This is a genomic window from Alphaproteobacteria bacterium (assembly GCA_035625915.1).
Lineage (GTDB): Bacteria > Pseudomonadota > Alphaproteobacteria > JACZXZ01 > JACZXZ01 > DATDHA01.
Genome location: DASPOR010000103.1, coordinates 1 through 41,092, shown reverse-complemented (window position 1 = coordinate 41,092; position 41,092 = coordinate 1). Strand labels below are relative to the sequence as shown.

The following is a 41,092-nucleotide window of genomic DNA, read 5'->3' as shown; positions in this document are numbered from 1 at the left end:
CCACGGTCACATAACGCCCCCTCGGTTCCTGCCCGTGGATCGACGACGAGACGTCATCTCTCGATTAGATAGTGTCTAAATTTGAAATTTGAGCCAGATCGCTTGGCGCCGACGCGTGGCCTCGTCGGCCAATGGCGCGAGACTGAAACCGCGTCACGCTACGTGACGGTGACTGGGTAAGACGAGAAGTTCGAGCCCGTTGCGCCATCCAGCACGGCGGGGCTCCTGTTCGTTAAAGCTCATCCGCCTCAACGACGGGCAAGTTCGTCAGCTCCGGTCGGCTCGGCCGCGGGGTCGTAACGTCGCGCACGACGGCACGGCGCTCGTGCCCCAGGTAACTGACATCGATCTCGCACCCCTTCGTCAACGCGCCAAGCCTCACAACCCGGCCGACATGGCGATAACCGGGCGATCCCTTGAGCTTGAGCTTTAGATAGAACTCTCTGACCCTGAAGTGGTCTTTCACGCCGATCCCATCGTTGAAGTGAAGCGGGTCCGGTTCGGCATGATCGTAGACTTTTCGACTTGATGGCGCCAGATACAAATCTGAAACAGCCACGTGTCACGATTTCATGTTTTCTCACTCGCCCCGCTTGCGCGGCGGGGCTTTTTTTGGACACATCGATTTGGCATTCGAGTTGCACGTAAGAAACTTGCCGTCGTCTGTGAATCTTCCCCTCTAGCGGTAAAGCGACGGTAACCTTGCCCCGCCTTCCTGCCTCGGTCGGCGGGGCCTTTTTCCACGCGCCGCACCGAAGATCACCTTCAACCTTTTTCGGTTTGCTCCACAAAACGGGTCGCCTCGGCCATGATCCAGTCGCGGAAGGCGCGCACTCTCGGCTGCTTTGCAAGAGCCGGCGGATAGATCAGCCAATAAGGGTGCTCGCTTTCGACGATGTGCGGCAGAGGCCGGACAAGACGGCCGGCCGCAAGATCGTCGCCGGCAAGGACCGTGGTCCCGAGTGCCACACCCTGGCCAGCAACCGCCGCCTGAAGCGCCATATGCGAGAAGGTGAAGACGGGACCTGCGGGCACCTCGATGTCGTCGGCACCCACCGCCGTCATCCACTGCTTCCAGGTCGTCTCTTCATAGTGCAGATAAGGCTCCTCGCCCAACAGTGTGTGATGGGCGAAATCGGCCAGCGTGCGAATCGGATGCGGCCCTTCCATGAGCTTGGGACTGCACACAGGAAAGATTCTGCGCGGCAGCAGGCGCTCGACCATCAGCTCGGGGTAGTGGCCGTGGCCATAGCGGATCGCGAGATCGATGCCGTTGCTGGCGAGGTCGACCGGGGCCTGTTCCGGCAACACCCGCACGGCGACGCCGGGGTGCGAGGCGTTGAAGGGACCGAGGCGTGGGATGAGCCAGCATACTTCGAATGACGCCATGGCGCTGATCGTGAGCACCGTGGTGGCCGCCTCCTGCCGTAACTGGCGGGTCGCCTTCTCGATGCCCTCAAAGAGCTCCCCGATCCGCCGGCTGTAGCGTTGACCTGCGTCCGTCAGCACCACGCCCCTGGCCAGCCGACGAAACAGCGCCACCCCGATTTGAGCTTCGAGGTTCTTGATTCGCTGGCTTATGGCGCCCGCGGTCACGTGCAACTCGTTAGCCGCTTTGAGAAAACTCATATGACGTGCAGCCGCTTCGAAGGCCTTGAGCGCATTGAGAGGCGGGAGACGGCGCGCCAAGAGGCGAACTCCTAGGCTTAAATGGGCTAAGCCATTCTATCAGAAATGCTGGTTTGTCGTGACCCGATGAAGCGCCGATATTCTCCGCATGCGGGGCCCATCGCCCCGGACGAGGCAAAACCGGGAGAATCGAGATGACCAGAATGACAATCGCCGCGGAAGCCGGCGCCCGTTTCACGGCACGCAGCCGGCCTTCAATCCTTGCACAAGTGCTCGACGCGCTCTCGTTGTGGAGCGAGCGGGCTTACCAGCGCCGGATGCTCGCGAACGCCGATCACCGGCTTCTGAGCGACATTGGCCGCAGCCGTGCGGAAGTGGTGAGCGAGGCGTGTAAGCCGTTCTGGCGGCGTTGAGCTGATCGATCGGAGACGCCTCGCAAAGTTTTCCGCAGAATCAGGACGCGGTGACCTCGCGGTAGAGGCTCAACATATCGACGGCGCGGAACCGCTCAAGCGGTGTCAACTCGCGCGCATCCAGGAAAAGCTCGCTATTGACGTGCCACTTGGTACGGTGCTGTCGGCATACCTGCCAATGCTCGTCGTTCCCTGCTGCAACGTGCTCACCCGGATTACCGCACTCGGGGCATACGCCCACGCAATGCCTTACTCTCGGCCTATCAGGGAACGCAATTACGGTGCCCATTTCGCGCCTCGGAAAACAAGCCACCCGAGCACTGGGAATTACGTCCAGATTCCCCGAAAGAAAAGGCCCAATTCCTCGGCGCGGGCCTGCGTGACAGGAATGGCTACGGTTCGAATACTGGCCTCGCCTTGAGACCAGGCTGCCGATTTCAAGCTGCATCCGATTTCGAATTGCGCTCGCGGGTATTGGCGAAGCATTTGCGGTGTCCTCGGTTCGCCCGACGATGCGCCCCAACCCGACGTCTGATACTGCCGTCGCCCCGTCGCCTTGAACGTACACGCCGAAAGCCAAAAATGCTTCGAGCGCCACCGTAGGATCGCGCCCTCGTCCGCGATAGTGGCGCTCGTGGCCGCAACTCTGTGGTATGATTTCCGGTCGCGATGGGGGGGAGCGGCGTGCGGACACGCTCGCAGGAGGGGGATTTGAGCAGTCTGCGACGGGGGCGGCGGCAGCCTGGGCAATCGGGAAATGGTTCGCAATCGGCACGCGACGGAGGCGAATGCCAAATCGCGCATGCGCTCCGGTAACGCCGTGGCCTCGGGTGTGCTGGCCGAATTGAATGGCAACGAGAAGATGCAACACCGGATGATCGGGAAAACGCTTCACGTCAGACGATCCAAGTGATGCCAGCAGGGGCGGCAGCCCGCGTGACAAATTAGTGCTGCCGACTCCGGGGATCTTTTGAATCGGTACATCGCCTAGGGAGGCAGGCAATGCGCTCGCAGAGGCTCACCATCGTCATCATGATCGGCATGGTTCTCGGCATCTTGGTCGGCTACATGTGCAATGTGCTGTGGCCCGATCCTCAGACGGCGAAGGAGATCGCGGGCTATATCGGACTCTTCACCGACATCTTCTTGCGGCTCATCAAGATGATCATCGCACCGCTCGTGTTTTCCACGCTGGTCGTCGGCGTGGCGCACATGGGCGACACCAAAACGATCGGCCGAATCGGCGCCAAGGCGCTGGGCTGGTTCGTCGCCGCCTCGCTGGTGTCGCTTTTGATCGGCCTCGTCATGGTCAACATGCTTCGGCCGGGCGACAATCTCAATCTGCCGTTACCCGACGTCAACGCGGCAACGAACCTCAAGGTCGCCTCGCTCTCCTTCAAGGAGTTCATCGTGCACCTCGTGCCGCGCAGCGTATTCGAGGCGATGGCGAACAACGAGATCCTGCAAATCGTCGTCTTCTCGCTTCTGTTCGGCGTGGCCGCAGCGGCATTGGGCGAGAAGGCGAAGCTGTTTGTCGAGGGTGTGGAGGAACTATCGCACATCGTGCTCAAGATCACCGGCTACGTGATGGGCTTGGCGCCGATCGCCGTGTTTGCCGCCATGGCCGCGACGATCGCGACCCAGGGCCTCGGCATACTCGTCGTCTACGGCAAATTCATCGTTTATTTTTACTTGAGCCTTGCTGTGCTGTGGCTCGCACTCGTCCTAGTCGGGTTCCTCTTCCTGAACGCGGGCATTTTCCGGCTGATCGGTCTCGTCAAAGAGCCGTTCCTCCTTGCGTTCAGCACGGCAAGCAGCGAAGCCGCCTATCCCAAGACGATGGAGCAGCTCGAGAAATACCCCGTCAGCCGCAAGATCATCAGTTTCGTCCTGCCGATGGGTTATTCCTTCAATCTCGACGGTTCCATGATGTATTGCACGTTCGCGGCCCTCTTTATCGCCCAGGCCTACAACATCAACCTTACGCTCGGCCAACAGATCACGATGCTTCTGTTCTTCATGCTGACCAGCAAGGGGATGGCCGGCGTGCCGCGAGCTTCGTTGGTCGTGATCGCCGCAACCATGGCGACCTTCAACATTCCGGAGGCTGGCCTCTTGCTCGTCATCGGCATCGACCAGTTCCTCGACATGGGGCGCTCGGCGACAAACGTCATCGGCAACAGCCTGGCGACGGCCGTGATCTCGAAGTGGGAACGGGAGGAACATGCACTTGAGGCCGATGCGCGCAGACTGAGGCCGAAGCCCGCATAAAGGGTGCCGCGGCGATGGCGAAGGAAATTACCGTGCCCGACCACTCCCCTGACGCTCGCCCACGTGCGCGCAGGGCGGCCGGCCTCGCGCTTGCACTCGTCGTCGGCTTGTCGCTCGGCCTCGCATTCGCGGCGCACGCCCAGGAACTGACGGGCACGCTCAAGAAGGCGAAGGAAAGCGGGGTGCTCACGATCGGGTATCGCGGCAGCTCGATCCCGTTCTCCTATTTGAATCTGCGCCGCCAGCCGATCGGCTATTCCATAGACCTCTGCAAGGAGATCGTCGATGAGATCGCCGAGGAGCTTGGGCAACCCGTCGGCGTCAGCTACAAGCTCGTCACCGCGGAGAACAGGATACCGACGCTCTTGAGCGGCGGGATCGATATCGAATGCGGCTCGACGACGAGCAATTTCACGCGCCAGAAACAGGTCGCGTTCTCGCCCGTGTTCTTCGTCGCGGGCACCAAGTTGCTGGTCAGGAAATCGTCCGGCATTCAGTCCTATCGGGACCTCGGTGGTAAGACAGTCGTGGTGACTTCGGGCACCACGAACGAAGCGGCCCTGCGCGCCATCGTCGAGAAACAAAAGATCGATATCAAGATCGTGACGGCGGCGGACCACGACCAATCGTTCAATATGGTCGCCTCGGGTACGGCCGATGCGTTCGCGACAGATGACGTGCTTCTCTACGGGCTGATCGCGACGGCGAAGAATGGCGCCGATTTTCACGTCGTCGGTGAGTATCTCTCTTACGATCCCTACGGCCTGATGTTCCGCAAGGACGATCCCGATTTCGCCGCCGTCGTCGACCGGACGTTCAGGCGCCTCGCCGAAAACCGCGAAATCGTGGATCTCTACAACAAATGGTTCCAGAAGCGGTTGCCGACCGGCGAACTCTTGGACTTGCCCATAAGCCCGCAACTCGAGGAATTCTTTCGCGTCCTCGGCGTGCCGGAGGAATAGCCGCTCCCGGTCGTTTCACCCAAGAAGCTCGACAATCCGGCCGCTCCCGCGCTGTGAATCTCTCGTCGCGATATTGTGCTCTGGCCCGGATGGTCAACGGAAGAAGAGAAAGGTCAGCACGATGTAAAGCGGCGTCAGGATGCCGAGGGACCACAGCATATAGCCGAAAAAACTCGGCATCCGTATGCCGTATTGCTCGCAGATCGATTTCACCATGAAATTGGGCGCATTGCCCACATAGGTGTTCGCCCCCATGAACACGGCACCCGCCGAGATTGCCGCAAGCGTTGCAGCGAGGGGACCCATGAGTTGCTCCGCGTCCCCGCCCGCCATGTTGAAGAACATGAGATAGGTTGGCGCATTGTCGAGCACGGTCGACAGCAGCCCCGTCATCCAGAAATACATCGCCGGTATCGGCTGGCCGTCAGGGTCGGTGACGAGGTCGATCCAGCCACCGAGAACACCTCCGATCCCCGCGCGAAGGATCGCAATCGCCGGAATAATCGTGATGAAGAGGCCGGCAAAGAGCTTCGCGACTTCGAGGATCGGAAACCATGAAAACCCGTTCGCTTGATGGATCGTCGCATGTGTGATCCTGAGCGAGACCACCGTGAGCGCCACGAGGATCACGTCGCGAAGGACCATCTCGAGTCCGAGATGGGTGCCGAGCACGTCCAAGTTTATTCCGGGGTGCCATATCCCGCTCATCAGCACAGCGCCGATGACGCCTGCGAGGAGCACGAGATTGCGCTTGCCTTCGAGGCGTATCGGCCTCACGCCATCGTTTTCTGCCTTTGATGCTTCCCGGCGATAGAGGTGTCTTTCGAGCAGGAAAAATAATGCGAGGAGGGTTCCACTCAGGACGAGCGTCGGCGCCAAGAGATGGACGGTCGGCCAGAAGAACGAAACGCCCGCAAGAAATCCGAGAAAAAGTGGCGGGTCGCCGAGGGGAGTCAAGGCTCCCCCGATATTGCACACGAGAAACAGGAAGAAAACGAATATGTGGGTCTTACGGGAACGGGCGCGATTGGCTGAGATCAGCGGCCTGACGAGCAAGACGGCAGCACCGGTCGTTCCGACGATGCTGGCAAGGACCGTTCCGAAGGCGAGGACAGCCGTGTTGGATGCGGGGCTGTCGGAAAGCGAGCCGGCGATGCGAACCCCACCTGCGACCGTAAAGAGTGCTAAGAGCAGGACGACAAACGGGACATATTCGAGCAGTAGCGTGTGCGCAACCGCGGCCACCGTGCCCGAAATGCCGACATGGAGGGTGAAGGGAACAAGGAGTATGACGGCCCATGCGGCCGAGACCTTGCCGTGATGACGATGCCAGAAGTGCTTTGCTGCGAGGGGAAGGAACGCAATCGAAAGCAACAATCCGGCGAAGGGTAGCGCCCACTCGAGACCAAGGACGCGGCCGTCGATGCCCGCCGTACTCGGTTGTGCCGCGAAGCCACTTGCGGGCAGCAGCGCCACGATCGCGGCCAAGATAGCGGCGACACGTGCTCGTGAATGCACCGCCACGATACCGGCTCAGTAGGCGCGCTGAATGCAAAAGTCGATGAGGTCGAGAAGAGAGCGCTTCTCGATCGTTTCCGGAAAGATACCGAGGGCGTCCCGCGCAATGGCGCCGTAATGCCGCGCGCGCGCGACCGTATCCCGCAGCGAGCCGTGTTTTTCCATGAATTGGATGGCCTGCTCGAGATCGCCCTCGCGCTGGTCGAGATCCTCGAGCGTTCGGCGCCAGAACGATCGCTCGGCTTCGCTGCCGCGCCTGAAAGCGAGCACGATCGGCAAAGTGATCTTGCCATCGCGGAAATCGTCGCCGATGTTCTTGCCGAGCGTGTCGCGGCGCGCTGCAAAGTCGAGCACGTCATCGATCAACTGGAAGGCGATTCCCAAATTGAGACCGTAGCCTTCGAGCGCCTCGGCCTCGACCTTCGGGCGTTCTGCTACGACCGCACCGATCTCGCATGCGGCGGCGAAAAGGCACGCCGTCTTGGCGCGGATCACGTCGAGATAGGCGGTCTCGCTCGTTTCCGTGTCGTTTGCGGTGATAAGCTGGTGCACTTCGCCCTCGGCGATCACGGCGGACGCGTTCGAGAGGATTCTGAGCACCTCGAGCGAGCTATCTTCAACCATGAGCTGGAACGCCCGGCTGAACAGAAAATCACCGACGAGCACGCTCGCCTTGTTACCCCACAGCGCATTCGCGGTCTTGAGTCCGCGCCGAAGATCGCTTTCGTCGACGACATCGTCATGGAGGAGGGTCGCCGTGTGAATGAATTCGACGCAAGCCGCAAGCCGCACGTGGCGGTTGCCCTGGTATCCGCACAACTTGGCTGAGGCAAGCGTGAGGATTGGCCTCAAACGTTTGCCACCCGCCGCGACGATATGACCGGCCAATTGCGGGATGAGCGCCACGGGGCTGTCCATGCGCTGAACGATCACTTCGTTGACGAGGCGCAAATCCTCGGCAACGAGTCCCTGAAGCCGGGTAAACGCGGCGTCCGGCGCTTTTTCCCGACCTTCTTCGAGATTGACGATAATGGCCACCTGCTTCCCGTCCCGCTTGACGGCGATCACCTCTGCCGCGAGCATAAAGCGCCAACCGTCGCGGTCAAGGAGCGTATTGCGTTTTCTGTAAAGGCAGTCGCTAATAAAAGACATGGGCGCTGGGCTGATATGCCGCTCAGTTCGCAAATGGCGAAAACGAGGGAGTCGGTGCGATGAAGGAGCTTATTCGGACGAATGATCCGGTGCGCCTCTCTTACGTGTCGGCAGTTCTTGCCGAAGAGCACATCGAGTCCTTCGTGCTCGACCAAAATATGAGCGTCCTCGAGGGTAGCATCGGCGCGATTCGCCGCCGGCTCATGGTGTCCGACGAGGATCATGCCCGTGCTACGCGCATACTCGAGCGAGCCGGCGTGCCGCTGGAAGATGACTGAGGGCAGCACCACCGAAGACGGACTGCTTGGCGGCGGCGTTCGCTTGATCCAGCAAGCGAGCGGCTACCGTGTGGCAATCGACCCGGTCCTGCTTGCTGCGGCGGTGCCGGCGGCGGCGGGCGATCATGTCCTCGACGCGGGTGCCGGTGTGGCGGCGGCAGCACTTTGCCTCGCTGCCCGGGTCGCGGGCGCGCGGGTTTCAGGGCTCGAGTCGCAACGCTCCCTTGTCCGGCTGGCCAACGAAAACGCAGGCCTCAACGGAATGACGGATCGCGTAACGGTCATGGAGGGCGACCTGCTCCGGCCTCCGCCCCGACTTGCACCCGGAAGCTTCGATCACGTGATGGCGAACCCGCCCTATCTCGAGCCAGCCCGGGCGTCGATTCCGGCCGACCCCGGCAAGGCCGCGGCAAACGTGGAGGGTGCCGCCGGCCTCGGCGCATGGATTGCCTTTTGCTTGACCATGGTGAAGGACAAAGGCAGCGTTACGATCATTCACCGCGCCGACCGGCTCGATGCGCTGCTGGCGGCACTTCATCGCAAGTCGGGTGAAATCGTCGTTTTTCCGCTGTGGCCGATGGCGGATGGGCGGCCGGCCAAGCGTGTCATCGTGCGTGCGCGCAAGGGCGTCGCCTCGCCGACGCGGCTCGCCGCGGGATTGGTGCTGCACGGCGCTGACGGCGCCTATACGCCGGCGGCCGAGGCCGTCCTCCGTCAAGGCGCCCCCCTCGATCTCTGAAGCGGTTGGCAAGTCATTTCGAGCACCCTATCCTGATGACATGAGCCTTACGGCGTTCCTTGATCGATTGCCGATCCCCGCGCTGCGGCCGGCCCTGCCCCAGGTTTCCGTCGTGCGTCTCTTCGGCGTGATCGGCCCCCTCGGCCCCTTGCGCGGGGGCCTCAATATCGCGGGCGTTGCAGGTGTGCTCGAGCGCGCATTCAAGATCAAGCCGCTCTCCGCCGTCGCACTCGCAATCAATTCCCCCGGCGGCTCGGCGTCGCAATCCTTGCTGATCGCCGGCCGCATTCGCCAACTTGCCGCCGAGAAGAATGTGCCTGTCTTCGCGTTCGTTGAGGACGTCGCCGCATCGGGCGGTTATTGGCTTGCGTGCGCCGCCGATGAAATCTACGCGGCGGAAACCTCGATCGTCGGCTCGATTGGGGTGATCTCGACGGGCTTCGGCTTTCAAGACTTGATCAAACGGCTGGGCATTCGTCGCCGGCTTTACACGGCCGGCGAGCGCAAGGCGATGCTCGATCCCTTTCTCGCCGAAGATCCCGATGACATCGAGCGTCTCAAGGCGTTGCAGCATGAGCTGCACGAAGCCTTCAAGACACAGGTGCGCACCCGGCGAGCCAACAAGCTGAAGGCGAGCGAAGATGCGCTCTTCAACGGCGAATTCTGGACCGGTCGGCGCGCACTCGAATTCGGGCTGGTCGACGGCATCGGCGATCTGCGCGGCACGCTGCGCAATCGCTTTGGCGACAAGGTGCGCTTGCGTGTCGTGAGCGGAGAGCGCGGATGGCTGCGCCGCCGGCTCGGCCTTGCAACGGTCGATGCGCCCGCATTTGCCTGGCCGGCGGATTGGGCGCCGGAACTCATCGCATCCTTGGAGGCCCGCGCCCTCTGGTCGCGTTTCGGTCTCTGACGCCCGCGGGCAGCACCCCTCCTTTTGCGTCACGCAAAAAAAGCGCGGACCTGTCGATCCTCGGCCTTATTGCATGAACCAGCCGTGGCTCACCACGAACGACTGACCGGTGAGGGCGTTCGTGGGGTAGGCGGCGAGGAAGACCGCGAGCTGCGCTACATCTTCGATCGTCGTGAACTCGCCATCCACCGTGTCCTTCAGCATCACGTTCTTGATTACGTCTTGCTCGCTGATGCCCAGCTCCTTGGCCTGTTCGGGAATCTGTTTGTCGACCAGCGGGGTGCGGACGAAGCCAGGGCAGATGACGTTCGCGCGCACGCCATGCTTGGCGCCTTCCTTGGCGACGACCTTGGCCAACCCGATCAGCGCATGTTTTGCGGAAACATAGGGCCCCTTCAGGACCGAGGCTTCTTTCGAGTGGACCGAACCCATGTAGATGATCGAACCTCCGCGGCCTTGGGCATACATTTGGCGGAGTGCCGCGCGCGTGCAGAGAAAGCCGCCGTCGAGGTGGATTTCGACGACTTTGCGCCAATTCGCGTATGAGAGTTGGTCGAGCGGGTCGATGTGCTGGATGCCCGCGTTACTCACCATCACGTCGAGCCCGCCGAGCTTCTTGACCGTGGCCTCTACGCCACCATCGACCTCGTGCTCCTTGGTCACGTCCATGCGCACGCCGACCGCGGCCCCGCCCGATTTCACGATTTCATTGGCAGTGGCATTCGCGGCGTCGAGGTTGAGATCGGCAATGGCCAGCTTCGCACCCGCGCGCGCGAACTCGCATGCGATTTCACGCCCGATGCCGCTCGCCGCACCCGTCACCATCGCGATCTTGCCTTGCATGGTCATCGTACATCTCCTTCTGGCTGTCGTTACTTAATGGACTTCCATTCCGGGCGCTTTGCCGCGGCGGCCTGGACGCCTTCCCGTGTTCGCTGCCCGCCGTCTCGACAAAGGTAGCGGCGGGGTCTCGTGGATCCGCACGGCATCCGGCTGGGTCGACGGTGTGCACCAGCCGCGGCGTGCGAGTACGCGCATCGCTTGGCACAGCCCTTGCTCGCGATGCCGCGCCACCGAAGAGCGCGAAAATTCGTAATCGCGCGACGGAAGCTCATACGATGCTTCTTCGTAAATAAGATGGACGATATCGACGACGTGCGGGCAGCCGAGCGATTCCACCTCGAACCATAGGGCGTCCGCGTCGGGACCTGCAGGCAGCTTTTTGTAAAGCTTGTCGACGAGCTGGCGCAGCACACTGATCTTTTCGTAGGCGTCGATATGATGCATCGCCCGACTCGCATAGGTGATGTCCTTGAGGCGCGCCTGAACCTCGATCATCGTGGCGGGCGTCCTGCCGCGCGGATTCCAAAGGTCGACCACGAGAATTAAGAGGTCGCTGGTCGGTGGGTTGCTCATCAAGGCATCGAGCGGCGTATTCGAAACGATACCGCCGTCCCAGTACAGCTTGTCGCCAACGCGCACGGCTGGGAAGGCGGGAGGCAATGCCCCGCTCGCCATCACATGCTCTGGCCCGATTTTTTGAATGTGATTGTCGAAGTAGACTTGGCGGCCGGTATCGACCTCGACAGCACCAAGGCTCAAGCGGCACGCCCTCGCGTTGATCCGGTCGAAATCGATCAGTCGTTCAAGGGTGAGTTTAAGCGGGTTCGTGTCATAGAAACTCGTGGCGGCTGGACCGCCAGGCGGGGCCAGCACGGGCGGCACTGGACGCGGCGTAAAGAAGCCGGGCTGGCCCGTGAACACGGACTGCTGAGCACTCCAGAAACTGAAGATTTGGCGTAGCGAGTCGTTCTTTTCCGGGGGTGCGGCGGCATCGGGCGTAGAGACGCTGTACCAAAAATCGTGAAGGCGTTCCAGCGCCTTGTTCGGTTCGTTTCCGGCAATGATCGCGCCGTTGATGGCGCCGATCGAGGTTCCTGCAATCCAGCACGGACGCAGTTTCTGCGTGCAAAGCGCTTCATAGGCGCCGACTTGGAAGGCGCCCAACGCACCCCCACCCTGCAGCACGAGGGCAACCGCGCGCTCCTTGGCCGGCGATTGCGGACGTGCAGTCTCGCTCATGGCCCCTCCTTCGCTCTTGCGCTCGTTCAGCACTCCCGCGGTGCCACTTTATCCCACTATTTAGGGTGCGGTGCGGGACATTGCTCGTTCCGAAGTAAAGTTTTTGTGGCGGCCGTCAAGCGGCCGGGCAAGGCAGGCCTAATTTGAGAAGCCGATCTAGAAACGCCGACAGGGCGTGCAAACCCCGGTTTTCCTTGACCGAAGCAGGGGAGGCCGCCTAGATGGCGCAATGTTCGGCTTTAGTCTGCCCAAGCTCATCGTCCTCGCCGGCATCCTTCTCATTGTCTGGTACGGGTTCAAGTTGATCGGGCGCATTCAGGCGCTCCGCGACGCGGAGGCAAAACGCCAGGCCCGCGACGCGCGGGTGCGCCGACGGGCCGGCGACGGCGGCGCCGGCGTAGCTTCCGACAATGCGCGAAGCGAGGTCGAAGAGACAGTCAAATGCCGGGTCTGCGGCGCCTACGTGCCGGTGCGAGGGGTCGCAAAATGCGGTCAGCCCGGTTGCCCATTTCCATAGCTGCGGGGATAGGCTGCCCCTTAATTCGTCGCCACGTGCAGCCTATTGGCTTTACATTCCGCCCACTCTTCATACGGATTGACCCCCTTTTCGGCGGCCATTATTGTGCACTGCACCCACGTTTGTTCCCATGAACCTCGCGATGGCCAAGAACGGCGCCTCCGCAAAGAGTTTTCAGTCGCTCATCCTAACGCTTCAGCAATATTGGGCGGAGCAAGGCTGCGTTCTGTTGCAACCCTATGACGTGGAGGTTGGCGCAGGCACCTTCCATCCAGCGACAACGTTGCGCAGCCTGGGGCCAGAGCCCTGGCGAGCGGCCTATGTGCAGCCCTCCCGCCGGCCGACGGACGGTCGCTACGGAGAGAACCCAAATCGGCTCCAGCACTATTACCAATTCCAGGCGATCCTGAAGCCTTCGCCGGACAATTCCCAGGAACTTTATCTCGAAAGCCTCAAGCGCCTCGGCGTCGACCCGCTTCGGCACGACATACGCTTCGTCGAGGACGATTGGGAAAGCCCGACGCTCGGTGCCTGGGGGCTTGGTTGGGAAGTCTGGTGCGACGGCATGGAAGTCAGCCAATACACCTATTTCCAGCAAGTGGGTGGATTCGACTGCAATCCCGTGTCCGTTGAATATACCTATGGCCTCGAGCGGCTTGCCATGTACGTGCAGGGTGTCGAGAACGTCTACGATCTCGACTTCAATGGCGTCGCAGGTTCGGGCCGCATTACCTATGGCGACGTATTTCTTCAGAGCGAGCGCGAATTTTCCGCCTACAATTTCGAACGCGCCGACACGGCGATCCTTTTTCGCCACTTCGAGGATGCCGAGACGGAGTGCGCGGCATTGATTGGGGCGAAGCTATCGCTCCCTGCATACGATCAATGCATCAAGGCGAGCCATCTCTTCAATCTTCTGGATGCGCGCGGCGTCATCAGCGTTACGGAGCGCCAAGCGTATATCGGCCGGGTGCGCTCCCTCGCTAAGGCGTGCTGCGAGGGCTGGCTCAAGAGCCGCGGGCATTTGGGCTAGCCGTGGCGGAGCTTCTTCTCGAACTCTTCTCCGAAGAGATTCCCGCCCGCATGCAGGCGAAGGCCGCGGCGGACCTGAAGCGGCTCGTGACCGAGAAACTTGCCGAAGCGCGGCTCGATTTCAGCAGTGCCGAGTCATTTGTAACCCCGCGTCGTTTGGCACTCGTCGTCGAGGGATTGCCCCCGATGCAGCCCGATCTCTCCGAGGAGCGAAAGGGTCCTCGCGTCGGTGCGCCCGAGCAAGCGATCCAGGGCTTCCTGAAGTCCGCGGGCCTCTCGAACCTCGATCAGTGCGAGAAGCGCACAGTGGGGAACGCCGAATTTTATTTTGCGGTTCGTAGGGTGGCGGGACAAGCGGCGGCGCAGTTGCTCGTCGGAATGTTGGATGAAGCGATCCGGGCCATTCCGTGGCCGAAGTCGATGCGCGCCGGAGCCACCGCGTTTCGCTATGTCCGCCCTTTGCATAGCGTACTCGCGATATTCGACGGCAAGACACTCGCCGGCTCAATCGATCTGAGTGGCGCCGAACTCCGATTCGTGAACCAAACATTCGGCCACCGTTTCCTCGCCCCAGGGCCCATCACGGTGGCGCATTTCGCCGACTACCGGGAGAAGCTTCGCAAATCCTATGTCATGCTCGACCGCGAGGAGCGCAAGCGCACGATCTCTGAAGGGGCCACAGCACTCGCGGCGGCCGAGGGGCTCGCGCTGAAGGAAGATCCAGCATTGCTGGAAGAGGTTTGCGGGCTGATCGAGTGGCCCGTCGCCTTGATTGGGTCGATCGACCCTAAATTCATGGACGTGCCGCGCGAAGTGTTGACTTCGACGATGCGCACGAATCAGAAATATTTCTCGCTCGAAATGACGGACGGCAAGCTCGCAGCACGCTTCATCGTCGTTTCGAACATGGTGGCGGAGGATGGCGGAAAGGCCATCGTCGCGGGCAATGAACGCGTGCTCCGCGCCCGCCTCTCCGATGCCAAGTTCTTCTGGGATCTGGACCGCAAAACCAGGCTCGAGGAGCGCGTACCGAAGCTCGACCAGCTGGTTTTCCATGCCAAGCTCGGGACCGTCGGCCAGAAGGTCTCGCGAGTCGCAACTCTCGCTGCGGAATTGGCGGGCTGCATTCCGGGCGCCGACATCGACAAGGTTCGTAGCGCATCGCTTCTTGCAAAAGCCGATCTCGTATCGGGCATGGTCGGGGAATTCCCCGATCTTCAGGGCGTCATGGGGCGCTATTACGCCCTGCACGACGGCGAGGATCCGTCCGTCGCGAACGCGATAGCCGATCATTATGCCCCGCTTGGCCCAAACGACCGTTGCCCGACGGCGCCGGTATCCGTTGCCGTGGCTCTTGGCGATAAGATCGATACGCTGGTCGGCTTCTGGCTCATCGATGAAAAGCCCACGGGTTCGAAGGACCCCTATGCGCTGAGGCGAGCGGCGCTCGGCGTTATACGGCTCATCGTCGAGAACAATCTGCGCGTGCCGCTGCGTCGGTTCTTTGCAGTCGCGCGAGAGCTCTATCCAAAGCAGGGAATTTCGACACCGAAGCCCGATTCGCAATTTAGCGAGGATCTCCTCACATTTTTTGCCGACCGGCTCAAGGTTCACCTGCGCGAGAAGGGCGTGCGGCACGATCTCGTGAGTAGCGTATTCGCACTCGGCGGGGAGGACGATCTCGTCCGCCTGCTCGCGCGCGTGGCGGCACTGGCCAAATTCCTCGCGAGCGACGACGGCGCGAATCTGCTCACGGCATACAAGCGCGCTTCGAATATCGTGCGCATCGAGGAAAAGAAGGATAGCCGGACATATGATGGCGGCGCCGACCCGACGAAGCTGGAGCAGGGCGAGGAAAAGGCACTTTATGACGGGCTTGTCAACGCCACGGGCGGAATCGCGAATGCGGTCGGGTCGGAAGATTTTGCCGGCGCAATGGCGGCACTCGCGAAATTGCGCCCGCCCGTCGATGCGTTCTTCGATCGTGTCACGGTCAATACGGATAACGCGATCCTTCGCGAGAATCGCTTGAGGCTGCTGTCCGCAATCCGCTCGGCGCTCGGTGGCGTCGCCGATTTTTCGAAGATAGAGGGATAAAGGGATAAAGGGAATAGACATGGCGAAATGGGTGTATTCCTTCGGCGACCGCAAGGCCGAGGGCAACGCGTCGATGAAGGAACTCTTGGGCGGCAAGGGCGCCAATCTTGCCGAAATGAGCAGGATCGGCCTTCCGGTCCCTCCCGGGTTCACAATCACGACCGCGGTCTGCACCCATTTCTACGAGAACAAAAAGAAATACCCTCGCGAGCTGGAAGCTGCGACCGCGACCGGGCTCAAGAAGGTCGAGCGCATCGTCGGCCGAAAATTCGGAGATTCGAAAAATCCCCTGCTCGTGTCGGTGCGCTCGGGCGCGCGGGCGTCGATGCCGGGCATGATGGATACGGTCCTCAATCTCGGGCTCAACGATGAGACGGTCCGGGGTCTTGCGGCTGCGAGCGGCAACGAGCGTTTCGCCTATGACAGCTATCGCCGATTCATACAGATGTACGGCAACGTCGTACTCGGCATCGAGCATCATCACTTCGAGGATCAACTTGAACTGATCAAGGAAGATCGGGGCGTCGCACTCGACACCGAGCTTGCCGCCGAGGATCTGAAGGAACTCGTCGCCGGTTACCAGCGTGTCGTCGCCGCGGAATCGAGCAGGCCCTTCCCGCAAGACCCGAAGGCGCAGCTTTGGGGAGCCGTCGGCGCCGTGTTTGGAAGCTGGAACAATCAGCGCGCCATCACGTACCGGCGGCTCCACGATATCCCTGACGACTGGGGCACGGCGGTCACCGTCCAGGCAATGGTCTTTGGAAACATGGGCCAGGATTGCGCAACCGGGGTCGCATTCACGCGAAATCCGTCGACGGGCGAGAACGCCTTCTATGGTGAGTATCTCGTCAATGCCCAGGGCGAGGACGTCGTGGCGGGAATTCGCACGCCGCAGTCGATCACCGAGGCGGGCAAGCGCGCGACGGGCTCCCGGCTTCCGTCGATGGAAGAGACGATGCCCAAGGTCTTCAAGCAGCTCGTTCAATTTCGCAAGACCCTCGAAAAGCATTACCGCGACGTGCAGGATCTCGAGTTTACGGTCGAGAACGGCAAGCTCTACATGCTCCAAACGCGGAGCGGCAAGCGCACCGCACCGGCCGCGATCCGGATCGCCGTCGAGATGGCCAAAGAAAAACTTATCTCCAGAGCGGAGGCCGTAGGGCGGATCGATCCGGCCTCGCTCGACCAGCTTCTCCACCCGACTCTCGACCCAAGGGCCCCGAGAACGCTTCTGGCCCGCGGCCTGCCGGCCTCGCCAGGGGCCGCCTCGGGGATCGTGGTGTTTCACGCCGGGGAAGCAGAGGCGAAGGCCAAGCATGGCCAAGCGGTCATTCTCGTGCGGGTCGAGACGAGCCCCGAGGATATTCACGGCATGCACGCGGCCCAGGGAATTCTCACGACCCGCGGGGGGATTACGAGCCACGCCGCGGTGGTCGCGCGAGGGATGGGTCGAGCCTGCGTGGCGGGTGCGGGCGACCTAAAAGTCGATTACGAAACAGGCAGCATCACAGTCGGCAATCATGTGATCCGAGCCGGCGACGGAATCACGATCGACGGCGGAACCGGCGAAGTATTCTTCGGAACGGTTCCGACGACGAAGCCGGAGCTTTCCGGCGATTTCGCAATTCTCATGGGGTGGGCGGACCGCATCCGCAGAATCGGCGTGCGGGCCAATGCCGACACGCCGGCGGATGCGCGCACGGCAAAGGAATTTGGCGCCGAGGGCATCGGGCTTTGCCGCACCGAACATATGTTTTTCGATGGCGACCGCATCGTCGCGGTGCGCGAAATGATCATCGCGGAGGACGAGAAGGGTCGGCGGCGAGCACTTGCCAAGCTTCTTCCCATGCAACGCGCCGACTTTGTCGAGCTTTTCAAGATCATGGGCAAACTGCCCGTCACGATCCGTCTTCTCGACCCACCACTCCACGAGTTCCTACCCCATGGGGATGCGGAAATGAAGCAGGTTGCGGAAGCCGCCGGCGTCTCCCTCTCCCGCATCCGCGAGGCGTCGGGCAAGCTGTTCGAGGTCAATCCCATGCTTGGCCACCGGGGCTGCCGCCTCGCCATCACCTACCCCGAGATTTATGAAATGCAGGCGCGCGCCATATTCGAAGCCTGCGTGGCCGTCGAGCGGGAGACCGGAAAGAAAGTGGTGCCCGAGATCATGATCCCGCTCGCCGCCACCAGGCGCGAACTTGAGATCCTCAAGGACGCGATCGATCGAGTTGCCAGATCGGTCGAAAAAGAAGAAGCGATGAAGCTCAAATACCTGGTCGGGACAATGATCGAGTTGCCGCGTGCCGCCCTTCGCGCGGGCGAAATTGCCGAGACCGCCGAATTCTTCAGCTTCGGTACCAACGACTTGACCCAGACCTGCCTGGGTCTCAGCCGTGACGATGCCGGTAAATTTATCGAGGCTTATCAGCGCAACGGTATTTTCGCCGCGGACCCATTCGTGTCGATCGAGCGCGACGGTGTCGGCGAGCTTGTGCGCATGGGTGTGGTACGGGGCCGCAAGACCCGTAAGGACCTCAAGTGCGGCATCTGCGGCGAGCACGGTGGGGATCCCGCATCGGTCCACTTCTGTAACGAGGTCGGGCTCGATTACGTTTCCTGCTCACCCTTCCGCGTGCCGATTGCACGGCTCGCCGGCGCGCAATCGGCCCTCAAGGCCGCCCCCGCGGGACGGGATTGACGACGCGAGCGCGATGGCCTCCACCATCTTGCGAGTGCCGTCCCGTTCCTTCGTTTCACGGCCATAGGTCAGGGCAAAAAATATCCGCCGATTGCCTCGACAAATGGTTCGCCAGGGCCTAGATGGAGTTCGCGGTCCCGATGGGGCCGGGGCGGGATTTGATGGTCAGCTTGCGCCGCCGTATCAACGCTAAAGCGCCCGAATAAGGTCGGCCGTCGCCGCGTGGCAGCGATCTTCATCGGGGACCAATCTCATGATGGAGGTCGCGATGGACGACACCCACGCCGTACCGGACTTTTCAACTGTACTCGCCCTGCTCGAACGACTTTCGGGCGGCTTCGAGGCGACACCGGCGCGGCTTTCGGCCTTTGTCGAATCGTTCTGTGCGTCGCTCTCCGATGCCGACCCGCAATGGATTCCGGTGATCGCGATTCCCGGTGCGGAGCCCGGCAAATTCGTGAAGAACGTCGCTGCCAAAATCGAACGCTCCGGCGGAAGCGTCGAGCAGGGATGGGCAATTTGGGAAAATCCCGGCATCTCGATCTCCGCATCGTTTCATGCGGTCTGGGTTTCGCCCAAGGGAGAGCTATTCGACGTAACACCCGATCCGCACAATGCCTCGCGCATCCTCTTTGTGGCCGATCGCGGCGGGCGGGCAGAGGCCGCCACGCGGACGCCGCCAGGCCGAGTCACGTGGGCGCACCCTGCGCTTGAGCGGCGCTTGCGTGAGCCTGGAGCGCGTGAGGCGATGCTGCGCGATCTCCTCGCCAATGCGACGACCGAAGCCGGAACCTAACCTCGAGCAATCGACCTATCGGACGCGATGAGCTCGATGCGATTGCCAAAGGGGTCGTGCACGAAAGCGCGGTGCCCGTAATCCGCCGATTCGACCGCGGTCCGGTACCCCGCATGCTCGAGCTTTTCGATCAGGCCCTCGAGGTCGTCGACCACGAATCCCGGATGCGCCTTCTTCGCGGGGACGAAGCTCGGATCGACCCCGAGGTGAACCCTCACGTTATTGTGCTCGAACCACGCGCCGCCGCGCTTGGCGCGCTCCGTCGGCTTGGGCACCTCCGGAATTCCCAGAATACCTTCGTAAAAGTTTCGCGCCAGCGTTTCCCCGCCTGCGGGCATAGCGAGTTGCACATGGTCGATGGCGACAATCCGCATATCAAATCTCCAATCTCCAGATTGTTCGGAAGAGTTCGTCGTGGGTGGGTCGGCGCATCCGGCCGATGCGGGGTTCCATCTTGTCATGCAAGGGGTGATCGATCAGGATGCCCCGCCGAGCGCCCTATCGTAACAGAACCCGGCACCGGGAAGAAGTCAGCTCGCTCGTAAGAAGCCGCAGGTGAAACTGGATGTTGGTCTTCGATGGCGTGCGGCAAGAAGCCGGGGGCCGTACGATATTGGTACTCGAACGCTGGCGGGCCGCAAAGGGCGAGCACTGGCTGGTGCTCGGCCCGTCCGGTTCCGGCAAGACGACTCTCGTACATCTCGCCGCCGGACTCCTTGAGCCGACCGAGGGCCGCGTTTTCGTCGACGGGCAAGACATCGCAACCCTGCCGGCCGTTCGACGCGACCGGTTTCGCGGACAGCGCGTGGGCATCGTGTTCCAGACACTTCACCTTGTGGAGGCGCTGAGCGTCGAGGGCAATTTGCGCCTCGCTCAATACCTTGCCGGCATGAAACAGGACCGCACGCGCATCGCCAACGTGCTTGAAAGCCTCGGCTTGGCCGAGAAGTCAACGCTGAAGCCGCGCCGGCTCAGTCAGGGCGAGGCACAGCGCGTGGCGATCGCGCGCGCCGTGATAAATCGGCCGAGCCTCATACTTGCCGACGAGCCGAGTTCGGCCCTGGACGATTCGAGCTGCGAACAGGTGATAGACCTTCTCGTGAACCAGGCAACCGCGGTCGGTGCAACACTCGTGATTGCCACTCACGACGCTCGCGTCAAAGAGCGCTTCGAGCGTCGTCTGACCTTGCCTCACGACCTCACGAGTGCTGGATGAACATTGTCACGCTCAGCTTTGCTTATCTGCGCGACCGGGCCCTCACAATGGCCCTCAATCTTGTCATGCTGGCACTTGGGATCGGCACCATCGTCGTCGTAATCCTTTTCGGTGCGCAACTTGAAAGCCGACTTACGCGGGACTCGCGCGGTTTCGACCTCGTTATCGGTGCCAAGGGCAGCCCGCTTCAACTGATTCTCTCGACGCTTTATCATGCGGACGCGCCCATTGGGAACGTTCCGCTCGACGATGCGAACGAGGTCGCCCACAATGGCCTCGTCGCGACGGCGATACCGATTGCGCTCGGCGACAACTATAGGGACTTTCGAGTGGTCGGCACGGAGCCGAGTTACGCGCAGCATTACGGGGCCAAAATTGCGCAGGGCCGCTTCTGGCAAGCACCCCTTGAAGCAACGCTCGGCGCAGAAGCTGCGCGGATAACCGGGCTTAGGGTCGGCGACAATTTTTCCGCCCAGCACGGTTTTGTTCAGGGTGGGCAAACGCGCGAGTCGGCACCCTACGTTGTTGTCGGCATCCTGGCGCCGACGGGCACGGTGCTCGATCGCCTCATCCTCACGTCGGTCGAAAGCGCGTGGCAAGTGCAAGCGGTACCAGTGCACGAGATTACGGCCCTTCTCATCACGTATCGCACGCCATTGGCGGCAGCCATGTTGCCGCGCCTCGTGAACGGTCACACCGCATTGCAGGCGGCGTCGCCGGCCTACGAGACGGCGCGGCTGCTCTCCCTCGTCGGCGTCGGTATCGGCACGCTCCGCGCGTTCGGGATTCTCTTGATAGCGTGTGCCGCACTCGGAGCCTTCATCGCCCTCTACAATGCGACGAGCGAACGCCGGTACGACATCGCGGTCATGCGAAGCCTCGGCGCCTCGCGCGGCAGGGTCTTGCGGGAGGTGATGCTTGAAGGCTTGCTTCTGGCCTTGGGCGGTATCTTGCTCGCATTCGCTCTCGGCCACGGTATTGCGGCCTTACTCGGAGAGTTCTCGTCCGAAGCGCGCGCCTTGGGCCTTTCGGGGCTTGTCTGGCGTGCGGACGAAGGGTGGCTTATCGTGCTCGCGTTGTCCGCGGGGGCCGCAGCGGCATTCGTGCCGGCCTTGCTCGCCTACCGGGTGGATATTGCGCACACCCTCGCGGGCGACTAGATTCCTCCGGTTTTCGTGCAAGGTGGCGGTATGAGACTTGGCGTAACGACGGCGGCGGGCCTTTTGTTCGGCGTGGCGCTCAGCCTTTGCTTGGCCGAAGCCCCCTTTGGCCACGGCACGGCGTTCGCCCTCAGCCAATCAACCATTGTGTCGCCGGACGGGATGACGCCGCCGCCAGCGCCAAAGGACGGCGTTCGTTGGGAAGAGCTAAAGGATGTCGATGCGCCGATCGATCCCAAGGAACGGCCGCCGCAATTTGGCGCGGGCGTGCTTTCCCTCGACGGCAAGGACGTCAAACTTCGCGGCTTTATGATGCCGCTCGACCAAGCCGAGAAACAGACGCGTTTCGTGCTCACGGCCCTGCCGCCGAGCTGTCCCTTCTGCCTACCGGCGGGGCCCGACCAGCTCGTCGAGGTGCAATCCAGCGACGGTGTGAAATTCACGTTCGATCCGGTGACGATCGCCGGCAAGTTCGAAGTCCTGCGCGACGATCCGACCGGGCTCCTCTATCGCATTGTGGATGCAAAGCGCGTCGGCGATTAAGCGCGGGCAGCTCGCGATCCTTGGTCGACGATTAGGGTCTGCCTCGCGACAACCCGGCCGAACTCCGAGATCGACGGTCCAGCGCCGTTCCATCGCGCATAAGTATCAGCGATCGGTGTCACGCGGCGTGCTGTGCGGTCCGGCTGCGGTCGCAAACCAAGCCGGTCTATGCGGGCGCAGGGCGACGCCTGCGGCATTCAAGGGCTTGTTCTGGGCAAGTGCGGCTTCGACGGCGTCGAGTTTCAGGAGTGCGAGTCCGACGCCATTTTTCACGTTGCGCAATTCGCCTACCTCTTCGCCGCCAAAGGTGACGGGAGTGCCGGCCGCGGGCGCCGGGCCATCCATCTCAACGGGAAAAAGGCGTTTCTTGACGAGGGCGCGATACTTCATGCGCGCGGTCAGTTCTTGGCCGATATAGCAGCCTTTCTTGAAATCGACACCGTTCAGCTCCTCGAAACCGCTTTCGAGCACGAGCGCCTTCTCGACCGGCATGTCCTTGCTCCCCTCGGGCACGCCGAGCGATAGGCGCAATCGGCAATATTCGTCAAAAGGTCCCTGCGAATAGCCGGCGGCCTCAAGGATCGCGGCCACCCTCGAACGGGGCATCATGGCGCGGCAGCCGAGCGCGCCAAGGCGCGGATCGACGAACACCACCCCATCCTCGATCGGCTTTGCGGCACCCGGCTCGGCGGGCAGTTCGAACGGCATGAAGACGTCGTCGCCCCAGAGGACAACGACCGCAAGGCTGTCACGCCCGTCGGCGATCGCGACTTTGGCGCGGAGCTTGTACATCGTAAGCCGACGCTTGAGATCGTCGAGGCGCTCTGCCTCACCGTCGACCGCGATCCTGCCGTCGGCCAGCTCGGCAATGAAAATGTCATGGAGAAAGCGTCCCTGAGCCGTTAGAAAGCCCGCATAAAGGGCGGCGCGCGCCGATAGTCGTTCGATGTCGTTCGAGATCATGCCCTGGAGGAAGTTGCGCACGTCCTCGCCCGACAAGATCAGGCAGGCTCGCTCCTCATTGAGTGCATAAAAGCCGCTTGGCATTGACAGATTCCTCACATGAAGCCGCCTTCAAGTTGGATTGCCGAAATGAAGATGACAAGTCCTTCGAATGCCTCCGTCCGACCCCGGGGGGTCTGGACCCTTGTCGGTCAGGCGGCAAAGCCCTGTATGGCGCCCACCATGAACCTACGCTCTAGGGGCGACCGCCGATTCCTTTCTTTAAACGATCGTCATGTCTTTAAACGACCGTCATGCTCCTTGAGGATGGAGCTGCGGATATGAGATTAAGGAGTGCCTCGAGCGACGTGCTGGCGGAGACCGCTCTCAGCGGCAACGGCGTTCGAGGCGAATTGGCATTGAGCGTGGATTCGGCATATTCTCTACGAAAATGAATATCCTGTTTATCACCCACACACGGGTCGGCGATGCCGTGCTTTCGACAGGGGTACTCGCGCGTCTGATCGAGCGGCATCCCGGCGCCCGAATCACGATCGCGTGCGGCCCCGCCGCGATTGATATATTTCGCGCCGTACCGGGTCTGGAGCAAATCCATGTCCTCGAGAAGCGTAGCTACGGACGACATTGGTTGAAACTATGGCGCCAGGCCGCGTTGCGGCGGTGGGACATCGTCGTTGATCTCCGGGCCTCCGCAATCGCCTACTTCCTCGTGGCCGGAAGGCGCTACATCTCGACGCCGAGCAAGGAGATGGTGCATCGCCTTTTCCATCTTGCGCGCGTGATCGGGGAGAAAGAGGCGCTTGCCCCGCGAATTTGGACCGCACCCGAGCATTGGCACAACGCGATATATTTGCTGCCCGACGGCCCGCCACCATTAGCGGTGGCTCCTACGGCAAATTGGCGCGGCAAGATGTGGCGCGGGGCGCGTTTTGCCGAACTGTTGGAGCGCTTGACAGCGCCGGACGGTATCATGCCGTCGGCGCGCGTCGTGATCCTGGGCGCGGAGTCGGAGCGAAATCTCGCTCAACCGGTGCTCGCTTCCGTTCGTGCGGCGCGGCGCGTCGATCTTATCGGCAAGGTCGATCTCCTCACGGCTTTCATGATCCTGCGCCGGTGCGCGCTTTTCATTGGCAATGACTCGGGCCTGATGCACCTCGCCGCCGCTTCGGGCGTGCCCACGCTCGGCCTTTTCGGGCCGAGCAGGGTCGAGGTCTACGCCCCCTGGGGACCTCACGCGGACACGGTGTCGACGGAGTTGAGCTACGACGCGCTTGTCGGGCAGCCGGGGTACGATCACCGTACGACGGACACGCTGATGGACAGCCTTACCGTAGACATGGTGGAAAATGCCGCGATCCGGCTGTGGCGCCGAAGTCTGGGCCAAGCGGCATGAGCGCCATCGAACAACTCCCGGCGGGCGGGGCCAAGGCGACGCCAACGGTTTCAGCCCTGGTGGTTGCGCGCAACGAGGAGCACCAGCTCGCCGAATGCCTCGGTCGACTGCGCTTCGCGGATGAGATTGTCGTGGTCCTCGACCGCTGCACGGACGGCTCGAAGGCGATCGCCCTGCGATGTGGGGCACGCGTGATCGAGGGGGCGTGGGAAATCGAAGGGCCGCGTCGTATGGCCGGTATCGATGCCTGCCGCGGCGACTGGATTTTGGAGGTCGACGCCGATGAACGCGTCTCGCCTGAACTCGCCACCGAAATCCGCTCCGCGATCGTCCGTGCCGCACCCGGCTATTTTCTCATTCCATTCGACAACTATGTCGGCGAGCGGCTGGTGCGTTACGGCTGGGGCGGGGCATGGGGTGTTTCGGCGACGGTGCGGCTCTTCTCTCGCGGCGCCAAGCAATGGGGGGACCAGCGAATACATCCGAAAGTGACGTTCAAGGGCGAGCGGCGTTGGCTCAAGACGCCGATGGTGCATTACGTCGACCGCGACATCTCGGATATGTTGAAGCGCCTCGATCGCTATACCACGGCGCGCGCCCGGGACTTGCGTGCCAGTGGCCACATCGGTTCCTTCCCCGCGAACGTGCGGCGCCTGTTCTCGCGCTTTTACAAATGCTATGTCGCACGCAAAGGCTACCGCGAGGGTCCCTATGGTTTTCTCATTGCGCTGATGGCCGGATTATATCCGCTACTTTCCTATCTCAAGGCCAGGCTCGAGACGGATTGATGGCAGCACTGCGCGTCCTGCAGGCGATCGCGGGCGCCCATCATGGTGGGGCGGAGGAATTTTTCACGCGACTTATACCAGCGCTCGCGCGCGCCGGCCTCGATCAACGCGTCGTCATTCGCCGCGACGAGGAGCGCGCCTATGCACTTCGCAAGCAGGGGGTCGACGCCGTCGAGTTGCCTTTCGGCGGTCTTTTGGATTGGTGGACGCGGCCGGGCCTGCGCCGGGAGATCGAGGCGTTCGCACCCCATGTCGTGTTCACCTGGATGAATCGCGCCACGTGGAAGTGCCCGAGGCCGCGCGACGGCATTCGTTTCATTCACGTGGCGCGCCTTGGCGGCTACTACGATCTCCACTATTACAAGGCGTGCGATCACCTGATCGGAAACACGGTCGATATCGTGGATTATCTGCGCCGCTCCGGCTGGCCGCCCGCGCGCGCGCATTATCTTCCTAATTTCGTCGATGCCACGCGCGCCCAACCGCTCGCGCGCAGAAGCGTGGGAACGCCGGACACGGTACCTCTCGTGCTCGCACTCGGCCGGTTGCATCGGAACAAGGCATTCGATGTGCTGCTCGCGGCTCTCGCCCAACTTCCGGACGTTCATTGTTGGATCGCGGGGGACGGGACGGAGCGTCAAGCCCTCGAAGCCCAATCGGAACGGCTGGGGCTTGGCCCGCGCGTGCGCCTCTTGGGCTGGCGCAACGATACGGCCGCACTGCTTGCGGCGGCCGATCTTCTCGTGTGTCCTTCGCGGCATGAGCCGCTCGGCAATGTGGTGATCGAAGCTTGGGCGCACGGGGTGCCGGTCGTCGCGGCGGCGAGTCAAGGACCCGCGGCAATCATCGAGGATGGAAAGAGCGGAATCTTAGTGCCCGTCAACGATGCGCCCGCACTTGCGCATGGAATCCGCCGGGCATTCGATGACGAGATCCTTACCGCGCGAATCGGCGCAGGCGGCCGTGCTGCCTTCGAACGCGATTATACGGAGGCGGTGGTCGTGGCGCGCTATATCGAATTTTTTGAAAAGGTCGCGAGCTAATGTGCGGTATAGCGGGCATCATGACGACGAACGGCCGTCCGCCCGACGAAGCCGCACTCAAGCGCATGGCGGACGTTCTGGACCATCGCGGGCCGGAGGGTAGAGGACATTACGCCTTCGGCAATGTCAGCATGGTGCAGAACAGGCTCGCGATCATCGATCTCGAGACCGGTCAGCATCCGCTTTACGAACCGGGCGGTGCGGCGTTGGTGGGCAACGGCGAAATCTATAATTACATCGAACTCCGTGAAGACGCAGCGCTCACCGGCGTGAACTACGCGACCAATTCGGATTTCGAGCCGCCCCTTCTTCTCTATCGCCGCACAGGGCTTGCCTTCGTGGAGCGTCTGCGCGGCATGTACGCATTCGCACTCCACGACGCGCCGACCGGCCGACTCGTGCTTTCGCGCGATCCTTTTGGCATCAAGCCGCTTTATTATGTCGAGCGGCCCGACCTTTTCGCCTTCGCCTCGGAACCGCGAGCGCTCATTGCCGCGGGGCTTGCCCAAGCCGCGTTGAATCCTGCGCGCGGGACGGAGCTTCTGGAACTTCAATTCACGACCGGTCGCGACACGGCCTTTCTCGGCATTCGCCGACTGCTTCCAGGCGAGACGCTGGTCCTCGCCGAGGGGCGAATCGTCGAACGCCGGCGCATTGATGCGCTTCCCTCCGGTGGCCCCGAACGCTGGAGCGAGGAGGAGGCCCTCGATCGGCTGGACGCGGCACTGACCGACAGCGTGCGCGTGCATCAACGCTCCGACGTTCCCTATGGCATGTTCCTCTCGGGCGGAATCGATTCGTCGACCCTCTTGGCGCTCATGGCGAAGCTCAATGAGCGGCCCGTGCGCGCGTTCACGATCGGATTTTCGGGCACGCAGGTGGTCGACGAGAGGGCCCTCGCGCGCAAACTCTCCGAGAAGGTGGGTGCGGAGCATGTCGAGGTTGAATTCGACGAAGCGGATTTTTGGACCTACCTTCCGAGGGTTGTCGAAGCGCTCGACGATCCGGCGGCGGATTATGCAACGTTGCCGACCTACAAGCTTGCGGCGGAGCTAAAGGGCTCGCTCAAGGTGATCCTGACGGGCGAGGGGGGAGACGAGTTGTTCGCTGGATATGGACGATACCGCAGCGCCCTGCGGCCTTGGTGGATGTGGGGCCGCACGATGCGCGCGCGGGGCATCCTCGACGGCCTTGGCGTCCTGCGCAGCCAGCTTGAGGGATGGCGCGACGGTTTCGCGGCCGCCGAGGTTGCGGCGGTCTTGCCTGGTCGGAGCGACCTTCAGGTTGCGCAAGCGGTCGACGTGGCCGATTGGCTCCCAAACGATCTCCTCCTTAAGGCGGATCGCTGCCTGATGGCCCATTCCGTCGAGGCGAGAGTGCCTTTCCTCGACCGTGCGGTCGCCACCGTCGCCTATTGCTTGCCCGACAAGCTCAAGCTTCGCGACCGGCGCGGCAAATGGCTCCTCAGGCGCTGGCTGGCGCGCGAGCTTCCCGAGGCCGAACCGTTCAGCGCCAAGCGGGGCTTTACCGTGCCCACCGCCGAATGGATCGCGAGGAGAAGCGAAGGCATCGGCCCGCTCGTGGCGCGCCAGGAGGGTGTCCGGCAAATGTGCGATCCGGTTGCGGTCGAGCGGCTCTTCAAACGCTCGGGCAAACGCTCGGGTTTCGCGGAATGGGCGCTTCTCTTTTACGCATGTTGGCACCAGCGCCACATCATGGGCGTCACGGGAGCACCCGATGCCTTCGAGCATTTGCGGGCCGCGTAAGGAGGAACCGTGAGTCGAGAATACCGCACAAAATCCTGGCTCGATTCGCGCATCGAGGTGCGCCGCTCGGGTACTGCAGGGCATGGAAGTTTCGCGACGGCGCCGATTGCGGCCGGCGACATCGTCATCGAATGGGGTGGTGCGGTCCTGACGAGGGAGCGGCTCGGCTCGATCAACATCGAGCCCGACTCGGAAATCCCGATCGGGGAGGGGCTTTTCATGGTTACCCCGGTCGGTGCAAGCGACCTCCGGGATTTTTTTCTCAATCACTCATGCGATCCCAGCCTGTGGATGACAGACGAAGTGACGTTCGCGGCCCGGCGCGACTTGGCGCCCGGCGATGAGCTCACGGCCGACTACGCCTTTTGGCAGGACGAAAACGATCTCGTCGCGACATGGCGCTGCGCCTGCGGCTCGTCCCTGTGCCGAGGAAGGGTCACCGGTTCGGATTGGCGCCGGTCGGATCTTCAAGCGCGCTATCGCGGGCGTTTCTCGCCATTCGTGAACGCGCGCATAGCGACACTTCGCTGATGCGGTTGGCAGCGTGACATGGCGACACCGTTCGATCTGATCATCCGAAATGGCACCCTCGCAACGCCGAGCGGCTTCATCCAAACCGACGTTGCAGCACGCGGTGGGTGGATCGTGGCGTTCGGCTCGTTCGCGCCGAGCGAGGCAAGAGAAGCAATCGATGCGCGCGGCCTTCACGTCTTGCCGGGCGTCATCGACACCCAGGTGCATCTGCGGGAGCCGGGCAACGAGCACAAGGAGGACCTCGAGACGGGGACTCGCGCAGCAGCACTCGGCGGCGTCACGGGTGTCTTCGAGATGCCCAATACGAACCCCAGCACCACGACAAAGGCGCTGCTTGAGGACAAATTCGCACGCGCCAAGGGGCGCGCATGGGTCGATCATGCCTTTTTCGTGGGTGCGACCCATGGGAACGTCGCCGAACTCGCGACGCTGGAAGCGCTGCCGGGTTGCTCGGGCGTCAAGCTCTTCATGGGAAGCTCCACCGGAAACCTGCTCGTGCCGGACGACGACGGCGTGCTCGCGGTTCTTCGAAGCGGCCGCCGGCGCATGGCCGTGCATGCCGAGGACGAGACGCGCCTCGTCGAGCGCAAAAAAATCGCGATTGAGGGTGGCAAGCCGCAATTCCACCCCGCGTGGCGCGATGAAGCGACCGCACTCAAGGCAGTCGAACGGCTGATCGCACTTGCCCGGCAGGCGGGGCGGCGAGTGCATGTTCTTCACGTCACCTCGGCCGGCGAGATGACCCTCCTCGCCGCGCACAAGGACATCGCGACCGTCGAGACCACGCCGCAGCATCTCACGCTCGTTGCCCCAGACTGCTATGACCGCCTCGGCACGCTCGCGCAAATGAATCCGCCAATTCGGGATGCCGGCCATCGCGAGGCATTGTGGCGCGCCGTCGCAGACGGCGTCGTCGACGTGATCGGCTCCGACCATGCGCCGCACACGCTTGAGGAAAAGTCGAAGCCCTATCCGCAAAGCCCCGCGGGAATGCCCGGGGTGCAAACGCTCGTGCCGATATTGCTCGATCATGTCAATGCCGGCCGTTTGACGCTGGAGCGGTTCATCGATCTCACGAGCGCCGGGGCTGCTCGCATTTACGGAGTTGCAAGGAAGGGGCGCATCGCCATCGGTTACGACGCCGACTTCACGATCGTCGACCTCAAGGCGCGGCGGACCATCGAGAACCGGTGGATAGCGAGCCGCTGTGGTTGGACGCCGTTCGACGGGATGTTGGTCACCGGCTGGCCGAAGTTGACCGTGATCCGGGGCCATGTGGTAATGCGCGACGATGAAATCGTCGGTACACCCCAAGGCATGCCAATCCGGTTTCTCGATACGATCCCGCCCGAGTTTTGAATCCGGAATTCGCTCACAGTTCCGCACCGAGATATGGCGAAAATCGGAGTCGGCACACGAGCGCTGACCCTCGCGGATTCTTCTGGTATCTTTCCAACCGGCAACCGGATGAATGAAAGTTAGGTCGGGTGCAAGGGTGGGGTTGGAAGGCGTCACGTTGGAAAAGGCGCGGGTTGACAGCATTGTCGGTGAGGGGTGGCGCCGCGCGGCCGTGCGCGCCTTCGGCGAGGCTGCGATGGCATCGGCATTTGCTGCGTTTCTGGCGCTGCCGATACTCGGGGTTCGGGTGGTTACTGCAATAGGCGCCGTGACGCTCATCCCGCGTCTTCACTGGGTCGTCGTCGGCAGTGCGGTCGTATTTGTGGGCCGATTGGCATTGTCGCTCGTTTGCTCGTTCGGGTTACCGAAACGCACCATCTTGACCACTGCAGTGCGCACGAGCCGTGCAGCTGCCGAAACATCGGAGCGGCGACGGTTGATTATTGGCTCGGCGCTAGCGCTCTTAGCCGCATTCCTCCCGCTCTTTCCCTTTTCGGATTCCTATATGGTCGATCTCGCGATCACGGTGTTGATCTATGCGATGCTCGGCTGGGGCCTCAACATCGTCGTCGGCCTCGCAGGTCTTTTGGATCTCGGCTACGTGGCGTTCTACGCGGTCGGCGCCTATACCTTCGCACTCCTCTCGCACTATTTCGGTCTCAATTTTTGGGAGTGCTTGCCGCTCGCCGGCTTCGTCGCGGCGACGTGCGGCGTCATCCTCGGCTTCCCGGTCCTCAGCATGCGCGGGGACTATCTGGCGATCGTCACGCTCGGCTTCGGGGAGATCATCCGCATCATCCTTCTAAATTGGGTGAGCTTCACGGGTGGCCCCGGCGGGATTCTCGACATTCCGCATCCTACTTTTTTCGGATGGGGCCTCGATACGTTGCCGGGCGCTGTTGCGCATTCGGCGCATTGGGTTCCGTCTCGTCTCATTCTGTTGTTTTACCTGATCCTCGGTCTGGCACTTTTGACCAATATGTTCGCCTTGCGAGTGCGGCGGCTGCCGCTTGGGCGCGCATGGGAGGCGCTTCGCGAAGACGAGGATGCGTGCCGCGCGCTCGGCCTCAATCCGACGAACCTGAAACTCTCGGCGTTTGGCATCGGGGCGCTATTCGGCGGTTTTGCAGGCTGTTTCTTCGCGGCACGCCAAGGCTATATCAGCCCTCAAAGCTTCACCTTCGCCGAGTCCGCGACCGTGCTCGCGATTGTCGTGCTTGGGGGGATGGGTAGCCAGATTGGGGTATTGACCGCGGCAATTCTGCTGGTTTTTTTGCCCGAGCTCGGCCGCGAATTCGCCCATTACCGCATGCTGGTGTTTGGCCTTGCCATGGTCGCGATCATCGTCTGGCGCCCCGGCGGCCTTGTCGCCTACCGACGGCCGACGATCTTGCTCGGTGCTGCGAAATCCGGATCTTGAGGCCGCTCAAGCGCCGACGCGCTTTTCCCTCATATAGTGGCGGCGCGCCTTGGTGCGGTTGCCGCACACGCTCATCTCGCACCAGCGCCTGCTCTTGTTTTTGCTGAGATCGACGAACAGCCAGCCGCAATGGGGGAAGGGGCACTGCTTGATGCGGTCGAGCTTGCCCGTGGTCAGAAGATCCGCCGCCGAGCGCAAGACCGGCCAGAGCGGCGCTTCGAGACGTGCGCTCAGGTCGTCCCATGCCCATTTGAAATGCCCATCCTCCGCGAGGATTCGCGCGTGACGCAGCGCTTCGGCGAGGGCTGCGTTGAAGCTTTCCATCGTCTCGTCGGGGATGCGATCGTGTGTCGCGATCGACGCAAAGATATCGTGAATGGTATCCCGCAAGGCGAGTGCGCGATGAAATGCCCTGACAGCACCCGGGCCATCCGCGTGCCCGCGCGCCAAGAGGGCCTGTGCCTCAGAGAATGAGAAAGCATCGGCATGCATGGCCCAGGCGATGAGATCCTCGTAGGCGGTCAAATGCTCGATCTCATGCTCGCCATCTCGGAGGCCGGATACCGTGTTCACGAAATCGAGACAAAGCACGCCGCCGATCAAGGGAAGACTTCCGGGGCGCGGATCGTGGACCTTCGAGGGTTTGTCAGATTGTAAGGTGGTCATAAGGCAAGCCATAATGGTTTTCACTGGTTAGAGTAACACGGAAGAGCGTCCTGCGCCACGGTCATTTAAGAGAGTTCTAATTTTGAATTCTTTCGGATCAGGCGACGATGAGGCTTGCAAAACGCCTCCATTGCAGCCAATTAGAGGGTCACAGTATCTGCTTCGGCACTTGCCGATCTGCCCCGACCTTTCCGCCGACCCGATCTTGTCGCGGGAACGTCTCGGATTTCCGAATACGCCGCATTCTATGCGAAGTCGGCGGGGCGCATATCCTCGCAATCCATGAGGCCGGTAACTGAAACGAAGCCGTGCTGCGATCGTGCCGCACGGCCACTCGTCATTCTGAAGGAGCCATCATGGCAGTTGGAACGGTGAAATTCTTCAATAACCAGCGCGGCTTTGGATTTATCCAGCCGAGCGACGGGGCCAAGGACATCTTCGTCCACATCAGTGCCGTCGAGCGCGCCGGCATGTCGACGCTGACCGAAGGGCAGACCCTGTCTTTCGAAGTCGAGCGCGGCCGCGACGGGCGCGTATCCGCCATCAACCTCAAGGCGGCCTAAAGTCCAGGCGATCCATCGCCGCGCGCCTCTTGACGGACGCGCGCGGCGTGACGCCGGAATTTTTTTCGGCATCGTGCGAAATATCGGTTCGAAACGCGGGCTGATTCATAAAAATTAAACCTTGTTTTAGAGGGTCGTTAACCTTTCCGCCCTTAACCTTGATGTTACGGTCTCAGTTCGTCGAAGGGCCGAGGCCGAAGCTCCAAGGAGGGGCTCGACATGCTGAACCTCAGGCGCACCCTGTCGACCGATCCGCCCGGCCAGCCGCTCGATTCCGACGAAACCCACTCCGGTCAAACGCCCGCCCCTCTCGGCGTGCGCGAACAGCAGGCACTCCTCGATCGTAGCTTCCGTGTGCGCGTGTTCCCGGATTGGAAAGCGCTTGAACGGTTGTTCAGCCGTCGCGGCGAGAATTTTCCCTTTGTCGCCCGGTTCGTCGTGATCAATCTGATCGGGCTTGCCTTGGTGGCGGCGGCGTGGGCGGAGGGCCTGCTCGTGCGACCCTATAAGGCCGACGAGTCGGGCATGTGCTACCTGATCACGGTCCTTTTCGCCGCCGGCCTCGTGGCGGTTGCGCGCAAGGATTGGCAGACGGTGCGCTGGGCCGGCAATGCGCTCGTCTACCTCGGCATGGTCGGCACCGTGCTCGGCCTGATCATCACGGTTTCCGACCTCACCGTCGACAAGGCCCAGAACTTCGAGAGCTTCAAGGCGATCGTGACCTCGATCTATATCGGCTCGGCCACCGCCCTCTACACCAACCTGCTCGCCTGTATCGGCTATCTCTGGCTCGGCACCAACGCCCATCTGCTCGCGCGGCAGGAGGTCTGAGCCATGTGGCGGGGGATGAATGTTTCCTTCCGCGACATGCTGTTCCTCCTCGTCTTCGCCTACCTCGTGATCGGGGCAGTCGCCCTCGCGCATGTGGCGAAGAAGAACGAGGAAGCCAAGGGCCAGATCCCGCCCGGCAACGTGATCGTCGAGCTGACCTGGGACAAGGAGGTCGACGCCGACGTCGATCTTTGGGTGCAGGGGCCGGGCGACGTGCCGGTCGGCTATTCCAATAAAGCGGGCATCATCTTCAACTTGCTGCGCGACGATCTCGGCAAGGGCGGCGATCCCAACTCGATGAACTACGAAGTCGCGTACGGGCGCGGCCATTGGCCGGGTGAGTACGTGGTCAACGCGATGCTTTATCGCAGCCGCGACCACAAGTTCCCGGTCGCTGCCCACGCCCAGGTTTCGCTCCAGGACGAGAAGGGTGGCGTGCGGCGGGCCCTCGAATCCGATGTTCAACTCACCTTCGAGGGCCAGGAGACGACGGTGTTCCGCTTCAGGCTCGACGACAAGGGCGAGTTCGTGCCCGGCAGCATGAACCGCATCCACAAGGACCTGCGGAGTGCCAAGGGAGACAGCAAATGAGCACCTTCGTCGTCGCCTTCGTCACGCTCGCCTTCTTGCTGGGTGCGTTCGCCTATGTCGCGATGCCGGTGGGCAGCAAATTGCGCCGCACGCTCGTGAGCGGCTTCTTTGCACTTATCCTGGGTACGCTCTTCTTCGGTTATTCGGACATGCTCGGCCGCCCCAAGGCGACAGCACTCGAGGTCTTCCGCACCGACCTCAAGGACGCGCACGTGCTCGGCTCCTATCTCCGGGAGGGGCAGGGCATCTTCCTCTGGCTCCAGTTTCCCGAAGTGTCGGAGCCGCGCTACTACAAGCTGCCGTGGGACGAGAAGACCGCGAAAGCGCTTCAGGACGCGATCGAGCAAAATGCCAAGCAGCATGGCGGTGGCGTTGCCATGGCTTTGCCCTTCGAGCGGAGCTGGGACAAGGACGACCCGCAATTCTACCCGCTTCCCCAGCCCAAGCTGCCCGACAAGCAAGGCGAGGAGCCGCCGAAGGAACTCTACCAGGCACCCGAGCAGGGCGTCTGACCCCCATTCGATCGAAACGTCACGGGTGCTACGGCTCGCCCTAGCACGTCTTTCCTGCCGACCGCCTGCACCGATGGCGACAGCGGCAATCGTCTTGCCTATAATTCGGTGTTGCGATACGCGTCACGAACCAAAGGTGCGGGGCCTCCGCTGCCCATTCGTCCATCCTCATGACCTTCAGACCCAAATCCGTGCGAATTCCGCTTCTTTTGGCGGCGCTCGCCCTCGTGGCCGGATGCGGCAAGGTCGACTCGTCCCAGGCGGAAGTCTGCAACCGGGTTGCAGGCGTGGTGTTGTCAGAGGGGGCCGTAGAGTTGATCGGGAACGACGTCGACCCGGCGGTACTCCACGGCATCGTCAGCCGCGTCATCGTGCGGAAAGATACCGGTGAGAGCGAACTGCACGAAGTGCAATGCGAATTCGCGGGCGGTGCGTTCAGCGACGAGCGCCTGCACCTGATCGCCGTCACGACCGATACGGACGGACGGTTGTCGGAACTTCGCATGGCGATCCTCGAGATCGTGCTCGCGAAGATCCATGCGCAAGGGGAAAGTCCCGGTGCTGGAGCGAGGGTGGAGCCGGTGCGGTCAGAAGTCGGCTCCGGTGTGCTTTATTTCATCCAGCAACTCGTAAATGGCGCCACCCTCGGGTGCATCGTGGCCCTCATTGCGGTCGGATACACGCTCGTCTACAGCATCATCGGCGCCATCAATTTCGCATTCGGCGAGCTTTACATGCTGGGCGCCTTCATCGCCGTCGTCGGGGTCGCGTTGTTCATCGTACTCGGCCTCGATTCCCCCATGTTCAGCGTGATACTCGCACTGCCGATCGCGATGGCCTTCAATGCGGGGTACGGTTGGCTCATGGACCGAATGGTCTTCCGTCCGCTCCGCAAGGCCAATCCGCTCATGCCGCTTATCGCAGCGATCGGGCTTTCCATCGTGCTCCAGAACTACGTGTTCGTGACCGAGGGTGCGGGCAACATCTGGCTCCCGGAAGCGCAGTTGAGCGGCATCGCACTTGCCGAATCGAATGGCTTCAGCCTCTATGTGAATCCGAAGCAGGCATTGATCCTGGCGATCATGATCGTGCTCTCCTTGGGGACTTGGTACTTGCTGGCGAAGACTCCCTATGGGCGCGCTCAGCGCGCCAGTTCCCAGGACAGGAAAATGGCGGCACTTGTCGGCATCGATATCGACCGTACCGTCGCAACGACGTTCGCACTCGGCGGTGGCCTTGCGGCTGCGGGCGGGTTGATGGTCGCGAGCTATTATGGCGGGGTCAATTTTTCGATGGGCTTCCTCATGGGTTTCAAGGCGCTCACGGCCGCCATTGTCGGCGGCATGGGTAATTTCGCGGGCGCACTCCTCGGCGGGTTCGTCGTCGCGTTCGTCGAAACTTTTTGGGCCGGGTATCTTCAGAGCGCTTATCGGGAGATCGCGGTCTTCTCGCTTCTCATTCTGCTGCTCGTGTTCCGTCCCCAGGGAATCCTGGGCGAGCGATGAGATCTAGCGTTCGCGCTTCGCGGCACCGCCTCGCCAGACGTAAATCACGAGATTTGGATTTGTTACATCGCCCTTGTCGTCGAAGGTCAGCATGCCGACCGCGGTGTCGAAGGTGCCGCCATGCATCTCCTTGATGAGATCGGCGGTGGCCATGGATTTGGCGCGCTCTGCCGCTTGCACGACAACCTCGACCGCGGCGTAGGCGTAAAGCGTATAGCCACTCGCCTCGACCCCATATTCCCCGAGGCCCCCTGCAGCTGTTCGCCCACGCGGTGTGTCGAGCGGATCGGGAAGAAATGCCATGAAACTTCCCTCGCCGGCACTGCCGGCAAGCTGCCAGAATTCGGCGGCGACGAGCGTGTCGCCACCCGCCACCACGGCACTTGAGCCCTGGCGCCGCGCTTCGACAAGCAATCGAGCTGCGTCCTTGTAGTTCCCGCCATAGACGATGACGCCAACATTGTTGTCTTTCAGTCGCGTGACGAGGTCGGTGAAATCGACCCCTGGGCCGGCCATTGTTTTGTCGACGACTGGATGTATCCCGGACGACCGAAGCGCCTTGCGGGTCGAATCCGTGATCGTCAGGGCGTACGGCGTGCCGTCCGAAATGATCGCGACCGGCTGGCCGCTGAAATGATCGGCGATGTACTTGGCGAGCACCGGGCCCTGCATGTCCTGGCGGGGCACCGTGCGGAAAATATTGGGCGCGCCCCGCTCGGTGAGTGCGGGATCGCTCGATGACGGCGAAATCATCAGAAGATTGGCGTCGGTATAGATCGGCGCGGCGGCGATCGAGGCCTCGGAACAGAAATGCCCGACCACGAAAGCGGGTCGCTCGGCCGCGATCCCTTTCGCAACGCTCGCCGCCCGAGTCGACTCACAACGATCGTCGACACCGCGCATCTTGAACACGCTATCAAGGACACCGCCTCGCGCGTTGACGTGCGCCATCTCTTGCTCGACACCTGCGCGCATCTGGCCGCCGAAGCGGGTGTAAGGCCCACTCATCGGGCCGACGACGGCAATCGTCAGCGGGGGATTTTGCTTGGCCTTGAGGGAAGGAAGCTCATCGCAACCCGCGAGCATGGCGATGGATAGGCAGACAAGCAAGGCTTTCAGGGGAGACGACATTGACGCACGCTCGCGTGGATGCACAACCGGCAGGGTCGACCTTCCGGACGACGTTAGCATGACAGCCCCAGCGAAGCGAGGCTCGCGCGAATTCCGGCACAAGAAGCGGATGGTGCGGCTAAACCGATAAACCTAGGCTTGCGTCCTCCACAACCGGGGTGCGCACATGAAAGGGAACGAAGTACCGCGGATGGGCGGCATCGAGTGGGCGCTGCTCATCTCGCTGTCGATACTGTGGGGTGGGTCTTTCTTTTTCTCGAAGGTTGCCGTCGCCGCCATTCCGCCGTTGACGCTCGTTTTGGGGCGCACGGGAATGGCATCGGCAGTCCTTATTCTCGTCCTCTATGCCTTCGGCCAACGCTTGCCGAGCGATTGGACCGCTTGGCGGCGCAATTTGATAATGGGGCTTCTTAACAACGTCGTTCCGTTTTGCCTGATCGTCTGGGGGCAGACTCAAATCGAGAGCGGCCTGGCCGCCATTCTCAACGCCACGACGCCCCTTTTCACGGTCGTCCTGGCGCACGCGTTCACGCGCGACGAAAGGCTCGCGCCCGTGAAGCTCCTGGGCGTCCTGATCGGCCTCTCCGGCGCGGTGGTAACGATCGGGCCCGAGCTTCTCGAAGGCATCGGCCGGCATGGCCTCGCTGAGCTTGCCGTCATCGGTGCCGCGATTTCCTATGGATTTGCCGGAATATTCGGCCGCCGCTTCAAGGGCGTCAATCCGATGGTCACCGCAGCAGGGCAACTCACCGCAAGCACGGCGATGATGCTCCCCATTGCCCTCATCAGCGACAAGCCATGGCAACTCGCTATGCCGGGCATGACCGTTTGGGGCGCTTGGATCGGATTGGCGATCCTCGGCACCTCGCTCGCCTACATCCTGTATTTCCGCATCCTTGCGACCGCCGGCGCCACGAACGTCCTCCTCGTGACTTTCCTCATTCCGGTGAGCGCCATACTTCTCGGCGCGGTATTCCTCGGTGAACGGCTGGATCGCCGCGAGTTCGTCGGCATGGCGTTGATCTTTGCAGGCCTCGCATTCATCGATGGCCGCCTATTGCGCATCGTTTGGGGTCGGATACGCCCTCGACATCGTTCGAATTTCGGTCGATCGATCGGGTGAACCGGCGGATCGCCCATTCGACGGTCGCATAGGCACCGGCACGCGTCCGCGACGGGTTCAGGCCGAGGCAGGCAATACGTAAAGTGAAATCGTCAGGAAAAAGCAGGTGCTGCCCGCGACGACGCAGAGGTGCCAGATCGCGTTGTTGAAGGGCAATCCGTTCCAGCGATAGAAGATGAGACCGCCCGTGTAGGCAATGCCACCTGCAAGGATGAGTAAAACAGCGCCAAGCCCCGTCGCATCGTAGAGCGCTTTCGCCCACGCTACGCTAATCCAACCCATCGCGAGGTAAAGAGGTATTGCGATTTGATGAAAGCGCGCACCCCGCACCAGGCGAAGGACGATGCCGGTAATGGCCATCGACCACACGCAAAGGAGAAGGAGCCAACCGGAGCGGTGCCAGAGCGTCACCAACGTTATCGGCGTATATGTCCCGGCGATCAGCAGGAAGATCGTGCAATGGTCGACGGTGCGGAAAACGCGTTTCAGGCGCGGCTCTGGTATCCCGTGATAAAGGGCCGAGGCGGTGAAGGCAATAATGAGCGTTGCACCGTAAACAAGGGCCCCGATGAGCGGCATGACGTTCGCCTGGGGCCAGGCCCGTGTGACGAGCAGGATCAGAGCGGCAACGCCTCCCGCCGCAGCCGAGCCTTGAATGACCGAACTGACGATCTCCTCGCTTAGACTGCGATCGTTTTTCCAGGGATCAGACACTTCGCTTGATCCTACTCGCCCGTCATCCATGACTGCACTTCACTGTAAATTGGCGTGGGCAGTCGCCGCACCCAGTCTTAATGAATCTACCACATATGGTGCCCATCGCGCGCGGCCGTCTTTGTCGGCGAAGCCGGGCGGGCGACGGACAGAACGTTCGTTTTTGCTCGGTCGGGGCCTTGCCGCAACGCCACGGCAGACGCACGGTTGCCGCCTCTCGCACCGCGCACGACCCTATGCTAGCTTCCGCCCGACTGGAACGGAACGAGGCCCGTCGCCATCGGAACGGACGGCGTGCTGCAACGAGAGGGAGCGCTCACCATGGATAACTCGCGCCGTAACTTCCTGGCACTGGCCGCATGTGCTGGACTGGCGGTCGCCGCGCTGCCGATGGCCAAGGCCGATGCGGGAATTCTCGATGAGCTCAAAGCCGGGCAGAAAACGCTCATCGTCGGCACGGATGCGACCTTCCCGCCCTTCGAGCAGACGTCGACATCGGGCGAAAGATCGGGATTCGACATCGACCTCGTCAACGCCATCGCCGCCAAGATCGGCATCAAGAAAGTGGAGTTTCAGCAAGTGCCGTTCCGCGAGCTGATACCCGGCCTCGAGGCGAAGCATATCGACCTCGCCGCTTCGGCGATCTACATCACCGATGAGCGCAAGAAGGTCGTCGATTTTTCCGAACCCTATTTCTCGGGCGGCCTCAGCGTCATGCTCAAGCCTGACGACAAGAGCGTTGCGAAGGAGGCCGACCTTGACGGCAAGCGGCTCTCCGTTCAAGTCGGCACCAAGTCGGTCGACTATCTCAAGCAGACCTACCCGAAGGCCGAACTCGTCGTCAATCAGACGAACGATCAGATGTTTCAGGCCCTCCAAAGCGGTCGTGCCGACGCCGTCGTCACCGGCTATCCCGCCGCCCGCTACTACATCAAGACGCATGGCGGCGCCAAGCTCGCCGATTTCCTGCTCACCAACGAGAACTACGGCTACGCCGTCCGCAAGGACGACCCGGACCTGCTGAAGGCCATTGACGAAGCGCTCGAGTCGCTGAAAAAGGACGGCACGATCAAGACCATCCAGGAGAAATGGTTCGGTCCGGGGTCCTGAGGACACCCGGTCCGGGTAGGCCATGACGTCCCTCGGACTCGAGACCGTCGTCAAATCGCTTCCCTTCCTTCTCGAAGGGGCGCTCAGGACGATCGAAGTCGTGGTGATGGCCCTCATCCTCGGGGTCGGATGCGGGCTCATGGGCGGCTTCGCGCGCCTCTCCCATAGCAGGATTTTGCGCGCGATTGCCGCGGCCTATGTGTCCGTGATCCGCGGCACACCGTTTGTGGTGCAGCTCTTCTTCGTCTATTACGCGTTTCCTCAAATGGGCGTCGAGATACCGGCGATGGTCGCCGCGGTCGGCACTCTCGCTTTCTACTCGGGCTCCTATCAGACCGAGATCGTGCGCGGTGCGATCCAATCGATCGACAAGGGCCAGATCGAAGCCGCCAAGGCACTCGGCCTTTCCTACCGGCAGACGATGCGGCTCGTCGTTCTTCCGCAGGCCTTATTGCGGATGCTTCCGCCGCTCGGCAACGAATTCGTGGCTCTCTCCAAAAACTCGGCACTCGTCTCGCTCGTGACGGTCCAGGAACTCTTTCTGTCGGCGCAAATGGTCATCAGCTCGACGTTTCAGAACTTTGCAATCTTCCTCACGATCGGCATCATCTATTACGCGATGACGAGTGCGGTGGGCGCCTTCACGCAATACTTGGAACGTCGACTCAAGGTCTACGTGTGATCGTCATTGTACGACCCTAAGCCGGGGTCCCTGCGCCGCGTTTCGATCCCCTGGAAACCTTGGGCCGCTACTTGGGCCACTCGTTCACGAGCACGGTAAGGTGCTTTACGGTCGGCTCCATGTCGACGAGATATTCCGAATCCTTAGGCAAGTTGTGGGTTTCCTCGTACTTCTCTCCGGCGAAGCGCTTGATCGCCTCGATCGAGTCCCAATAGGAGATCACGGTGAAATCGCCGTATTGGTCGTCGATTCGACGAAACAGCTGAACCCCACGATTGCCGGGGATCGACTCGATCTTCTTGATGCCGGATTCGTAGATGTATTTCGTATATTCCTCTGCCTTTGC

42 protein-coding genes are annotated in these 41,092 nt (G+C 61.9%); 29 read left to right on the top strand and 13 right to left on the bottom strand.

Going from position 1 to position 41,092, the window contains the following annotated elements; genetic code table 11:
- Positions 1-232: 232 nt before the first annotated feature.
- Together VEJ16_08525 and VEJ16_08520 are read right to left on the bottom strand one after the other, a co-directional pair.
- The gene (locus VEJ16_08525) at positions 233-559 is read right to left on the bottom strand and encodes a hypothetical protein (protein ID HYB09701.1); all 327 of its coding nucleotides are present in this window, start codon (positions 557-559) and stop codon (positions 233-235) included.
- A gap of 206 nt (positions 560-765) precedes the next feature.
- Positions 766-1,689 (bottom strand): transcriptional regulator GcvA, encoded by a 924-nt coding sequence (locus tag VEJ16_08520; GenBank protein HYB09700.1) that lies wholly within the window; start codon positions 1,687-1,689, stop codon positions 766-768.
- A gap of 134 nt (positions 1,690-1,823) precedes the next feature.
- Here VEJ16_08520 and VEJ16_08515 point away from each other — a divergent pair, with 134 nt between their 5' ends.
- The gene (locus tag VEJ16_08515; protein HYB09699.1) at positions 1,824-2,042 is read left to right on the top strand and encodes a hypothetical protein; all 219 of its coding nucleotides are present in this window, start codon (positions 1,824-1,826) and stop codon (positions 2,040-2,042) included.
- A 40-nt stretch (positions 2,043-2,082) separates the two neighbouring features.
- Here the strand turns inward: VEJ16_08515 and VEJ16_08510 are convergent, their stop codons facing one another.
- Complete coding sequence (locus tag VEJ16_08510; GenBank protein HYB09698.1) at positions 2,083-2,283, bottom strand: hypothetical protein; 201 nt, start codon at positions 2,281-2,283, stop codon at positions 2,083-2,085.
- A 761-nt stretch (positions 2,284-3,044) separates the two neighbouring features.
- On the opposite strand from VEJ16_08510, the gene VEJ16_08505 reads away from it, so the two are divergent.
- Together VEJ16_08505 and VEJ16_08500 are read left to right on the top strand one after the other, a co-directional pair.
- Entirely contained in the window at positions 3,045-4,313 is a 1,269-nt protein-coding gene (locus VEJ16_08505) for a dicarboxylate/amino acid:cation symporter (GenBank protein ID HYB09697.1), read from the top strand.
- Positions 4,314-4,327: 14 nt separating this feature from the next.
- A complete protein-coding gene (locus VEJ16_08500; protein ID HYB09696.1) occupies positions 4,328-5,275 on the top strand; it encodes an amino acid ABC transporter substrate-binding protein in 948 nt (315 codons plus the stop codon).
- 93 nt (positions 5,276-5,368) lie between these two features.
- Here the strand turns inward: VEJ16_08500 and VEJ16_08495 are convergent, their stop codons facing one another.
- Complete coding sequence (locus VEJ16_08495; GenBank protein HYB09695.1) at positions 5,369-6,799, bottom strand: sodium:proton antiporter; 1,431 nt, start codon at positions 6,797-6,799, stop codon at positions 5,369-5,371.
- 9 nt (positions 6,800-6,808) lie between these two features.
- On the bottom strand, positions 6,809-7,831 hold the full coding sequence (locus VEJ16_08490; GenBank protein HYB09694.1) for a polyprenyl synthetase family protein: 1,023 nt from the start codon (positions 7,829-7,831) through the stop codon (positions 6,809-6,811).
- Between the two features lie 173 nt (positions 7,832-8,004).
- On the opposite strand from VEJ16_08490, the gene VEJ16_08485 reads away from it, so the two are divergent.
- From VEJ16_08485 to VEJ16_08475, 3 genes are read left to right on the top strand one after another with little or no spacing between them, the layout of a single operon-like run.
- Entirely contained in the window at positions 8,005-8,223 is a 219-nt protein-coding gene (locus tag VEJ16_08485; protein ID HYB09693.1) for a DUF2007 domain-containing protein, read from the top strand.
- Positions 8,174-8,962, top strand: coding sequence for a methyltransferase (locus tag VEJ16_08480; GenBank protein ID HYB09692.1), 789 nt, complete (start codon positions 8,174-8,176; stop codon positions 8,960-8,962). Before VEJ16_08485 ends, VEJ16_08480 begins: the two co-directional genes overlap by 50 nt.
- Positions 8,963-9,002: 40 nt before the next feature.
- A complete protein-coding gene (locus VEJ16_08475) occupies positions 9,003-9,872 on the top strand; it encodes a S49 family peptidase (GenBank protein HYB09691.1) in 870 nt (289 codons plus the stop codon).
- A 66-nt stretch (positions 9,873-9,938) separates the two neighbouring features.
- On the opposite strand, the gene VEJ16_08470 is transcribed toward VEJ16_08475, so the two are convergent.
- Both VEJ16_08470 and VEJ16_08465 read right to left on the bottom strand, forming a co-directional pair.
- Positions 9,939-10,721, bottom strand: a complete 783-nt coding sequence (locus VEJ16_08470; protein ID HYB09690.1) for a 3-hydroxybutyrate dehydrogenase — start codon at positions 10,719-10,721, stop codon at positions 9,939-9,941.
- Between the two features lie 27 nt (positions 10,722-10,748).
- Complete coding sequence (locus VEJ16_08465) at positions 10,749-11,954, bottom strand: patatin-like phospholipase family protein (protein ID HYB09689.1); 1,206 nt, start codon at positions 11,952-11,954, stop codon at positions 10,749-10,751.
- Between the two features lie 229 nt (positions 11,955-12,183).
- Here VEJ16_08465 and VEJ16_08460 point away from each other — a divergent pair, with 229 nt between their 5' ends.
- The 5 genes from VEJ16_08460 to VEJ16_08440 all read left to right on the top strand — a co-directional run bounded on the left by VEJ16_08460 (position 12,184) and on the right by VEJ16_08440 (position 19,094).
- A complete protein-coding gene (locus VEJ16_08460; protein ID HYB09688.1) occupies positions 12,184-12,471 on the top strand; it encodes a hypothetical protein in 288 nt (95 codons plus the stop codon).
- A 142-nt stretch (positions 12,472-12,613) separates the two neighbouring features.
- A complete protein-coding gene (locus tag VEJ16_08455) occupies positions 12,614-13,504 on the top strand; it encodes a glycine--tRNA ligase subunit alpha (GenBank protein ID HYB09687.1) in 891 nt (296 codons plus the stop codon).
- A gap of 2 nt (positions 13,505-13,506) precedes the next feature.
- A complete protein-coding gene (gene glyS, locus VEJ16_08450; GenBank protein HYB09686.1) occupies positions 13,507-15,600 on the top strand; it encodes a glycine--tRNA ligase subunit beta in 2,094 nt (697 codons plus the stop codon).
- Between the two features lie 19 nt (positions 15,601-15,619).
- Positions 15,620-18,298, top strand: a complete 2,679-nt coding sequence (ppdK, locus tag VEJ16_08445) for a pyruvate, phosphate dikinase (protein HYB09685.1) — start codon at positions 15,620-15,622, stop codon at positions 18,296-18,298.
- 268 nt (positions 18,299-18,566) lie between these two features.
- Positions 18,567-19,094, top strand: a complete 528-nt coding sequence (locus VEJ16_08440) for a hypothetical protein (GenBank protein ID HYB09684.1) — start codon at positions 18,567-18,569, stop codon at positions 19,092-19,094.
- Here VEJ16_08440 and VEJ16_08435 read toward each other — a convergent pair.
- The gene (locus VEJ16_08435) at positions 19,091-19,468 is read right to left on the bottom strand and encodes a VOC family protein (protein HYB09683.1); all 378 of its coding nucleotides are present in this window, start codon (positions 19,466-19,468) and stop codon (positions 19,091-19,093) included. The two genes, VEJ16_08440 and VEJ16_08435, sit on opposite strands and share 4 nt — an antisense overlap.
- Before the next feature lie 191 nt (positions 19,469-19,659).
- Between VEJ16_08435 and VEJ16_08430 the strand changes: the two genes are divergently transcribed.
- Genes VEJ16_08430 through VEJ16_08420 form a run of 3 tightly spaced genes read left to right on the top strand, consistent with a single transcriptional unit; the run spans position 19,660 to position 22,013 of the window.
- Positions 19,660-20,310: an ATP-binding cassette domain-containing protein gene (locus tag VEJ16_08430; protein ID HYB09682.1), complete on the top strand. Its 651-nt coding sequence runs from the start codon at positions 19,660-19,662 to the stop codon at positions 20,308-20,310.
- Positions 20,307-21,470, top strand: coding sequence for an FtsX-like permease family protein (locus VEJ16_08425; protein HYB09681.1), 1,164 nt, complete (start codon positions 20,307-20,309; stop codon positions 21,468-21,470). The genes VEJ16_08430 and VEJ16_08425 overlap by 4 nt, the downstream gene beginning before the upstream one ends.
- A 30-nt stretch (positions 21,471-21,500) precedes the next feature.
- Positions 21,501-22,013 (top strand): DUF3299 domain-containing protein, encoded by a 513-nt coding sequence (locus VEJ16_08420; GenBank protein ID HYB09680.1) that lies wholly within the window; start codon positions 21,501-21,503, stop codon positions 22,011-22,013.
- Between the two features lie 105 nt (positions 22,014-22,118).
- On the opposite strand, the gene VEJ16_08415 is transcribed toward VEJ16_08420, so the two are convergent.
- Positions 22,119-23,060, bottom strand: coding sequence for a folate-binding protein (locus tag VEJ16_08415; GenBank protein HYB09679.1), 942 nt, complete (start codon positions 23,058-23,060; stop codon positions 22,119-22,121).
- 346 nt (positions 23,061-23,406) lie between these two features.
- Between VEJ16_08415 and VEJ16_08410 the strand changes: the two genes are divergently transcribed.
- The 7 genes from VEJ16_08410 (at position 23,407) to livM (ending at position 31,318) form a co-directional block, all read left to right on the top strand.
- Positions 23,407-24,369 carry a glycosyltransferase family 9 protein gene (locus tag VEJ16_08410; protein HYB09678.1) on the top strand — a complete coding sequence of 321 codons (963 nt, stop codon included), beginning with the start codon at positions 23,407-23,409 and terminating at the stop codon, positions 24,367-24,369.
- Positions 24,366-25,157: a glycosyltransferase family 2 protein gene (locus VEJ16_08405; protein HYB09677.1), complete on the top strand. Its 792-nt coding sequence runs from the start codon at positions 24,366-24,368 to the stop codon at positions 25,155-25,157. The genes VEJ16_08410 and VEJ16_08405 overlap by 4 nt, the downstream gene beginning before the upstream one ends.
- Positions 25,157-26,200 (top strand): glycosyltransferase, encoded by a 1,044-nt coding sequence (locus VEJ16_08400; protein ID HYB09676.1) that lies wholly within the window; start codon positions 25,157-25,159, stop codon positions 26,198-26,200. The genes VEJ16_08405 and VEJ16_08400 overlap by 1 nt, the downstream gene beginning before the upstream one ends.
- Positions 26,200-27,966: an asparagine synthase (glutamine-hydrolyzing) gene (gene asnB, locus VEJ16_08395; GenBank protein ID HYB09675.1), complete on the top strand. Its 1,767-nt coding sequence runs from the start codon at positions 26,200-26,202 to the stop codon at positions 27,964-27,966. Before VEJ16_08400 ends, asnB begins: the two co-directional genes overlap by 1 nt.
- 9 nt (positions 27,967-27,975) lie before the next feature.
- Positions 27,976-28,497 carry an SET domain-containing protein-lysine N-methyltransferase gene (locus VEJ16_08390; GenBank protein ID HYB09674.1) on the top strand — a complete coding sequence of 174 codons (522 nt, stop codon included), beginning with the start codon at positions 27,976-27,978 and terminating at the stop codon, positions 28,495-28,497.
- Positions 28,498-28,515: 18 nt separating this feature from the next.
- Positions 28,516-29,859, top strand: a complete 1,344-nt coding sequence (locus VEJ16_08385) for a dihydroorotase (GenBank protein HYB09673.1) — start codon at positions 28,516-28,518, stop codon at positions 29,857-29,859.
- Positions 29,860-30,070: 211 nt separating this feature from the next.
- Positions 30,071-31,318 (top strand): high-affinity branched-chain amino acid ABC transporter permease LivM, encoded by a 1,248-nt coding sequence (gene livM / locus VEJ16_08380; GenBank protein ID HYB09672.1) that lies wholly within the window; start codon positions 30,071-30,073, stop codon positions 31,316-31,318.
- A gap of 6 nt (positions 31,319-31,324) precedes the next feature.
- On the opposite strand, the gene VEJ16_08375 is transcribed toward livM, so the two are convergent.
- Positions 31,325-31,984, bottom strand: a complete 660-nt coding sequence (locus VEJ16_08375; GenBank protein ID HYB09671.1) for an ABATE domain-containing protein — start codon at positions 31,982-31,984, stop codon at positions 31,325-31,327.
- 356 nt (positions 31,985-32,340) lie between these two features.
- On the opposite strand from VEJ16_08375, the gene VEJ16_08370 reads away from it, so the two are divergent.
- The 5 genes from VEJ16_08370 (at position 32,341) to VEJ16_08350 (ending at position 35,986) form a co-directional block, all read left to right on the top strand.
- Complete coding sequence (locus tag VEJ16_08370; protein HYB09670.1) at positions 32,341-32,547, top strand: cold-shock protein; 207 nt, start codon at positions 32,341-32,343, stop codon at positions 32,545-32,547.
- Between the two features lie 219 nt (positions 32,548-32,766).
- Positions 32,767-33,378 (top strand): hypothetical protein, encoded by a 612-nt coding sequence (locus VEJ16_08365; GenBank protein HYB09669.1) that lies wholly within the window; start codon positions 32,767-32,769, stop codon positions 33,376-33,378.
- A gap of 15 nt (positions 33,379-33,393) precedes the next feature.
- Entirely contained in the window at positions 33,394-33,969 is a 576-nt protein-coding gene (locus VEJ16_08360; protein ID HYB09668.1) for a hypothetical protein, read from the top strand.
- Positions 33,966-34,481, top strand: coding sequence for a hypothetical protein (locus VEJ16_08355; GenBank protein ID HYB09667.1), 516 nt, complete (start codon positions 33,966-33,968; stop codon positions 34,479-34,481). Before VEJ16_08360 ends, VEJ16_08355 begins: the two co-directional genes overlap by 4 nt.
- A gap of 170 nt (positions 34,482-34,651) precedes the next feature.
- Positions 34,652-35,986 (top strand): branched-chain amino acid ABC transporter permease, encoded by a 1,335-nt coding sequence (locus tag VEJ16_08350; protein HYB09666.1) that lies wholly within the window; start codon positions 34,652-34,654, stop codon positions 35,984-35,986.
- A 3-nt stretch (positions 35,987-35,989) separates the two neighbouring features.
- Here VEJ16_08350 and VEJ16_08345 read toward each other — a convergent pair whose 3' ends face one another.
- The gene (locus VEJ16_08345) at positions 35,990-37,117 is read right to left on the bottom strand and encodes a branched-chain amino acid ABC transporter substrate-binding protein (GenBank protein HYB09665.1); all 1,128 of its coding nucleotides are present in this window, start codon (positions 37,115-37,117) and stop codon (positions 35,990-35,992) included.
- A gap of 166 nt (positions 37,118-37,283) precedes the next feature.
- Between VEJ16_08345 and VEJ16_08340 the strand changes: the two genes are divergently transcribed.
- Positions 37,284-38,240 carry an EamA family transporter gene (locus VEJ16_08340; protein HYB09664.1) on the top strand — a complete coding sequence of 319 codons (957 nt, stop codon included), beginning with the start codon at positions 37,284-37,286 and terminating at the stop codon, positions 38,238-38,240.
- Between the two features lie 57 nt (positions 38,241-38,297).
- Here VEJ16_08340 and VEJ16_08335 read toward each other — a convergent pair whose 3' ends face one another.
- A complete protein-coding gene (locus tag VEJ16_08335) occupies positions 38,298-38,954 on the bottom strand; it encodes a hemolysin III family protein (protein HYB09663.1) in 657 nt (218 codons plus the stop codon).
- A gap of 321 nt (positions 38,955-39,275) precedes the next feature.
- Between VEJ16_08335 and VEJ16_08330 the strand changes: the two genes are divergently transcribed.
- Together VEJ16_08330 and VEJ16_08325 are read left to right on the top strand one after the other, a co-directional pair.
- Positions 39,276-40,064, top strand: a complete 789-nt coding sequence (locus VEJ16_08330; protein ID HYB09662.1) for a transporter substrate-binding domain-containing protein — start codon at positions 39,276-39,278, stop codon at positions 40,062-40,064.
- A gap of 22 nt (positions 40,065-40,086) precedes the next feature.
- A complete protein-coding gene (locus VEJ16_08325; protein ID HYB09661.1) occupies positions 40,087-40,746 on the top strand; it encodes an amino acid ABC transporter permease in 660 nt (219 codons plus the stop codon).
- A 67-nt stretch (positions 40,747-40,813) separates the two neighbouring features.
- Here the strand turns inward: VEJ16_08325 and VEJ16_08320 are convergent.
- Positions 40,814-41,092: antibiotic biosynthesis monooxygenase (locus tag VEJ16_08320; protein ID HYB09660.1), on the bottom strand; the 279-nt coding region annotated here is incomplete at its 5' end.

What these genes read in the sequence shown, in the direction of transcription:
- VEJ16_08515 (HYB09699.1), top strand. Translation starts at nt 1,824, where the DNA reads ATGACCAGAATGACAATCGCCGCGGAAGCCGGCGCCCGTTTCACGGCA.
- VEJ16_08505 (HYB09697.1), top strand. Translation starts at nt 3,045, where the DNA reads ATGCGCTCGCAGAGGCTCACCATCGTCATCATGATCGGCATGGTTCTC.
- VEJ16_08500 (HYB09696.1), top strand. Translation starts at nt 4,328, where the DNA reads ATGGCGAAGGAAATTACCGTGCCCGACCACTCCCCTGACGCTCGCCCA.
- VEJ16_08485 (HYB09693.1), top strand. Translation starts at nt 8,005, where the DNA reads ATGAAGGAGCTTATTCGGACGAATGATCCGGTGCGCCTCTCTTACGTG.
- VEJ16_08475 (HYB09691.1), top strand. Translation starts at nt 9,003, where the DNA reads ATGAGCCTTACGGCGTTCCTTGATCGATTGCCGATCCCCGCGCTGCGG.
- VEJ16_08470 (HYB09690.1), bottom strand. Translation starts at nt 10,721, where the DNA reads ATGACCATGCAAGGCAAGATCGCGATGGTGACGGGTGCGGCGAGCGGC.
- VEJ16_08465 (HYB09689.1), bottom strand. Translation starts at nt 11,954, where the DNA reads ATGAGCGAGACTGCACGTCCGCAATCGCCGGCCAAGGAGCGCGCGGTT.
- VEJ16_08460 (HYB09688.1), top strand. Translation starts at nt 12,184, where the DNA reads ATGTTCGGCTTTAGTCTGCCCAAGCTCATCGTCCTCGCCGGCATCCTT.
- VEJ16_08455 (HYB09687.1), top strand. Translation starts at nt 12,614, where the DNA reads ATGGCCAAGAACGGCGCCTCCGCAAAGAGTTTTCAGTCGCTCATCCTA.
- ppdK (HYB09685.1), top strand. Translation starts at nt 15,620, where the DNA reads ATGGCGAAATGGGTGTATTCCTTCGGCGACCGCAAGGCCGAGGGCAAC.
- VEJ16_08440 (HYB09684.1), top strand. Translation starts at nt 18,567, where the DNA reads ATGGACGACACCCACGCCGTACCGGACTTTTCAACTGTACTCGCCCTG.
- VEJ16_08435 (HYB09683.1), bottom strand. Translation starts at nt 19,468, where the DNA reads ATGCGGATTGTCGCCATCGACCATGTGCAACTCGCTATGCCCGCAGGC.
- VEJ16_08430 (HYB09682.1), top strand. Translation starts at nt 19,660, where the DNA reads ATGTTGGTCTTCGATGGCGTGCGGCAAGAAGCCGGGGGCCGTACGATA.
- VEJ16_08425 (HYB09681.1), top strand. Translation starts at nt 20,307, where the DNA reads ATGAACATTGTCACGCTCAGCTTTGCTTATCTGCGCGACCGGGCCCTC.
- VEJ16_08420 (HYB09680.1), top strand. Translation starts at nt 21,501, where the DNA reads ATGAGACTTGGCGTAACGACGGCGGCGGGCCTTTTGTTCGGCGTGGCG.
- VEJ16_08415 (HYB09679.1), bottom strand. Translation starts at nt 23,060, where the DNA reads ATGCCAAGCGGCTTTTATGCACTCAATGAGGAGCGAGCCTGCCTGATC.
- VEJ16_08410 (HYB09678.1), top strand. Translation starts at nt 23,407, where the DNA reads ATGAATATCCTGTTTATCACCCACACACGGGTCGGCGATGCCGTGCTT.
- VEJ16_08405 (HYB09677.1), top strand. Translation starts at nt 24,366, where the DNA reads ATGAGCGCCATCGAACAACTCCCGGCGGGCGGGGCCAAGGCGACGCCA.
- VEJ16_08400 (HYB09676.1), top strand. Translation starts at nt 25,157, where the DNA reads ATGGCAGCACTGCGCGTCCTGCAGGCGATCGCGGGCGCCCATCATGGT.
- asnB (HYB09675.1), top strand. Translation starts at nt 26,200, where the DNA reads ATGTGCGGTATAGCGGGCATCATGACGACGAACGGCCGTCCGCCCGAC.
- VEJ16_08385 (HYB09673.1), top strand. Translation starts at nt 28,516, where the DNA reads ATGGCGACACCGTTCGATCTGATCATCCGAAATGGCACCCTCGCAACG.
- VEJ16_08375 (HYB09671.1), bottom strand. Translation starts at nt 31,984, where the DNA reads ATGACCACCTTACAATCTGACAAACCCTCGAAGGTCCACGATCCGCGC.
- VEJ16_08370 (HYB09670.1), top strand. Translation starts at nt 32,341, where the DNA reads ATGGCAGTTGGAACGGTGAAATTCTTCAATAACCAGCGCGGCTTTGGA.
- VEJ16_08365 (HYB09669.1), top strand. Translation starts at nt 32,767, where the DNA reads ATGCTGAACCTCAGGCGCACCCTGTCGACCGATCCGCCCGGCCAGCCG.
- VEJ16_08360 (HYB09668.1), top strand. Translation starts at nt 33,394, where the DNA reads ATGAATGTTTCCTTCCGCGACATGCTGTTCCTCCTCGTCTTCGCCTAC.
- VEJ16_08355 (HYB09667.1), top strand. Translation starts at nt 33,966, where the DNA reads ATGAGCACCTTCGTCGTCGCCTTCGTCACGCTCGCCTTCTTGCTGGGT.
- VEJ16_08350 (HYB09666.1), top strand. Translation starts at nt 34,652, where the DNA reads ATGACCTTCAGACCCAAATCCGTGCGAATTCCGCTTCTTTTGGCGGCG.
- VEJ16_08345 (HYB09665.1), bottom strand. Translation starts at nt 37,117, where the DNA reads ATGTCGTCTCCCCTGAAAGCCTTGCTTGTCTGCCTATCCATCGCCATG.
- VEJ16_08340 (HYB09664.1), top strand. Translation starts at nt 37,284, where the DNA reads ATGAAAGGGAACGAAGTACCGCGGATGGGCGGCATCGAGTGGGCGCTG.
- VEJ16_08330 (HYB09662.1), top strand. Translation starts at nt 39,276, where the DNA reads ATGGATAACTCGCGCCGTAACTTCCTGGCACTGGCCGCATGTGCTGGA.
- VEJ16_08325 (HYB09661.1), top strand. Translation starts at nt 40,087, where the DNA reads ATGACGTCCCTCGGACTCGAGACCGTCGTCAAATCGCTTCCCTTCCTT.